The sequence below is a fragment of the Psychrobacter sp. TAE2020 genome (assembly GCF_018919485.1).
Classification (GTDB): domain Bacteria; phylum Pseudomonadota; class Gammaproteobacteria; order Pseudomonadales; family Moraxellaceae; genus Psychrobacter.
The window spans coordinates 1,234,462-1,292,132 of record NZ_JAHLMU010000001.1 but is presented as its reverse complement, the minus strand read 5'-3'; the positions used below and the strand labels follow the sequence as shown (position 1 = coordinate 1,292,132).

Here is a 57,671-nt window from a genome sequence, read left to right as displayed (position 1 = left end):
ATGATTTGAGAACTCATTTGGTATTATCTCCAAAACTTGCAGGCTGATAACTCTCAGAGGGAGTTGGGTCCGGCGTATTGTCAGTTGGTGGCATTGGCGTATTGTCAGTTGGTGGCGTAGGTTGGTCATCGTCACCATCATCACCGCTATTGTCAGCGCTGCCGTTACCTTTAGGGCTACCCGCTACTTCATGGGCTTCATTGTTCATATAAGGGAACATACTACGTACCCAAATATAGAACATAGGAATAAAGAAGATACCAAGCAAGGTAGCACTAACTACTCCGCCAAGGACACTAGTACCAATAGCGTTCTGGCTACCAGAACCTGCGCCATTGGCTAGGAATAATGGCACAACACCAATACCGAAGGCAAGTGAGGTCATAATAATAGGTCGCAAACGTTGTCTTGCGGCCAGCATGACTGCATCTTTAAGGCTATAGCCTTCCTCTTGGTGATCTTTGGCAAACTCAATAATCAAGATGGCATTCTTGGCAGATAGCCCGACTACTGTCAGTAAGCCAACCTGCAAGTAAACATCATTATCAAAGTCTCGTAGCCAAGTAAATAATGCCGCTCCTAATACGCCAAGTGGGATGACTAGTAGTACTGAGAATGGAATAGACCAGCTCTCATACAAGGCCGCCAAACATAGGAATACCACTAAAATAGAGATAGCGTAGAGCATCGGTGCTTGAGCCCCTGACTTTTGCTCCTCAAGTGATAAACCAGTCCACTCAAAGCTGATACCTTCGGGCAGTTTGTCCACCATAGCTTCCATAGCATTCATAGCATCGCCCGTACTTAGACCTTCACCAGCGTTACCTTGAATATTCATTGAAGGTAAGCTGTTATAACGGGTTAAGTTCGGGGAACCATTCTCCCAGCGACTACTAGAGAAAGCGTCAAATGAAATCATCTCATTACTGTCATTGCGCACATACCACTTACCTATATCAGTAGGATTAGTACGGCTTTCAGGCTGGCCCTGAATAAAGACTCGTTTGATACGACCACGATCGACGAAGTCATTAATATAGCTTGAGCCCCAAGCTGTGGAGATCACACTATTGATACTGCCAAGCGATAAACCATAAGCAGCAGCTTGTTCTTGGTTAATATCGACCTTGAGCTGCGGTGCATCTTCTTGTCCATTTGGGCGTACACCGGCTACTTGATCATTCTGAGCAGCCATTCCTAGCAACATGTTACGGGCTGCAAGTAATTCTTCATGCCCTAAGTTACCGGAATCTTGTAGCATTAAATCAAAGCCACTAGCATTACCAAGGCCACTAATTGCTGGCGGTATAATGGTAAAGACAGTCGCTTCATTGATTTGGCTAAAGAAGTAACCGTTGGCACGATCAGAAATTGCTTTTACCGCATTGTCATCGCCTTCACGATCCGCCCAATCATTAAGCTTAACAAATGCTAGACCAACGTTCTGGCCTTGTCCAACGAAACTAAAGCCGGCGATAGTAAAGGCTGAAGCGACGTTATCGGGTTCTTGATTAGTATAATAATCACTAACCTTATCGAGGACACCTTGGGTCTGATCGAGCGTAGACCCTGCTGGTAGCTGGACTAAAGTAAACATAATCCCTTGGTCTTCTTCAGGTAAGAAGGAGCCGGGAATACGTAAGAACACTACCGCCATAATACCAATGATGACTGCATAAGCGATTAGATATAACCATTTAAAACGGAAGCTATTACCAACGAGCTTCTCATAACGAAGACTTACTTTAGAGAAGCTGCGGTTAAACCAACCAAAGAAACCTTTCTGATTTTCACTATTGCCTTTTTCATGACTTTTACTACGTTTGAGTAAAGTCACACAAAGCGCTGGGGTAAAGATAAGCGCTACTAATGCTGACAACACCATACTAGTGATTAGAGTGATCGCAAACTGGCGATAAATAACCCCTGTTGAGCCACCAAAGAAGGCCATCGGCACGAATACTGCTGATAAGATTAACGCAATACCGATAACGATTTTACTGATTTCGCCCATCGATTGAATAGTAGCGTTTTTGATGGAGATCTCAGAGTCTTCCTCCAAGATTCGCTCAACGTTCTCTACTACCACAATAGCATCATCGACCAGTAGACCAATGGATAGCACCATCGCAAACATGGTTAGTACGTTAATACTAAAGCCGGCGACATAAAGCACCGCAAAGGTACCTAATAATACAATAGGTACAGCAAGAGTAGGGATGATTGTAGCGCGCCAGTTCTGTAAGAAGATGAACATGACGATAAATACTAAGACAATTGCCTCAATCAAAGTCATAACTACTTGTTCAATAGATAAACGTACGAACGGCGTAGTATCATAAGGCACAACAGACTTTAGTCCTGCTGGGAAATTTGCTTCTAATTCGGCTATACGCGCACTAACTAAGTCACGGGTTTGTAGAGCGTTAGCGCCACTGGCTAGAGACACGGCAAGGGCTGCAGCATCTTGGCCGTTATAAAGTGAAATAACACCGTAGTCTTCACTACCAATCTCAACTTTAGCAACATCACCTAAGCGTACTTGCGCGCCAGAGCTATCGGTCTTGAGTAAGATGTCTTCGAATTCATCAGGAGTTTGTAGATAGCTTTGCACGGTAACCGTGGCATTGATAACTTGCTCGTCCAGATTTGCTGGTGCTTGTCCAAGCTGGCCTGCTGATACTTGAGCGTTCTGTGCTCGTACGGCATTAACGACGTCAGATGGTACCATATTGAAGCTACGCAAGCGCGCAGGATCAAGCCAGATACGCATCGCATAAGAGGAACCGAATGCTTGTACCTCACCAACTCCTTCAATACGGCTAAGCTGATCGACCACATTAGAGTTGATATAATCGCCGATATCGGCGCGATCCATACTGCCATCTTCAGAGACAAAGCCTTGTACTACCAAAAAGCCACTAGAGGACTTGTTGACGTTGACCCCTTGACGCTGCACGGATTCAGGTAGCGAGCTCATTGCTGCTTGAAGTTTATTCTGTACTTGTACTTGCGCAGTATCGGCGTCAGTACCGTTCTCAAAGAACAAAGTCACTGAAGCGCCGCCATTTGAGGAGCTTGATGACTTCATATACATTAAACTATCAAGGCCCTTCATACGCTGCTCAATAACCTGTACTACTGAGTCTTCAACGGTTTTGGCATTAGCACCAGGGTAGCTAGCGCTGACCGAAATAGTCGGTGGCGCAATAGCTGGGTACTGCTCAATCGGTAGACTAATGACCGATATAATCCCGACAAGCATGACTAAAATAGCCAATACCCATGCAAAGATAGGTCGGTTAATAAAAAAAAGTGACATAGTATATCCCTAGGTCTTCCTAGCTTTGAATGGAATTAATTAGCGGTTGCTGGTTGTTTGGCATCAGCTTTGGCTGTGTCACTAGCTGGCTTATTCATGGTTTTTGCTGCTTGTTGTGGTGTTTTGGCAGGAGGCTGATTTGCCGCCTGACCTTTAGCTGCTGGCGCACCTGGTTTGGTAGGGGCCGCATTAGGATCTTCTAAAGGCTTAGCCACCACTTCTTGTTCAGGCTTGACTTTTGCACCGCCAATAACTACAACTTGGTCGCCACTCTGTAGACCGTCAGTAATTACCCACTGACCTTTATAAGTGCCATTAACAGTCACTGGACGTACTTGAATTTTATTATTAGCATCAACGATATAGACTTGCGTCTCACTTTTGGTCGAGCGCATAACTGCACTTTGAGGTACTAAAGCGGCGTTAGTAATAACGCTTTGAATCAAGCGTGCTGAAACATACATACCAGGCAATAACACGCTATTAGTATTAGGGAATATTGCACGTAGAGTAACTGCGCCAGTTGATTCATCAACCTTAGCTTCTGACAACGCCAATTTACCCGTTACTGGATATACGCTACCATCTTCTAGCACTAACTCAACAGTATTCATCCCTGCTTGCGCTTTACCTTCAGATATCTGTTGACGTAGTTTTAACAATTCAGATGAAGATTGGCTGATATCAACATAGATAGGATCTAAGCGCGAAATCGTTACTAAGGGAGTGGCTTGGCTAGCATTTACTAATGAGCCTGCGGTAGCCGTTGAGCGATCACTACGACCGGAAATGGGTGAGCGTACGATAGTACGGTTGAGATCTAAAGTACTAGCATCCAAACCTGATCTGGCACTTTGAATACCAGCTTTTGAGCTTTCTATGCCAGCTTGAGACTGACCTACTGCTGCATTGGCACTAGCAACTGCTGCTTGTGCGGTACGAACTTGGGTTTGCGCTTGATCATACTGCTGTTTAGAGATAGCGTCGATCTCGACTAGGCCTTTTAGGCGTTGAAAATCGTTTATTGCTTGTGCCAGTGAAGCTTGGCGACTGGCCAATTCAGCTTTAGCATTGGCATTATTTGCCAAGGCAGTCTGATAGTTGGCTTGTGCTTGCTGAACGGCAGCTTCACCGCTAGCGATAGAAGTGGCATAGTTATCAGTATTGATACGATATAAAGGCTGGCCTTTTTTGACGTTACTGCCTTCGCGAAATAGTATCTCGTCAATAATGCCGTCTACTTGTGGACGCACATCTGCGGTTTCAAATGCAGTAGTGCGTCCAGAAAAGGTTTGTACTTGAGGTATAGTGCCAAAAGTAACCGTTTGGACGTTGACGACGGCAGGCGGCATCTGTTGCTGAGCGGCTTCGGCAGCAGCGTCCTCTTTTTTGTCACAGCCAATCAGTACCGCTGTCGATAGTACAGATGCTATTACAATCGCAAGATAAGAGTGCTTCATCAATGTCCTCTGGAGTATTCAGTTTTAATAAAAGGGTGTAGTAAAATAATTTCTAATACACTAAGTTATAAAAGGCCTAAAAAAATATCTTTTATAAGCATGATCTCTATAACCATAGTGTTAATAAAAAATAGCCACTTCTTACGATTACGGTTAGCGTCAGGGAGTTATCCCATTGACTAAGGCAAGATAATAAGGTGAGAACTAATAGAGATTAGTAATAAACTTAGTCAGCTATTATAAACTATCGGGTTTACCCTACAGTCAAGCAACTAAATAGTAGGTTTATAGCATTAGATAACTATAGGGTACTTTTTGGTTACAGCAAACGTTGATAGTATAAGCGTTACACAAGTAACTCGAAATAAAACTTTAAAATAACGCTATAGTTAAAACATTGTTAATTTTTGTTATAAAATTTTATTTACAGCGCATTAAATGACAAACAGCCATAAAAATATGGCTTGTAAGCAAAATGTACAATTTAGCAATAAGTTAATGTGCATATGAGAAAATACTACAGGCAAGCAATGATATTTGATTTATTGACTAACAACCTATAGCTTTGCTACTAGGGCAGGATCTATGACTATTAATCATTAATAACTAATCAATAGTAATTAGTTGCTAGTTACAGGCTATTCGTAGTTTTAAAATTGTTGCCTTAAGATCGTGGATTTAAGAAATAGTAACAGTCGAGCTAATATTTGCCCAGCAACTAATTTAACAGGGGTTACGATAGCAACTGATAGTTTAATCCCTAAGCCTTCAAACAGGGACTTTAACAGTCACTACCTTTATCACTAATAGCAGCCAGTAAAATTAGTTTTTAATTCTAGGTTATATTAAGCGTGAGCTGGCAAGTTCAGTCAACTGATATAGCCCTTGGCGATAGCGATTATCTGGAAGAATGCTTAGCGCTTGCTGCGCTAATCGAGTCTCTTCAAGTGCACGCTGGGTACAGTAAGCCAATGAGCCTGAATTTCTTACCAAGGCAATCAGTTGTTCGGCATTAGGCGTTTTGCCAGTCTGCACGGCTATACGTAGCTGGTCATAGCCTGAGTTGTCACTACTCTTTAATAGCTCAAGGGCTTTAATAGTAGGTAGGGTAGGCTTGCCTTCCGCCAAATCATCACCGAGGTTTTTGCCCATCATCTCACTGTCACCGCTATAGTCCAGCACATCATCTATAATTTGAAAGGCATTACCAAAATGCTGACCAAAATCTGCCAATGCAGGCAAATATTGAGTTTGGTCTTGTAAAATAGCCGCGCCTTGAGTAGCCATCATAAATAGTCGTGAGGTTTTGCCGTCGATGATGCGTAAGTAATCGTCTTCAGTAGCCTGAGGATTATGCTGATGTTGCAGTTGCAGCACCTCACCTTCAGCGATGTCGCAAGTACCATCAGAGAACAGTTGCAGTAGGGGCAAACTCTGAAAGCCAACTAATAAGTTAAAGGCGCGAGCAATAAGATAATCACCTACTAGCACGGCAGTAGCGTTGTCCCAAGTAGCATTAGCAGTAGGTTTACCACGGCGCTGGCCTGACTTATCAATCACATCGTCATGAACTAAAGTTGCCGTATGCAGCATTTCAGTAATAGCGGCTAAGTGCATTGCTTGCTCTGAAGGTCTGTCATGGAGCATACGTGCGCACAATAGCGTGATTAACGGACGCATACGTTTACCACCAGCATTAATGACATGCTGGGAGACGTTCATGACTAGCTGAACTTTTGAATTAAGACTACCAAACACTTGCTTATCCATAATCTCAAAATCATCAGCAACGATGCTTTGGATATCGGCATAGCTTGGCTTAGGCAGGGCAGGAGTAGTTGCTGAAGCAGTTATTGAGGTACTGGTCATAAGAATAGTCATATTAATTGGGTGAAAAAATCATCATGTGGTTGATGAGTAAAGTAAGTCAGTGTAACTGATAAGGTCAAAATACCATCATGATAGCATAGCTAGTAGCTTTTATTGTTGTCTAAAATGCGTTCTTCACAACAATAGCTATCCTTTAATAACCGCTAAGTTATGGGCATGGAATAGTTTTTTTTTGCGCTAATATAAACAGCTACTAGCGCTAGCAAATGCTCACTGAGTGCTATATAGATGCAGCGTTAAAACAATATTGTAAGTTATTGATTGGATAAGCTATAATGACTGCCATTAGGCGCAGTTATAGAGCTACGGCTAAGTCAGTTGCTTATGGAATTTGCGATAGAGGTATTGGCCTTAGTACTAGCTAGTAAAAGCTGTGACAAGAAACTTGCTTTTACGGTGAAAAAGCCGTAAAATCATGCCTTTAATTTTTCCCTGTCGTGTTCGTCGTCGAAGCGTTGGTATAATATCAGCCACGGCACACGGGTTAAGCGGAGTTAGACTATGTACGCAGTAATCAAAACTGGTGGTAAACAGCACCGTGTAGTCGTCGATGAGTTGCTAAAGGTTGAACTACTAAAAGCAGAAACTGGCGAAACAATCAAATTTGAAGACGTGTTGATGGTTGTTGATGGTGATACTGTCAAAATCGGTCAGCCAGTCGTTGAAGGCGCTAGCGTAGAAGTGGAAGTGATTGAACATGGTCGCGGTGAAAAAATCCGTATCATCAAACACAACCGTCGTAAGCATTATCACAAAGAGCAAGGTCACCGCCAATGGTACACCTTGTTAAAAATCAAAGCGATTAATGCTTAATTAGCTATTGTTAGTTACCTACTAATAATTAATAACGCACTAAAAGCTTAAGAGTTATCGCATAAGCGATAAGTCACATTAACAAGGAGATTTTCTCATGGCACATAAAAAAGCTGCCGGCTCGTCACGTAACGGTCGTGATTCAAACCCAAAAATGCTCGGCGTAAAAATCTTTGGTGGTCAAACCATCGTCGCTGGTAACATCATCGTTCGCCAACGTGGAACAGAATTCCACGCTGGTGAAGGCGTTGGTATGGGCCGCGATCATACTTTATTTGCACTGAATGACGGTGTAGTGAAGTTTGCAACTAAAGGTAAGTTTAACCGTCGTTATGTGATGGTTGAAAGCGCCTAGTAAGCCTTTTGCTACTGAGCTATAGGCTTGAGTTATATCAAGTCCATAAATCATCGTAGCGAATAAAAAAGTCCCTGTTACCGATTGGTGATAGGGACTTTTTGCATTTATACAGTAAGGCTAAGACTAAACTTTAAGGAAAAATTATACTTTATTAAAGTATAAAAACTTATTAATAGCAGCAACCGTTATCAGTAATTATAGCTGGTTGTGTTAGTTACAAGCGTGTATGGCAGGCGTAGTATTGATTGCAATTCTAGCCTAGGCGCGTAATAAAAAAGCTGGCACACTGTCCCTCATCGATCAGAAGCTGTTAAATATTCTACTATGATACTGCGATAACACAGTGTGATAAGCACCAATAATAAACACCCTTGATCATAGCGATCGACTGTACTATTTAATGACTGTATTAATTTATATTGAAATTCATAATGAGAGGAAAGATCATGACTATATTTACTAACAATAATACTAGCACTACTAACAGAACTACGGTAAAACAAAAACTGATGAGCGGTGCTTTAGCTGGGGTGCTTTTAACTAGCCTTGGGGTTGCAGCGCCTATGGTAGCTTTGACCCAATCTGCTAATGCAGCCCCTGCTGATAACTTGACTGCAGCCAAGCGTTTAAACACCTTATTGACTAATACTAAGAGTATGACAGCTAACTTCAGTCAGACTACTAAAGGCGCAAGTAGCGGATCTTTTCAAGGTAGTATGAGCGTCCAGCGTCCAAACAATTTTCGCTGGGAGACTAAATCACCTTCTCAGCAATTGATCATCGCTAATGGTAGTTCGATGTGGATTTATGACAAAGACTTAGAGCAAGCGACTAAGCAAGCGGTCGATAGTCAAGTGGGCAATACTCCAGCATTGCTACTATCTGGAGATCCAAGCAAGATTGACAAAAGCTTCAAAGTCACTCAACCTTATAGTAATAAGAACTACTACGTGCTCTATCCTAAGTCTAGCGATGCCAGCTTCAAGAATCTATCGATAAGCTTTAGTGGTGGTAAGCCTGTAATGATGGTACTGAATGATACTTTAGGTCAGACAACCTCGATCAAATTCAGTAATATTAAGCTGAATCCAAGCATTAATAGTAGTCAGTTTAAATTTACTCCACCAAAAGGCGTTGATGTTATTAATCAATAACTAGCAATAAGTCAAGAAGCAGCAGCAGTCAATTATCAGTAACCAACAGCGGATGGCTGATCTATTAATAATATAAAAAGACAGGTCGATTATTCGGCCTGTTTTTTTGTCTGTTCGGTGCAAGTATAAGTAGGTGTAAATTAAGATTTATTGCAGATAAATGTCGATCACAAGCACTTATAAATATTTTCTTGGTTCATCATCTATCTGCAACAGCACTGATTGGGCGACGTTGCGCACTTAATGGTGTTGTTACCAATCGAGTGTAATCGCCTGTTTTTATTTGGATTAATCTTTTAGTTTTTACGGTCATCGCCATGCTGATCGCTGTGGGTTTTGCAAGGGGGTTTGCAGTTGAGTTTATAGTAAAATTAAGGCCTTGCAAAAATCTAAATAGGGCGTAACCTATAGCATAATTTATCGCTATAGATACATATTTTGTAGCATATAAAGTGACCACCTGATACAGTGAAAAACTGGCTTTTGAGCACCAATATGCGTATAGTAGGTAAACCGTTTATGCCAGTTGTCACGCCATTATTGGCCCTTTGTAATGAGTTATTAAATCAATTAAATAAGTTGTTGTTTAATCAGCAATCGAGATATTGATTTAATAAGTTTATTCAAGGCGTTTAGTAGATGTTTTTGATGACCAGCCTTTATCCGTGACTATGTCGGATATTTTTACAGTTGGTCGTATCTGATGCTAACGTCGATAACCTTGATAATTGGCCGTTACCAGCAAAGTGCTTTATAGCTTATTTTGACATTACAAATAAGTTATTAACGGTACTTTGTATATTCGTTTGCGTTATGGATATCGTACAACTATGCTTTTATTGAGTACTAGTTTGCGCTATACCTAACACTCGCTTGGGTGAGGAGCACGTATTATCATGTCTGCCTTTAATTGGTCAGCCGTTGCTTTTATTCTAGCCGCTATCGGTCTGGTTATATTCATGCTAGTCGTCCCGCGTTTGCTAGGTGGGCGGTCTCATGGCCTACAAAAAGAACACGTATTTGAAGCAGGTGTTGTCGGATCTGGCAATGCCCGTATCCGTTTGTCTGCTAAATTTTATTTAGTGGCTATCTTTTTCGTTATCTTTGACTTAGAAGCCTTATATTTATACGCTTACGCTGTCTCAATTCGAGAAACAGGGTGGGCCGGTTTTATTGCGGCTGCGACTTTTATTATTGATCTGTTGATTGGTTTAATATATGCCCTAAGTTTGGGCGCACTAAACTGGTCACCTGCTGATAAACTGCGCAAAAAAGCTCGTCTTTATGCCGCACCTGCCGGTTTTAATCTAGCGAGCATTACCAAGTTTGATGGGGTTGAAGAATTGATGGTCGACCCTACTGGTAAAATCCCGGCACAGTCTTCAGGACAGATCAATGTATCAAATAACATTGAAGCTAATCGTCGCCATCTAGAAAGCATCGATCACATTAATATCACAGGAAATATTACTTCTGTGGATTTTGCAGCATCTGCTCAGCGTGAGAATACTTAGTATCAGTCCTTAGCATACTACTTATTATTATAAGTAGTTAGTCTCAGTTTTTAGAAGAACTATATTTGCGATTTGATTGCCTATTAAAGGAAGGGTTTAGATGATAAATTCTTCAGTATCCAAACAGTAGGTGATTCAGTCGATAGTTGGTTACGAAGGTCATGCTTGCAACAATAATATGATTAGCTTGCTGGCAACCTCAACGCTATGTTGCACCCAATATAAAGGTTGAATGTTATGAAATATACCTTAACCAGAGCCAATCCTGATGCAGAGGTTTATCCTGCAGAGACTAGAGAAACGGTCAGTGATCCTCTCGAAGATGAAGTGAATAAAAACGTCTTCATGGGTCGTCTAGAAGATTTAGTGCATTCGACGGCTAACTGGGGGCGTAAGAACTCGTTGTGGCCATTCAACTTCGGTACTTCATGCTGTTATGTCGAATATGCCACTACTTTGACCGCTGTTCACGATTTATCGCGCTTTGGTGCAGAAGTTATTCGTGCCTCACCAAGACAAGCCGATGTCATGATCGTAGCGGGCACTTGTTTTATCAAAATGGCACCAGTTATTCAACGTCTTTATGAGCAGATGCTAGAGCCTAAATGGGTGATTTCTATGGGCGCTTGTGCTAACTCTGGCGGCATGTATGATATCTACTCAGTAGTACAAGGCGTCGATAAGATCATTCCGGTCGATGTCTATATACCTGGTTGTCCACCGCGTCCAGAAGCCTTGATTCAAGGCTTGATGCTATTACAAGAATCGATCACTAAAGAGCGTCGCCCTTTAGGTATTCATATGAAAGACCAAGGCATTTATCAGCCGCAAATGACGGCTGAGCGTGACCGCAAACAAGCGGATCGTATTGCAGTAAAAAATCTACGTAGTCCAGACAGTATTTAACTTAATAGCTTGGCTTGTTGGGCCGTTAACGATAAACAGGCGCAGGCGCTTATCATCATTTAGTGATAATAACTCAGTTATGATTAATGAAGGAAAACATCATTCATGGTCACGGTAGTCGAAAATATAGATCCTAAGATCAAGCCTGTACCTGCAGTAATTCAAGAGCTAGGGCACAAGTATGCTGGTAAGTTTGTGGTGCAGCAGACTATTGATGAGATCCCAACAGTCTGGGTTGCACGTGCTGATTTACTAGATATTTTGTTATTCTTACGTAAGCTGCCAAAACCTTATGTCATGTTGTTCGACTTATCCGCGATGGATGAGCGCTTGCGCCAACATCGTGAAGGTTTGCCAGCTAGCGACTTTACGGTTTTTTATCACCTGATGTCGCTGGAGCGTAATAGCGATGTACGGATCAAAGTTGCGCTTAGTGAAGATGACTTAAATGTGCCTAGCGCTACTAACATTTGGCCAAATGCCAATTGGTATGAGCGTGAAGTGTGGGACATGTTCGGCATTGTCTTTACTGGCCATCCGCATTTAACCCGTATCTTACTGCCTAAGTATTGGGAAGGTCATCCATTGCGTAAAGAATATCATGCGCGCGCCACTGAATTTACTCCTTACTTCCTAAATACGGCCAAGCAAGAGTATGAGCAAGAGAACTTGCGTTTCGTTCCTGAAGAGTGGGGCATGAAACGTTCGGGACGTGATGAAGACTTTATGTTCTTGAACATCGGTCCTAACCACCCTTCAGCGCATGGTGCCTTTAGACTAGTACTTCAGCTCGATGGTGAAGAAGTTATTGACTGTATTCCAGATATTGGCTATCACCATCGCGGCGCAGAAAAGATGGCTGAGCGGCAGACTTGGCATTCTTATATTCCTTACACCGACCGTATTGATTACTTAGGCGGGGTGATGAATGAGCTGCCGTATATCATGTCAGTGGAAAAGTTAGCCGGTATTACCATCCCAGCACGCGCTGAAACCATTCGAGTGATGATGAGTGAGTTTTTCCGTATCACTAACAACCTGCTATTTGTTGGTACTTTTATTCAAGATGCTGGTGGTATGACCCCAGTATTCTATATGTTTACCGATCGCCAAAAAGCTTACGACGTAATCGAAGCGGTAACAGGCTATCGTATGCATCCGGCGTGGTTCCGTATTGGCGGTACTGCTGCAGATTTACCGCGTGGCTGGCAGCGTCTAGTCCGTGAGTTCTTGGACTGGATGCCAAAACGTTTAGATGAGTATGTAAAAGCAGCACTGAAGAATAGTGTGCTTAAAGGTCGTACGCAAGGTGTGGCTCAATATGATGCCAAACAAGCCTTGGCTTGGGGGGTGACTGGCGCAGGTCTTCGTGCTACTGGTGTCGATTTTGATTTGCGTAAAGCACGTCCCTATATGGGCTATGAAAATTACGATTTTGAAGTACCAGTAGGCTATAACGGTGATGCTTATGATCGCTGTATGATTAAAGTTGAAGAGATGCGTCAATCATTGCGTATTATTCGTCAATGTATGGATAATATGCCGCAAGGTCCTTATAAAGCCGATCATCCATTAGCAGTACCCCCACCGAAAGATCGTACTCTAAATGATATTGAGACTTTGATTAATCACTTTATTTCAGTATCCTGGGGTCCAGTGATGCCCGCTGGTGAATGTGCCACTATCGTTGAGGCCACTAAGGGTTTAAACAGCTATTATATTACTTCAGATCGCGCCACTATGAGCTATCGTACTCGTATTCGTACCCCGACATTTGCGCATATTCAGCAGATGCCTTCAGTGATCAATGGTTCATTAGTATCCGATGCTATTATGTATTTGGCTTCTATTGATATCGTAATGGCTGATTGTGATCGTTAGAAAATCTATAGAAATAAAGCTTAATAAAGTAAGCTAATCAACAAGTTATCACCTAATGGTGCACCAAAACGCTATACTTGTAAGACGCCATAGCTATCATGACATTTTATAGAAAATAGCGCGATGAGTGAGGATAAAACAAAAGATATGAGAATTGTTACTGATAAAGCACCAAAGGTAGATGTAGAGAACATCCTAACTGCCGAAGAAATCACTGGTATTCGTGATTTTATCCATCATTACCCGCATGCTCGTGCTGCTTCTCTAGATTCATTGAAGATAGTGCAAAAGCGTAATGGCTGGGTCGATGATGCACAAGTGAATGCGATTGCTAACTTGCTAGATATTCCAGTAACTGATCTTGATGGGGTAGCTACTTTTTTCAATCGTATTTATCGTCAGCCTGTCGGTCGTCATGTGATATTGATTTGTGATTCTGTTTCTTGTTATTTAACAGGTTATGAAGCGCTATCTGCTGAGCTTAGATCGCAGTTGGGTATTGACTACGGTCAAACCACTGCTGATGGACGCTTTACTATACTACCGATCTGCTGTTTAGGTAACTGTGACAAAGGCCCGGCAGTATTGATCGATGAAGATACTTACGGCCCTGTTCAGCCTACTGAGGTCGCTCAACTATTGGAGCTATACGCATGAGATTAACGGTTGCAGAACAAGTTGCCCTTCGTAGCCAAGGTAAAGCACCCAGCCAGCTTAATGAGCAGCGTATCCCAATATATGGTGACAAATCCACGGCTACTAGTGAGACTAAGCCTCTAACTTGGCGTTTAGCCCATCATGATGCGGTATTAGATCTGGCGACTTACGAATCACTACGTGGTTTTGAAGCGCTTAAAATGACTCTAAATCAAACTGCAGAAGCTACGCTGAAGACTATCAAAGAAGCGGTAGTCAAAGGTCGTGGTGGTGCAGGGTTTCCAGCAGGTATCAAATGGTCGTTGATGGCACCCCCTGATGGCGGGCCACGCTATTTAGTTTGTAATGCTGATGAGATGGAACCGGGTACTTTTAAAGATCGACTGTTGATGGAGCGCCTACCACTACAGCTTATCGAAGGAATGATCATTTCTGCTTATGCCATCGGAGCTACTGCGGGCTACATCTTTATCCGCGGTGAATATATCTTAGCGGCTGAGCGTCTTAATGCTGCTGTCGAAGAGCTTAAAGCCAATAACTTACTTGGCGACGATATTTTAGGCTCAGGCTATAGTTTTGATCTGCATGTGCATACTGGTGCTGGACGCTATATTTGTGGTGAAGAGACTGCTTTGCTCAACTCTTTAGAAGGGCGTCGTGCTAATCCACGTACTAAACCACCATTTCCGCAAGTAGCTGGGGCATGGGGTCGTCCAACCGTAGTCAACAATGTCGAAACCTTGCATAACGTCTCCGCCATTATTTTACATGGTAGCGAGTGGTATCAGGATTTACCTAAGTCTAAAGGGGTAGTCGAAACTCCGGGCACTAAGCTGTTTGGTTGCTCAGGGTTAGTCAATGATCCCGGTCTATGGGAGTTGCCCTTTGGCTATACTGCTCGCGAAATTATCGATGACTTCGCTGGTGGTATGCAAGAAGGCCGCACTCTTAAGGCTTGGTTGCCGGGCGGCGCCTCTACTGACTTTTTGACCGCTGATCATTTAGATACTGTAGTCGATTTTGATACTATTCAGGCTGCCGGTAGTCGGATGGGAACCGGACTAATTATGGTAGTCGATGAAGAGCAAGATATGGTGCCCTTGCTACGCAACCTTGAGATTTTCTTCCAACGTGAGTCGTGCGGTTTTTGTACGCCTTGCCGCGATGGATTACCTTGGGGCGTCAAGCTGCTAACTGCTATCAATGATGGTGAAGGTCAGCTGGGCGATGTTGAAAAACTAGAAGAGCTAACTCGTGATTTATGGCTTGGCAAGACTTTTTGTGCTCATGCCCCGGGTGCTATGGAGCCACTTATGAGTGCGCTCAAATATTTCCGTCCTGAGTTTGATCGAAAGATTGCGCAAGCGGTCGGTGAAGAAGTCATTGAGGCTGTAGATAGTCAACAGCTAGTAGCGAAATAAGGAGAGCGGCATGGCAGTCATACATATTGATGGAACCACTGTCGAAGTAGATAGCGCGGACAACTTGCTACAAGCGTGCTTATCGCTAGGTATAGATGTGCCCTATTTTTGTTATCATCCGGCTCTAGGCTCAGTAGGCTCTTGCCGTCAGTGTGCGGTCAAGCAATTTCAAAGCAAAGAAGATTTAGAAGCAGGTCGCGGTAGATTAGTAATGTCTTGTATGGTCGCCCCAAGCGATGATATGTATATCTCAGTCACCGATGATGAAGCGAAAGCATTTCGTAAGTCAATGATTGAGCTACTGATGACTAACCATCCGCATGATTGCCCTACTTGTGAAGAGGGCGGTCATTGTCATCTGCAAGATATGACTTATATGTCCGGTCATAACCATCGTCGTTATCGTTTTACCAAGCGTACCCATCATAACCAAGAGCTTGGGCCTTTTATTGCCCATGAGATGAACCGTTGTATCGCTTGCTATCGTTGCGTACGTTTTTATAAAGACTATGCTGGTGGCGAAGATTTAGGCGTTTATGGCTCCAATAATCGGGTTTATTTCGGTCGTGATCAAGACGGTCAATTTGAAAGTGAGTTCTCGGGTAACTTAACAGAGGTTTGCCCAACAGGGGTGTTCACTGATAAGACTCACTCAGAACGCTACAATCGTAAATGGGATATGCAGTATGCCCCAAGTATCTGTCATGGTTGCTCAGCAGGCTGTAATATTTCACCGGGTGAGCGCTATGGCGAGTTACGCCGGATTGAAAACCGCTATAACGGCGAAGTAAACCGTTATTTCTTATGTGACCGAGGCCGTTTTGGCTATGGTTATGTCAATCGAGAAGATCGTCCAACGCAAGCGCTTGAGCGCATCAATGGCAAGCACGTCAAAATAAATATTGACTATGCTCTCGATGAAACTATCAAGCGTCTAAAAAATAAAAAAGTCATAGGTATTGGTTCGCCACGTGCTAGCCTTGAGACTAACTTTGCTCTGAAGAATCTAGTTGGTTTTGATAACTTCTCCACGGGCCTTAACCATCAACAGCAAGCATTAGTTAATAAATGTATCGAAGTACTCAGTACTGAAGGGGTCTATAATCCTGGAATGACTGACATCGAAAGCCATGATGCAGTACTTATTTTAGGCGAAGATATTACTCAGACTTCTGCACGAGTTGCTTTATCTATCCGTCAATCTGCTAAGAATGAAGCGATAAAAATGGCCGCTGCTGCCAAAACGCAAGCTTGGCTAGCAGAACCTGTACAACGTATTGGTCAAGGGGCGCTAAGTCCCATTTATATTTTGGATGTCTGTGAAACTAAACTCGACGATATCAGTAAGGTCAGTGTAGTAGCGACGCCAGAAGACATTACGGCGCTTGGTTTTAAAGTAGCCGATGAGATCAACAAATTAGCCAATGATTTAGCAGACATCATCGATCCGCAAACTCCGAATGCCGCTTCAGAACAGGCAGCGGATCAGCAAGTGAACCCGATGCAAGCCTTAGCGCAGCAAATTGCTTATGATTTAATCCAAGCTGATAAGCCCCTGATTGTATCGGGTACTAGCTTATCATCTATAGCTATGATTGAAGCTGCTGCTCAAATCACTCAAGCTCTGAGTCAAAAACGCGCGGCGATTAAAGCTACTGAGCAAAGTCAAGTTGACGCTCATAATGCCAAAGTACAAGCAGCTAATGTAGCTGTCGCTGAACAACAAGCACAAACCACGCAGCCTACTGATGATCAAGAGCTAGCGGCTAAACCGGCGAAGTCAGCAGTCGGTACTGATAAAGAGACAGAAGATAATCTCGAGCGCCAACCTGCTAAAAAGCTTGAGCTAAGAGAGCACAACACTCGCTATAGTGCCCAAGCGGGCATCTACCTAACGGTACCTGATGCCAATAGTATTGGGGTCTGCATGCTAGGGGGTCAGTCTGTAGAAGAGTTGCTAGCCTCTGATTTTGAGGTAGTAGTAGTTGCTGAAAATCAGCTGACTGATGCTATTGATGCGCAAAAACTTAGCCAATTGTTAAGCAATAAGACAGTCATTGCCCTCGACCATCAGTTATTGGACTGGCATGAGCATGTCGATATCGTTTTACCAGCGGCTAGTTTTGCAGAAGCAGATGGCACCTTGGTTTCAGCTGAAGGTCGCGCGCAGCGCTTCTTCCAAGTTTATGATAACAACTATTATCATCCGCTCAGCAGCATTAAAGAAGGCTGGCGTTGGTTGCATGCAGTACATAGCAGCTTACAAGGTAAGTCAGTCGATTGGACTCAGCTCGATGACGTCATCAATGCTTTGATAGCCACTCATCCTAAGCTTGCTGGTATTAAAGGCGCGGCGCCCGATGCAGATTATCGTATAACTGGTCTGAAGATAGCTCGTGAGCCACGTCGCTATTCAGGTCGTACTGCTATGCGTGCACCGTTATCAGTACATGAGCCCATGCAACCAAAAGATTTGGATACTAGCTTAACCTTTTCAATGGAAGGCTATAGTGGTACTGAAACGCCAAGTTCGATGATTCCGTTTGCTAACACTCCTGGTTGGAACTCACCACAAGCTTGGAATAAATACCAAGATAAAGTAGGGGGTAGCCTTAAAAATGGTGATCCCGGTGTCCGCTTATTTGATCAAAACGAGCGTTTGGCACTACGCCAGTATATAGCTCCAGAAGCTAGCGCTTTACCTAGTACTAATATTCAACAAGGGCACGCCAAACTAGTGCCTATTTATAATATTTATGCCAGCTCTATGATGGCTTCACGCAGTCCAGTGGTAGCGGAACAATTACCTATCGCTACTTGGCGTATCGGTATTGAGGATGCTCAGGACTGGCAAATTACCGCTGGTGATTATTTAGCTATTGAAGTTGATAACCAACAGATTACTTTACCTGTGCAGCTAGTGCCTTATTTAGCAGAAGGCTGTATCGGCTATCCAGTTGGGCAAGTGAGTATTATCCATCCTTCGCTACCAGCATCGGTAAGTAGAGTTGCAGCACCAGCAGAAGTGATGACTATCATAGGTGACATGGCAAATGTCATAGATTTAGCAGCGCCAACTAGCATACAGGAAGTGTAAGATGTCGTTTACTCGTATTATCCCTGATGTGCCAAGCTTTTTGGCTGGTATAATGACTTTTGACAGCTGGTCCATTCTATTTTTGGTCATACAGTCATTAGTTATCTTCTTAGTGGTGGTTATTGTCGCCGCTCTGATGATCGTTTATGAGCGCCGGATGCTAGCGCTTTGGCAGGATCGTTATGGTCCGAACCGTGTAGGGCCTTTTGGTTCCTTACAGTTAGTTGCCGATATGCTCAAGATCTTCTTTAAAGAAGACTGGACGCCGAATTTTACTGATAAGTTTATGTTTACTTTGGCACCAGCGGTAGCGATGTTTACCGCACTGGCGTCATTTGCCATTATTCCTATATCGCCAACCTTTGGGGTTGCTGATTGGGATATCGGAATTTTATTCTTCTTTGCTATGGCGGGTCTTGCCGTTTATGCGGTAATGTTCGGCGGTTGGGCATCAGCGAATAAGTTCTCATTATTAGGGGGCTTACGTTCAGCAGCACAAACCATCAGCTATGAAGTATTCTTAGGCTTATCATTGATGGGCGTAGTGGCTTTAACAGGCTCCTTTAACTTGCGAATGATCGTTGAAGCGCAGAGTGATGGCTGGTACATCTTCCCACAATTCTTTGGCTTCTTAACTTTTGTTATAGCGGGCGTGGCAGTTACCCATAGACATCCTTTCGATCAGCCAGAAGCTGAGCAAGAGCTTGCCGAAGGCTATCATGTTGAATACTCAGGTATGAAGTTTGGTATGTTCTTTATTGGTGAGTATGTCAACGTGGTACTCATTTCAGCCTTGATGACTTGTTTATTTTTCGGTGGTTGGTTAGCCCCTTTTAATTTAGATATTCCATTTATTCCACCAGCTTTTTGGTTCATGATTAAAACGCTATTCTTTATGACCATGTTTATTCTGGCACGGGGCTCACTCATGCGTCCACGCTATGATCAGGTAATGAATTTTGGCTGGAAGGTCTGTTTGCCGATAACCTTAATTAATTTATTAGTTACTGCGGCAGTAATTTTGATCTTTTTTCCAACGCCGATAGTGTATTAATTAGCGGCTAGGGCAGAGCTGATAAGGATAATAACCCCATGTTTACTAGCATAAGAAAGATCATCGTTGGCTTTTATACTATCATCCGTAGTATGTGGATGGTGAATAGTCATGCCATTAGGCCACGCGATACCATCTTATATCCAGAAGTACCCGTACCTGTACCACCACGTTTTCGCGGACGTATTATTTTGTCTCGTGATCCTGATGGTGATGAGCGCTGTGTCGCCTGTAACCTTTGTGCGGTTGCTTGTCCAGTGGGCTGTATCTCGCTACAAAAAGCTGAGCGTGAAGATGGTCGCTGGTACCCAGAATTTTTCCGCATTAACTTTTCACGGTGTATCTTTTGTGGACTCTGTGAAGAAGCTTGTCCAACTACAGCTATTCAGATGACCCCTGATTTTGAAATGGCTGAGTATGTTCGTCAAGATTTAGTTTATGAAAAAGAGCATTTGCTGATATCCGGGCCAGGTAAGTATCCTGATTATAACTATTATCGGGTATCCGGTATGGCGGTAGCAGATAAACCAAAAGGCGCTGCACAAAACGAAGCGGCACCTATTGATCTAAGGAGCTTGCTGCCATGATGAATTTTTTAAATAATCCTGAGTTGGTCGGGTTTTACGCATTAGCAGCGGTGGCTATATTTGCCAGTCTACGTGTAGTAATACTTGCCAATCCAGTACACGCTATTTTATCGATGATCGTTACCCTAATGGCTATTGCTGGGATATTTTTTATCATCGGTGCATCCTTTGCTGGGGCGCTTGAAATTGTGGTCTATGCGGGTGCTATCTTAATCTTATTCGTGTTTGTGATTATGATGCTCAATTTAGGGATGGCTAATGATGCTCGTGAAGAGCGCTGGTTAGATGCCAAAACTTGGGCAGTGCCGACAGGGCTGACGTTTATTATTGCTGTGGTTCTTTATGCGATGATAGGTAGTAACTCTGATCCAGCAGCAATGATTGGCGGTGTTAGTATTCCTGCCAAAGCAGTAGGCACCGCATTATTTAGCAAATATATCCTATTGGTTGAGATTGCCGCCTTATTACTGTTAGCAGCTTTGGTTGCTGCTTATCATTTGGGTAAAGAGTCTATTGATGATGAGATCATCAGTAATGAAAGCTTAGACTCTCAGCCGAGTGTAGGTAGTGTTAAAGAATACGATGGTCATACTTCGGCTGATGTTACTGACGCTGTGACAACAGTTGAGCCTTATGAATATAAAGATGTTGATCCGCATGACTATGTTGGTAAGTCAGTGAGTATGCAGCGAGCCAAGCCTGCCTTGCATAAGGAGTTAGACTGATGGTACAAGCAGTAAGCGTGGCAACGGAAGTAGCGGCTGTGCCATTTGCCCATGAAGTAGTAGGCTTAGTACAGCCTACTGTCGAGGTGCAAAACGTCTTGGGTATGATCCCCATGAGCCATGGACTTATATTAGCTGGAGTTTTATTCTCTATTGGTCTTTGCGGGGTAATGGTCAGGCGTAACTTCTTATTTATGCTGATGAGTCTTGAGATCATGATGAATGCGGCCGCACTGGCATTTGTAGTAGCAGGCAGCCGTTGGGTTGATCCAGATGGACAAATAATGTTTATTTTTATATTAACCCTCGCAGCAGCTGAAGTCTCTATTGGGCTAGCAATCTTATTACAGTTTTATCATAAGCGTGGACATCTCGATGTCGATAGCGCCAATGAGATGAAAGGATGATGTCATGAGTCTATTACCATTAACCTTTATATTCCCGCTCGTTGGCTTTTTGATATTAGCCTTTATGCGTGACAGGTTGACTGAACAAGCAGCAGCGCTCGTTGGGGTGGGTAGCATGGCGCTATCAGCTCTTTGTACGTTGTTGGTTAGCTTTACCTTTTTGACTACTTATCCTGCAGGCACAGTAATCACTGTACCGATGTGGACTTGGATGCAAGTTGGCGATTTTGCGCCTACTTTTGGTCTGAGCTTTGATGGCTTAGCGCTGACTATGCTTGGGGTCATTACTGGCATTGGCTTTTTGATTCATCTGTTTGCCGCTTGGTATATGAAAGGCGATACAGGTTTCGCGCGCTTTTTTAGTTATATGAATTTATTCGTTGCCAGTATGTTATTGCTAGTACTAGCTGACGACTTATTATTGTTATATCTCGGTTGGGAAGGCGTTGGTATCTGCTCTTACCTATTGATTGGCTTTTATTTCGATGATCGGGCCAATGGTCGGGCAGCGATGAAAGCTTTTACTGTCACCCGAGTTGGCGATGTATTTTTGGCCTTTGGCTTATTTTTGCTGTACCGCGAATTTGGTACACTCAATATTCAAGAGATCATTACTCGCGCCCCAGATATGTTCGATATTAATAATCCTATTATGGTTTTGACTACCATGATGTTAGTGGGTGGGGCAATGGGTAAATCAGCCCAGCTACCGCTACATACTTGGTTGGCTGATGCGATGGCAGGCCCTACTCCAGTATCGGCATTGATTCACGCAGCAACGATGGTAACAGCAGGGGTTTATTTAATAGCCCGTATGCATCCGTTATTTATACTGACCCCAGAGGTTTTATTATATTGGGTAGGTGGTGTTGGAGCGTTAACCTTAGTAGTCGCTGGTTTCTGTGCGTTGGCACAAACCGATATAAAACGCATTTTAGCTTATTCGACTATGAGTCAGATTGGTTATATGTTCCTAGCGCTTGGCGTTGGTGCTTGGCAAGGGGCTATCTTTCATCTGATGGCTCATGCATTCTTTAAAGCGTTGCTGTTTTTATCATCAGGTGCAGTCATCCTATCGGTACATCATGAGCAAAACATCTTTAAAATGGGTGGCTTACGTAAGAAGATCCCATTAGTATTTTGGTGTTATGTCATTGGTGGTGGTGCCTTAGCAGCGATTCCTTGGGTAACGGTTGGCTTTTATTCAAAAGAAGCTATCCTATGGGAAACTTATGCTACTGGTCATCAAGTATTATTCTATATGGGCGTGTTCGGTGCTTTCTTAACTGCTATTTATACTTTCCGTATGATTTGGATAGTATTCTTTGGAGAAGAGAAGACCCATGCGCACAAATTGACAGGAATGTCATATTGGTTACCGCTTAGCGTATTGTTGGTACTATCGACTGCTGTAGGTGCGCTAATTGTGCCACCACTACAAGGCGTATTGCCAGAGAGCGTTGGCCACTTACTAGAAGTTGCCGGTCAAGCACATGGCAAGCACACCGCTGAATTTATAGCGATGGGGGCGATGGTAGCAGGTTTACTAGTGGCAGCACTATTATATGTAGTCAATAAAGGTCGTCTGCTCACTAGCTTTAAACGTTCAAGTATCGGTGGTGCTTTATTTTACTGGTGCTATCACGGTATGGGTTTTGACGCACTATACGATATAGTTTTTGTAAAACCCTTTTTACTCATCGGTCGTTTATTCAAATCCGATCCTGTCGATAAAGCTTGGTCAATATTACCTATGCTGGCGTCAGCGGGTAATAAAGTGTTGTCCGCGACGCAGACAGGGTCACTTCGAGGTTATGCTGCAAGCTTCGGCTTGGGAATGGCTGTATTGCTAGTGCTGGTAATGATGACGGTGGTATAAGATGATAGAGTTACAACAAACATGGATGCTACCAGCATTAATTGCAATTCCATTTATTGCCGGTTTATTATGCTGGTTGGTAGAGCGTTACAATAAGCGTTTGCCACGCTGGATTGCCTTGATCGGCATGCTGCTGACTTTTGGCTTATCTATAGTGCTATGGCAGTATGGCAACTTTAGTGGTATGAGCAAGCAAGTGCTCGCACCGCAAGCTGCTATACCTTGGTTCGCTGAATTTAGTGTGCCTTGGATACCTAGATTGGGTATCAGCTTTCATTTGGCAATGGATGGTATGTCCTTGCTAATGGTAGGTTTGACTGGACTATTGGGGGTCGCAGCCGTTGCTTGTTCTTGGAACGAGATTCAACGTCGGGTTGGCTTCTTCCACTTAAACCTATTGTGGAGCTTAGGCGGCGTCATTGGCGTATTTATGGCCATTGATATGTTCTTATTCTTCTTCTTTTGGGAGATGATGCTGGTTCCTATCTACTTCTTGATTGCCATTTGGGGTCATGATGTAGTAGGCGGTAAGACCAAAGAGCAGGCAGCCACTAAGTTCTTTATCTATACTCAGCTCTCTGGGCTGATCATGCTGATTGGTATCTTATTATTAGTGCTATTTAGTCAGGCACATACTGGTAGATTTAGCTTTAACTATAATGATTTACTCGGCACTCCTATGGGAGGCTGGGAATATCCCATTATGTTGTGCTTCTTTATTGGTTTTGCCGTCAAGCTACCGATTATACCTTTTCATGGTTGGTTACCTGATGCGCATGCACAGGCACCTACTGCGGGTTCGGTTGATTTGGCAGGGGTACTAATTAAGACCGCCGCTTACGGGTTGATTCGTTTTGTGCTACCTCTATTTCCGGTAGCCTCCCAAGAGTTTGCACCTATAGCGATGACTCTAGGAACAATCGGTATCTTCTATGGGGCGTGGTTGGCCTTTATGCAGACCGATATGAAGCGCTTATTGGCTTACACTAGTATCTCGCATATGGGCTTCATCGTTCTAGCTATCTATGCGGGTAGTTTGCTCAGCCTGCAAGGGTTGATGATACAGATGTTAGCGCATGGTCTAAGTTCAGCGGCGCTATTTATTATGGCAGGACAGTTATACGAGCGTTTGCATACTCGCGACATCACTGTAATGGGCGGTATGTGGGGTCAGTTTCGTTACTACGCTCCGTTACTGATGTTCTTCTGTGCCGCCTTGCTAGGTATTCCTGGCACTGGTAACTTCGTCGGCGAATTCATGATTTTATTCGGCTCATTTGCTGACTATCCGGTATTCGTAGTCTTTGCCACCTTTAGCTTAGTATTGGCAGGTTTATACTCATTATTACTAGTGTATCGCACGCTATTTGGTGTTAATAATATTAAAGAAGTCGCTAGTCACGAAACTAAGTCACATGGCCTACCTGAGCGCCGACTAAGAGACTTAGGTCGACGTGAGGTGTCATTATTGTTAATACTGGCTTTTGGGCTAGTTTGGCTCGGGCTATATCCGCAGCCAATATTGGATACTTCGAGCCACGCTATGCAGTGGATTAATAATGCTTATATCTATAGTGAAGTAACTCAAGTAGATGCATCGCAATTACTTGATGCAACGGAGGCACGTTAAGTCATGACTGAATTTACGATGAATGATTTGATGGGGCTGATGCCTTATGCGCCCATTGTTGCGGTGATAATTACAGTATTGCTAGTGATGATCGCTATCACTATTAAACGCTCACATGTTATCGCTGGTACTATTACAGTAATAGGACTTAACGTTGGTCTATTTACTTTAATAGGTCAGATGACTGGGATGATTGAGAGCGGTCCGGCACTTTTTGAGGCGAGTCAATTATTTGCTATTGATGGTTTTGCCCAGTTCAACATGCTAGTTATCTTTATCTGTGCGCTGGCCTGCTGTACTTTGTCATATGCTTATTTTGATAATTATCATGACAATAAAGATGAGCTGTATTTGTTGATGTTGTTATCGACTTCTGGCGCATTATTGATGGTATGTGCTCAGCATATGGCCTCCTTCTTTGTAAGCCTAGAGCTATTGTCAGTACCGTTATATGGCATGTTGGCTTATACCTTTTTGCGTAGTCGCTCGCTTGAATCAGGGCTTAAGTATCTGGTGTTGTCAGCGACGGCATCAGCGACATTGTTGATGGGCATGGCCTTTATTTATGCGCAAGTTGGCTCATTAGGCTTTAAGCCTATTAGCTTACAGTTAGCCACTATGTATCAGTCGCCACTATTGATACTAGGTGCAGCGCTGATGATGTTCGGCATTGCCTTTAAGCTGTCTGCGGCACCTTTTCATATCTGGACACCAGATGTTTATGAAGGGGCCCCTGCGCCTGTCGCCACTTATTTGGCTTCAGTGACCAAAGTGGCAATGATGGCGTTGGCTATCCGCTTCTTATTAGATACCAAGCTATTGGTATTACCTTCAGTACAAATGCTGCTTATGGTCATGGCCACCCTATCTATTCTAATCGGTAACTTATTAGCAGTTCGTCAGACTAATCTCAAGCGTCTATTGGGTTATTCTTCGATTGCTCATATGGGTTACGTATTGATTGTGATTGTTAGTATAGGTCCTGGGGCTGATTCGGTCGTTACAATGTATATGGCGATTTATGCCTTTACTTCTATCGGTGCTTTTGGGGCCGTGACCCTAATGTCAAGTCCGTTTAGAATGACTGGTGAAGCAGACGAATTAAGCCATTATCAAGGTCTATTTTGGCGTCGACCGGTATTGACGGCAGTGATAACTATTATGATGTTATCCTTGGCAGGTATACCGCTGACCGCTGGCTTTATCACTAAGTTTTTTGCTATCTTTGCTGCCGTGCAAGGCGCACAATGGTTCTTAGCAGCGATGATTATTATCGGTAGCTCTATAGGTCTGTTCTATTACTTGCGCGTGATGTTAACCCTATTCAAACGTCCGAAGCAGTTTATTGAGTTTGATGTAGTAGGGCATTGGGGCGTACGTACAGGGGGTATCATGGTGATCGCAGTGACAGTAGTTATTGTATTCTTTGGTATCTTACCAAGTACTTTGATTGAATGGTCAACGCTTGCTCGTATTTGGTAAGCACAGCTCAGCTAGGTTTTAATAATTAATAAAGGTTGGCGCAGGCTGGCCTTTTTTATTTTTTGGTTATCCATTATCTAAATAAGTTATTATTTTTTTAAAGATACTATATTTTTAAAGGTACTGTATTTTTAAAGGTACTATAAAGGCTGTTTCGATGTGTACTTGAATGACGAGCAGCCAACCACTAATTTATCAATAAATGAATGATAAAATAAATAACTAAGGGCGACTACTACTTATGAGTGATAATATTCAAACCGTAACAGTGCTTAGTAAAACCACTTGGACACCTAACTTATTTAGCTTTACCGTCACCAGACCGGATAGCTTTAAATTTGCTGCTGGACAGTTTGTACGCTTAGGGGTTAATCCCAGTCAGTTGCAATATTATCAACAGCAACGAGCAGCAGCTGATCAAGTTGTCGAGCAAGCGGTTGATGAAGAGGTATTTCGAGCTTATTCTATCGCCTCTTCACCTTTTGATGAAGTGTTGGAGTTTTTCTCAATCGTCATTCCTGATGGGGCTTTTACCTCGCAGTTGCAGCACCTACAAGTCGGTGATGAGCTATTGCTAAACACTATGCCCTTTGGATTCTTGACCCTAGCTCGCTACCAAAAACCGCATCCTAAAGACTTGTGGCTATTAGCAACTGGTACTGGCCTGGCGCCGTTCTTATCTATGCTGCAAGACCTACAAACTTGGCAAGACTATGAGCATATTGTACTAGCCTATAGTGCGCGTACTATAGAAGAGCTAGCCTACGTGGATAAGATCCAGCAACTGCAACAGGACTTTGGCTCATTAGTAGATAATCCCGCTAAGCTAATTTTTATTCCTATTGTTACTCGTGAGCCAATGACAGATGCTTTAAATGAGCGTCTGCCTAAGTTATTGCTGGATCAAAGCTTGCAACAGCGAGCTGGTATAGCCTTAGATATTGACAGCGCTCATGTTATGGTATGTGGCAACCCTGAAATGGTGGAAGATACCAAAGAGACGCTAAAAAGCTTAGGCATGGTGATGAATAGACGTGGTGAGGGTAATATAGCGGTAGAGAATTACTGGTAAGAGTGCGGCAATATTTTTTTAATAATTAGCCATTATTATGTTGATAGCTATGATTATACTGTTAGCCATTGTTATGCTTGTCGCCTTTACTGTAAAGAAAGACAGTTAATAAAAAGCCGCAATAGTCTTGCTGATAAAGACAGTTGCGGCTTTTTGGTTTTTTGAATACTAATGCTTAGGGGCGTTGAGTATTACTCTTTTTCTAGACTATAAATGACAACTTTGCTAAGCATTGTCTAGGCGTCTTTTTTAGCCTTCTGGTTTAAGCCTCTTGACTGGGCTCAGTAGCATCGGCTATAGGATTGATCGGGCCTTTCATTAATTCCGGCTCATCTTCATCTCTAATAATATGTTCGCCATTACTACCACCCAATAAATCGCGATAGTTGATTTGTGCTTTTAGAACCATCTGCTCTTCTTCAGATTCCCCGTAATTCACTTGAACTTTATGCAGAGTGCTCATAATCTTGTCATTATTTTTCATCCAGCGATGGATATCTAAATAAATAATGTCATCTTTAGCACGAGCAATATTGATATAAGTTAAGATAACGCCTAACGGGTCTTTTTTTAGCACTTTGTGATAAAACCAAACGGCCAGCTTGATACCTTGACGCTTGATGAAAGACTCACAGCGTAGATTCAGCACATCAGTAAAGGTCAGTTGACCAAAGACAAAGCGCTGCACATTACGATCTAGTTGCACGTGAACCAACTTAAAGTTACTGGCCACTTCGACATAGATACCAGCGACACTGATAGTACAGAATAGTCGAAACCATTTATCATGCAGCTCAACGCGCAGCTCTAAAATGGCGTTGACATTATCAGTGACGAATTTCTGTAGCGCATCGTTGACATATTTTTCTGGAACGGGCAGGGCGATTTCGTCTTCTATCTTATCGGTAGTTTTGTTATATAAGTTTTTGATAACTTGAGTGAGGCTATCCCAACCATTACCAAAAGACTCACTAAAACGATAGCCAAGATTTTCTACAAAATCATCGAAGTCAGTGATGCTATCAGTACTGCGTCGATTGTTGTTTTTGTCACTATTAGATCGGTTGCTATATCTAGGGTCAATGTTTTCAGAGTCGCTCAAGCTCTTTATCCTTGTATTCGATTATCCGTAAATTATGTGACAGCTATAAAGCTGTGATAGAGAATGAAATTAGTATATAGCAAAACAGCTAAAGGCAAAACTGATGCCGCCATATTGTAGCAAATCAGCTAAATAACCTACTAATAAACATCACATTATTCACTATTAAAGCATTGAGCGGTTAAAATTAGAAGCCTGCGACTGTGTTGTGCCGTGTCATTATTAACCATAGCCGTCTAATTGGCGCTCATGTTATGATAACCTTTAACATTAGTTAGTAAGCGCTGTTATTAGCCATTGCTGCATAAGTAGGTGGGGGTAGTGTTGATAAGCAGAGGCGTAAAGACAGCGCACAGAATAGCGCAGCCAAAACCTTGCCTAGTCAAAAGTGCAAATAACTCTCATAAAGTTGAAATAAAGAATTGATATGGAATTTTTAGGATTTACCTTAGATGTAGCCACTTTGACAGATAGTGTGTTGAGCTTATTGTTTAAAGTTTTATTGGCCTTATTGATATTTACTGTAGGACGCTGGCTAACTCAGAAAGCTACCAGAATTTTGCATGGTATTATGATTCGTAGCCGAGTAGATGTGACTGCTGCTAACTTCCTGAGTCGTATGCTCTATGGGGTGCTGATAGTCATCGTTGCTTTGGCGGCGCTAAATCAAGTCGGTGTCCATACTACTTCAGTAGTGGCTATTTTGGGTGGTGCAGCGGTCGCTATAGGACTGGCACTCAAAGATCAGCTGTCAAATTTTGCCGCTGGTATTATGATTGTGACTTTTCGCCCCTTCGTTAAAGGCGATTATGTGCAAATTAGTAACTTCACTGGCACAGTAGGCGAGATTACTTTAGTTAATACTCATCTTACTACTATCAATAATCACGATATTATTATCCCAAATAGCAGTATCACCACTTCGGCAGTGACCAATTATACTTCGCTGCCCAACCGCCGTGTCGATATTACTATCCGTATTGGCTACGATGCTAATATCAAAGTCGTCAAAGACTTGATATTAAAGCTAGCCCATGATAATCCGGTAGCTTTCAATGAACCTGAACCTATCGTTCGCGTGACCAACTTAGGGGATAACTCTGTCGACTTGACTTTGAATGTTTGGACTACCAATGCCGACTGGTGGTCGATGCAATGCGACTTGCTTGAGCAATTTAAAAACGTATTCGACGATGAAAAAATAAACATTCCCTTTCCGCAGCGTAGCGTACATATCAAGGGATTAGATCAAATGATCAACAATATGGATCAGTCACAAAAGCTACCTATGACTAAAGACTAATGATGTTTAAAACCCTGTTAAAATGAATGATAGTTACCGATATCTATAGCCAACCTCATTCTATAAACTGTATTGCAGGGCCTGTTTTTTAACAAAGGTTATAAGTAATGCTATAAGCAATGTAATAAAGCTATAAATAAGGATTAGCTAAGCCTAGTCCTTGTAAAATATCTATCTCAAAGCTCTCCATCTCGTCCTGCTCAGCTTGACCTAGCTCATGATCGAAGCCTAGCAAATGTAGGATGCCATGTATTAATAAATGGCTAATATGCTGGGCCACGCTTTTATTCTGCTCTTGCGCCTCGCGTACCATCACTTCATGACAGATAATCAACTCCCCTAATGGTAAAGTCGGCATCAGCTCAATAATGCTGGCAGGCATCTCGCTGGGATAAGATAAAATATTAGTCGGCTTATCTTTACCACGAGCCTCCATGTTAAGCTCACGTCCTTCGCTAGCATCAGTTATATAGACCTCTAAAGCTTTAGGTTTTTGTTGCCATGCGGCGTTATCGATATCTGCGAAGTACGGTAGCTGTAGACCGTCCTGCATACGTTTATCAATATAAGCTAAGGTTGCGCTCAGTGCAGTTTGTAGGATATCTTCAGTATAAAAACTATTAATGAGTTGCTCGCCAATAGTGTCGATAGCACTAATAGTTATCTCAGCTGCTTGAAGACTAGTAGCTACAATAGGGTCGTTATTAGCATTGTCAGTATTGGCATTAGTAGTGCCATCATCATTAGCTTGTGTCATATCTGGCTCTTTTTATTAATTAATACAGCTTATATGGTAGTATCTGGGCTATGCTTAAGCATATCAGCTGTCGATGTCAGGTTAATCATAATAACACGCCCTAATCTAAAGCATAAAAAACCAGACTATTATTAGTCTGGTTTTTCGTTTTCTAACAGTAGTGGTGCAAAAAGCTAAGTGTTTAACTATTTGCTTATTCAAAAGTTTAAAAGTTAAAGTTGCTAATTATAGCTTAGCAGCAGCGTTAGCAATGGCTGCTCTACGATCTTGCTCAGCTAAACGCTCTTGCTTGCGCTTTTCTTCAAGTATCAGTTGCTCATCATCGAACACATCATAAGCTTCAACGATTTTTTGTACCAACTGATGGCGTACCACGTCTTTTGAGTCAAACTTAGTAATATGAATCTCTTCAATACCACTTAAGATTTCCAAAGCTTGGGTAAGGCCTGATTTGCTACCTCGTGGTAAGTCGACTTGAGTAATATCACCCGTAATCACTGCTCGTGAGCCGAAGCCTAAGCGAGTCAAAAACATCTTCATCTGCTCAGGAGTGGTGTTTTGTGCCTCATCTAAAATGACAAAAGAGTTATTCAAAGTACGACCACGCATGTAAGCCAAAGGTGCTACTTCAATCTCTTGACGCTCCAGCATTTTACCTACTTTTTCAAAACCTAACATCTCATACAGAGCGTCATATAAGGGGCGTAAATAAGGGTCGATTTTTTGTGATAAGTCGCCTGGTAAGAATCCTAGCTTTTCACCCGCTTCTACCGCTGGACGCACTAATAAAATACGTTCAATCTCGTTACGCTCAATCATATCTACCGCACAAGCGACGGCCAAATAAGTTTTACCAGTACCAGCAGGGCCAATACCAAAGGAGACATCAGAGGTTAAGACGTTTTTAACATAGCTTTGTTGGTTACCGCCGCGTGGAATGATTCTACCTTTACGAGTCCGTAAACTAATAGGAGTGAATTCGCTGGCAGCATCGGGATGCTCATCATCATTGCTAGCTGTTTGTTTTTCGTCGTCTTCTATATCTTGATCGCGCGAAATGCTAGATTGGATAATAAGATGTAACTCTTCTGGAGTAATGTCTTTAGAGTTTTGCGCTTCGTCGGCTAATTTATACAAGATACGTTCACCACGCTCAATACCCGTTAGATCCCCAGTTAGGCAAAAGTCACCTTGGCGTTGGCTTATTTTAATATCGAGACGAGTTTGGATATATTTTAGGTGATGATTGTATTCGCCGAGCATGGTTTTTAGGTGGGCTTGGGTCAAATGTTCAAATATTACATGGCGGTTCATGGAGTCAGTCAAGCGAATATCCTTATGATGTTTGCCCATTATTGGCTAAGGGCTAAATAGATAAAGTAGTGAGTGAATCTGGCTTATGGTTAACGGCTTTGCTATTGGTTTATTATGCTAAAAATGACGGTCGGATTTAATGGTTGTTAGTAACAATAAAATTAGGGTTAGTAAATAAATAGTCTACATTCATTATGGTTGATAATATTTAAATTTCAAGGCATTAGCGGTTTACAGTTGGGCTGTTTTGTATATAGAGTGCAACGACTTAAGCTATTATTTACCGCTTACTAAGCTAGCCTGCACTCTAGTCATCAACAGGGCTTAGCAGTAGCGTTAAGTTCACAGAAACTAAGATAATTTGTGGTAACCTAGCAGGTAGTTTATAGCTGATTAACTGCTATTGTATAGCCAATCGATGGACGCATTCAAAATCGTAATATAACGATGGATGCATCAAACTGTGCGACAACTAGCAAGCCGGTGATTACATTTTGACAAACTTTTAATCGGCCATTCACTGACTGTGAAATGCTTTCAAATACCTCTTAAATAAAAGCGATTAGGAATAATAATGCAAAATTCTAATGTTAATAATGATCCTACCTATTCAGCCGCCCAAGCTGCTCACCATAATAAAACTAAGCAAGTTGACCAGCAGACTCCTAAAGCAAAGCTTACTGAGCAGCAAGTACTGATCGTTGGCGGCGGTCACGTTGGCTTATCTTTTGCTTTGCTATTAGCGCATCATGGTATCGCTAGTACTTTATTAGAAAAAAACCGCTATCCAGAGATTGGTCCTGAGAACGACCGCACGCGCAGCCATTATTTAGACAGTCGTAATACGGCATTATCACGGCGTACGGTACAGATTTATCAAGAGATAGGTCTTTGGCCTGAGCTGCAAAGCCATGCTTGTCGTATCGATGCGGTGCAAATTAGTGAGCAAGGCAGCTTTGGCAAGGCACAACTAAACAAGGCTGAAGAGCAAGTCGAATCTTTTGGACAAGTAATGGAGAACGCTTGGCTAGGGCGTAAGCTATTATTAGCAGTACAAAACCAGCCGTTGATTACTATCATAGACAATGCTGAGGTGATTACTATCAATCAGCAAACTGATGGGGTGACGGTTACTTTTAATTATTATGATGGCGAAGAGGGTGAGCAGCAGTTACAAGGCAGTGTACTAGTCGCTTGTGATGGTCGTGATTCCAACGTACGTCAGCTATTAAATATCGGCATTAGTACTTATGACTATCAGCAAACCGCTATCGTTGGGGTAGTAGAAACTGATCAGCCGCATAACCATGTCGCTATTGAGCGCTTTAGTCCTGCTGGGCCACTAGCGGTATTACCATTGACTGATCCTGAGGGTGATGGCAATGATGATTATCAGACGGGCTTTAGACGGTCAGTGGTTTGGGTCTGTCCGAATGGTGAAGAGCAGCAGTACTTAGAAGACGATGCGCACTTTTTAGCGACCCTGCAACAAGCCTTCGGTACTCGTGCTGGTACTTTTACCGCCGCAGGTCGCCGTGGTGCTTATCCCTTAACTAGAGTGCTTGCTCAATCACAAGTTGACGGTCGTTGTGTGATTATGGGCAATGCTGCGCATACTTTGCATCCAGTCGCCGGTCAAGGCTTTAATCTCTGTATGCGTGACGCTCATGTGTTGGCGCAGATGATGAGTGCGCAAGTGCTAAAGGGCGCTGATCTTGGTGATAGTCAACTATTGAAACGTTATGAAAAAGCACGACAAACTGATCAAAAACGGGTGATTCGCTTCTGTGATGCGGTAGTCCATGGCTTTACTCATCCAAATCCAGTGATTAAGCTGGCCCGTAATGTGGCGCTAGTGGCTTTTGATAAGCTGCCTAATATCAAACCCTTGATTGCCAATTATGCGATGGGTCTAAAGTCGTAACTTATGTCGTAACTTATATAATAATCATTTTTAAATTGTACGTTGCTAATTCTAAATAAAGAGATAATTTATGAAAAATAACCACACGGTGATTATTGGTGGCGGTATCGTTGGGGCAACATTGGCATTAAAATTAGCACAGGCTAAGCGTCCGGTGACTTTAGTAGATGCAATACCTGAACGCAGTGCAGAGTTTTGGTCGGATAAATTAGCTCAGCGTGATGCTAGAGTTTATGCCTTAAGTTTAGCCAGTATTAACTTGCTTAAAGAGATTGGTGTGTGGCAAAAAATAGCACAGTCACAACGCAAAGCGGATTACTCACAAATGCAGGTTTGGCAACTTAATGGTATCGGCGAGTTACTGTTTGGTGAGAGCAGTGATGCTGATACTCCTCCTTCGACAATACTAGGCAGTATGGTTGAGCCAGCAGTGATTGAGCATGCGTTATGGCAAGGTCTCCAGCAACACGACGTCAGTAACTATCTGACTGTGATCTCAGGACATAAAGTAGTAGCGATGGATTGGTTAGGGGCGCAGCAAGGCTATAACGTGACTTTAGATGATGGCCGTGCCATTAAGGCAATGCTAGTAGTAGGCGCTGACGGTCGTGGCTCGTTCGTCCGTAAGCAGGCAGCAATCGAGCTTGATACTTTGGACTATAAGCAAACCGCTATTTGCTGTGCTATTCAGACCGATAAACCACATCAAGCTACTGCTCGTCAAGCGATGCTGCCTACAGGGACTTTGGCGCTATTACCTTTGGCTGATATTACGGAAGAGGATAAAGCCAATCCACAGCATTGGCAGTCAGTGGTTTGGACGTTGCCGCGCAATAAGGCTTTGGCGCTTGTTGAGGAATCGCCACGCTTTATCGCTGATCAATTGGCTGCTGCTAGTACTTACGAGCTGGGTGCAATTAACAAAATTGAGTCTATCGCTAGCTTCCCGTTGGCGGCGCAACAAGCGCAGTCTTATGTCGCTGATAATTTAGTGCTAATAGGGGATGCCGCTCATGGCGTGCACCCACTAGCTGGGCAAGGATTGAATCTAGGGATGCTCGATGTAAGAGCGTTATGTGAGCAGCTGGAGCATGATTATGTACGCAGTGGAAGTCGGCTATGGGGTAGCAATCAAACCTTGCGCACTTATGAGCGCTTGCGTCGTCCGCATAATAGTCTAATGATGCATAGCTTCTCGGCACTGAACTGGCTATTCGCTGGCGAGTTGGCGCAAACTCGTCCTATACAACAAATCCGTAATGAAGGCATGTCAGCGGTTAGCAAGATAAAACCATTAATGCGGCTGTTCGCCAGGCAGGCTAGTGGGGTTTAAGGGTTTGCTTATAAGGAGAATAAGCTATGAAAAATAGGCTATGGACAATGATGTTGGTTTTTTCTAGCTTTTTGATGTTAACAGCTTGCCAAAATTCAATGCAAAACCCTACATCAACCAATCAAACAGGGCAGCTTGTCGATATACCTGTAGCTACAGTCAGTGTTGATAGCGATGGTGATGGCGTTATCGATGAGATAGACCAGTGTGCAAATACTACCGAGAACGTGATAGTGGACAAAAGAGGATGTGCTGAAATTGTCAGTCTTGCTGGCATGCCACCAATGATGGAGTATCGTGCTTTTTTCATTAAAGGCAGCAGTGAACTATTGCCACAATATCATGATGAGCTTGATAAAGTAGCAGACCAAATGAATAAATATGATAAGGCTACTATAAAAATTGAAGCTCATGTCTCGGAGGATGAGGTCAGTGAAGCTTCTACCTCAAATTTGCAATCGAACTCGCTGGCTAAGAGTAGAGCAGTTATTATCAAAAATTACTTAATTTTAAATCACAAAATTGAGCCTAGTCGTATGACTACTCTCGATTGCGGTGTTAGAGGGTCTATTGCGCCCTCTGATACTGAAGAGGGTAGAGCTATGAATCGTCGAGTTTATGGCTTAGTTACTCAGTCTGATAAAAAGATTTATAAGAGCTATAAAGTATTTTCGAATTCAGATCAATGCGTCGAATTTTAAGGGCAAGATACTATGAAAATTAAATCAAGAAATACACTTCTAACTTTAGTAAGCGCCTTAATATTAACCGCGTGTCAAACGCCTATTTCACATAACCAAACCACTCAAACTATTGATATACCCGTTGTTGAAGCTACTTTAGATAGCGATGGCGATGACTATTCTGATCATATAGACATGTGCCCAGGCACGCCAATAAACGTAGTAACGGATGAAAGAGGTTGTCCTTTTACAGGTATGGGGATAGGTCTTAAAATGGAGTATCGTGGTTTTTTTGCTAAGGGCAGTAGTGAGCTATCAAAAGAGTATCAGCTTGAGCTTGATAAAGTAGCCCAAAAGCTGCAAGAGTACTATACCGCTACTATGCGTATTGAGGGGCATGCTTCAACCGATGAAGTATCAGCTACTGATGCAGTCTTGCAAACAAATGCTCTAGCAAGCAATAGAGCACTTATCGTCAAAAACTATCTTGTACTAAAGCATCAAATTAGTCCTGAGCGTTTAAGTACTACCAGTTATGGCGCCAAGCAGCCTATTGCCTCTTCTGACACTGAGGAAGGTAAGTCTATGAACCGCCGAGTTTACGGGATAGCTACTGCAGATTTTGATACTGAAGAGGAGATGTCCATGAACCGTCGTGTTTACGAGGTAGCTACGGAGCCTAAAGATTAATTATTTAATATTCAATCAGCAGATTTCGATGTAAAACAACCATCCAAAGGCAAACCCCATGCTCATTCCAAAATACTGGGCGCACTATAAGCAGCGCTTTGACGCAAAAACTGAGTTTGATAATACCAAAAAGCAAGCCACTATCAAGCGTTATGGTTGGTCAGAGGTTAGCCAAGTGGATGCAGTGAATCATGCCAAAGTGCGAGTCGCTAATGCGCATAAGCAATGGCTGGCAGGTGAGGACATCCTCCGTCGTGAGCGTGCGGAGCAATATAACCAAGGCAATGGCATTCCTATTCGTGAGCAAATTATCTCTGAGCAGTCTTTATCATCGTCCGTACGATCAAAAGCCACTACTCATCTGATAGTTACGCGCAACAGCTATGGCGCACAAGTAGCGAACGTCGATAACATTGCCATTGTCGATGTTGACAATGATGACTTACTACAGCAAATATATCCCAATGATTACCATAAACAAGGTCTTATAGGCACATTAATAACCGATAAAAACAAACCGTCATCGATGAAACTTCAAGTTTGGGGCTTTGTTATTCTATTTGTTATTATGGCTAGTATCATTGCATGGCAGTCGTTATCTTGGCTTTGGCTCATTGGCGTGATGCTGTTAGGTACGGCTTTTTTATGGTGGCAAGCGGACAAAAACGAGCACTCTCAAGTGCAAATAAATAAGCAGAAGTATGAGGCGCACTTGGCCGAGTTAAAGCCATTTATGACTGAGCTGGTTCAAAAACGTGTTGCTAGTCACCCCAATGAGCAGTTTCGACTGTATGAAACGCCCGCAGGATTTCGATTGATTGCGGTTCATGATTTATTTGTGCCAAGCGATGACGTCGTTGCAGAATGGTTTACCTACTTCCATGCCGATGATAATTATGCACGCTTATGCCAAATGCAGCAGTGCTTTCGCGCTCGTCTAACCGCGAAACCGTGGCGAATGAATGAGGTCACTGAAAATCAATTAAATAAGAAAATTCCTGCTAATAATTTTTGGTTTACAGATATTAGTATCGATGATGCCAGCTTGGACGAGATGGATGAAGAGCAATATGATAGTTTTGAACAGCAGCTCAGTGAGATAAAAATGCGTCAGCAGTGGATTGAGAGTTATGATAAATTTGCTAAAAATTATAAGTCTTGTCGTTACGTTAAAAGTTTTGGCAATCAACAAATGAGTAACAGCTCATCTCCAAAAGCTATTAGTGAGTTTATAGACTGGCATGATAAGGCTTGTCAGATGGATAAAGAGTTACCTTTAGCTTGATATTAGTTTAGAATCTTGTTTGTATTTTAAAACTATTAACATCTAAACTATATGAAGAATTTAATATGGAAGCACATGCTCGCAATCTAGAACGAATTTTTGATAGTACAGTCTCTTATCAAATTCCCCTTTTTCAGCGACCTTATGTTTGGACGGAAGAAAAAAACTGGTATCATTTATGGGACGACATTACTGATGTAGCCAATCGCTATCTAGCGAATGAAAATTGTCGTAGCCATTTCTTAGGTGCAGTCGTTTTAGAACGTGACAATAATGCCACAGGTTCTATTGAGACTAGACAAGTCATAGATGGTCAGCAGCGATTTACTACTTTACAGATAATGATGATTGCTATTAGAGATATTTGTAAAAAATATGATAATGGTAAATTGTATGATCGATTTAACGACTTAGTATGCAATAAACGTAGTAAAGTTGATCTAGATCAAGAAGCTTATAAAATTTGGCCAACTAATAGTGACCGACTAGCCTTTAAAACAGTTCATCAGTTTAGTAGCTATAGTAAAGATGAGATCATAAATCTTGATAGTAAGGTAGAAAATAGCCAAATATTCAAAGCATATCAGTACTTTATAAAAGTGTTGAAAGAGTGGTTTGTAGAACATGAAAACGATGTTGAAAACTGTTTAGATGCTCTATGGCAAGTTATGCGTGAGCATTTACAGATTGTGGTTATTGACTTACATACACAAGATGAAGCGCAAGTAATTTTTGAGACACTTAATGCGCGTGGCACTCAGTTATTACCAGCAGATTTAATTAAGAACTTTTTATTTAGAAAACTTGAAGGCTCAGATAAAGAGATTGAGCAACTGTACAATGAGTATTGGTTAGCTTTTGATAGTAACTTTTGGCGTGAAGAGGTCAGCCAAGGACGCACTAAACGCCCAAGAATAGATTGGTTTTTGCAGAATTATCTAAGCTTGATGCTACAAGATGATATAAAAGTGTCACATTTATTTGATTCTTTTAAAGCTTATGTTCGTGATACCGAAGATAATTATAGTAAGTTTGATAATAGTTTTTTTCAACACCCAAAAAATACTACTGAACATTTAATTGCCTTGAAGCAGTTTTCTAGATTATATCAAAGTATTACTCAACCCCAAGATAAGAGAATGAAACTTTTTCTGTATAGGCTAGAAGCTATTGATACAGCAACAGTATATCCGTTATTACTCTTAGCAATGAGAATATGGGAAGATCAGCAGAATGAACTCAATCAGTTTTTAATTGTATTAGAATCATACTTAGTTAGGAGAATGGTTTGTGGAATGACTACCAAGAATTATAATCGTCATTTCACAGATGTTATAAAAGAGATATATCGTACCAAAAAGCAAACAAGTTCGATAATTAAAGTAGATGATATTCATACTATTTTGTCTAAGAGTGATAGCGATAGTTCAAGAATGCCTGATAATATTGAATTAAAAGAGAGCTTATTGAAACGTCCATTGTATGGTCGCATTGCTCAGTATAAAATCAGAATGATATTAGAGGCTATTGATGATGCTAATCAACATTCTAAGGCTGAAACAATGCCAATCCAGAAAGATTTGACTATTGAGCATATATTACCTGACAAATGGGAAAAGCATTGGTCATTATCAAATGAAGGTAAGTCGGCGGATGAAATTCTTGAACAAGAAGCTTTCAGGAATACATTGAAAAATACTATCGGTAATTTAACACTCATTACAGGTAGTTTGAATCCATCTATTTCAAATAGTGCGTGGCAAATTAAACGAACAGAAATATTGAAGTATAGCAAATCTAACTTAAATCGTTACTTTCAGCCAGAGACTAGGGATGAGCTGAGCGAATGGAATGAAGATACAATTATCGAACGTAGTAATTTTCTAGCAGATTTATTTATTAAGGTATGGCAGGCTCCATTAGAAAAACTAAAAGATTTAGATAATGAAAAAGAAGATAATGCTCATTTATCTATAGATGCCTAGCAGTTAGCAAATTAGAACACAAGAGGTGATAATTAAAACTATCACCTCTTTTTGTTAGTCTTTAATGTTAGGCCTATAATCTTCAAGTCATCTTTACCCCAACGCTGAAAATACTACCATCAATACAGGCGAGACAATATTAATAATAAAGCCAAAGCTTATTGCTAGTGGGATAACTTTGAGACCGCCAGATTGTTGGATAACAGGAAGGGTAAAGTCCAAGCTAGTCGCACCGCCAAGGCCAACTGCTGCTGACGGATATTTGCGCATAAATACCGGAATAAATATTAGCGCAAAAAACTCACGTATCAAATCATTAAATAGCGCCACACTACCCCAAATTGCTCCATAAGCATCCGTCATTACGATAGCTGATAGGGAGTACCAACCAAATCCTGATGCCAAGGCTAAGCCTTTAGTCCATGAGACATCAGTGAATATCAGCGCAAATAGCAGCCCACCACCTAATACCGCAAGCGTAAAGATAACACTCATCTGAACGCCACGCTTATTGAGTAGTACTTCTCTTAAAGTAATGCCAGAGCCTTTTAAGCCTATGCCGACCAGCAAAATCAATATCATGAGCAGCACCGTCATAGTGTTTTCAGGTGGCATATAACCTGCTGGTAGCAAATAACCAATGACCATGCCGACTACTACGCAAATGACTTGCACTAGACTGCCGCGAATACTGACTCGATGCTGTTTCGACTTGGCAGTAGACTGTTTGGTATCCCAAGGGTTCAAACGATCAAATAACATCAGTCCGAACAACCCAGCACCGATAGTCAATATCGATAATACCGTCACATACAGTGCAATCTCGCCCAACTGATTGCCCAGCCCTTCAACTTGTGAGAGCTCGATACCGATCAGAGTCAAGATGATAAACACTAGATAAGTTAGACCTTTATCAGCAAAGGCAGTCAACTTGGGAATAGAAGGAATAGCAAAACCAATAAACAGCGGCATCAAAACGAGAAATAGGGTAATTAGGCTTTGCATAGTGCAGGCTCGAGAGACTTTTATTAAGCTGCAGATTGTAACATATCGGCCTATCAATACCGATATCAGCGAGTCAAATTAGCTTAGAGAAAAGTCAGTTTTAGCGCTGTAAAGTTATCGTTAAGACAGTATTGCTGCTTACTAGTTCAGTAGCTATGGCTATGGCTATGGGTAGGGGTTAGCACCGTTGTTAATACTGTATCTAGAAGAGGGGTGGCAAGAGTATTCATAGTAAAGGTGAAAATGACCTTTCAAATACAGTTCTTTACGATTTAACAAAAGCTTTTATAAGTTTACCTTATAGTTTTTTGTTGCTACATTAAGGGATTAAAGCCTATAGGCACTGGGGCAATTCTATGTCTCTATATCAGCTCAAAAGTCAATTTCAAGATCAACTGCGACCGCTAAGTAATACGCTGGTCGAGCATGAAGTTACTGCCAACCAAGTGACAGTGACCGCAGTACTATTGAGCGTGGGCACCGCTTATGTGATAGCTAAGCCTGCGCAACAGAAGCCGATACTAAGGCTATTATTGCCGACCTCATTATTCATCCGCATGGCGCTCAATGCCATTGACGGTATGATGGCACGTGAGCATGGACAAGCTTCCAAGCTCGGTGCATGGCTTAACGAAGCGGGTGATATTATTGCTGATAGCGCCTTAATCGCCAGTTTGTCACCCCATATCAGCCCTATTGCTAATAGCAAAAGTGAATTTCAAGTTTATTCGCAGCCTATTAGCCGTTTTATCACTTTGAGTGTCAGTACCGAATTACTGGCGATAATCAGTAGTCAGTATTTTAAGGTACGAGCCAACCAAGGACCGCTGGGCAAAAGTGATCGCGCCTTGTTACTAGGTGTCATTGGTATAGTAATGGGCACAAAACCTTCGTTATTGACTGCTAATATAGCGCTCAAATCTTTGGGCTTATTAATACAAGCCTTATTGATCAAGACTTGCCTAAATCGTTTACGTTTTATGGCGGAGCTTTATTTATTGCGTAATCCACCAGTTGCTAGGCTCAAGTCTGCTACTGCATCCGTTATTAAGCCCAGTACTGTTGAAGCTAATAGCTTTAAAGCTAATATTGCGGTTAATATTCAGCCTAATATCACCTTTACGCCTAGTTTAACGGGCTCGCTGTTACTCGCTAATCCTCTCGCTAAATTTGCTTCTACATCTACTTTAAGTTCGTGCGCAGCTCGGGTGCTCTCGCCTAAGCTGGTCTCTATTGATACTGCTAGCTACCCTTCGGAGTATGACCTTATGCCAACCTCACTTTTAGCGGCTGAGCAAAAATCTGCCAGTGCTTTCGATATTGACATTGATACTGATACTAATGCTATCGATGCTAAAGCGCTCGGCAACGGCCAAATAGTTAATGACCCAAGCACTGATAAGCCGACTGCTAGCCGCCAAACTGCTGTGCCCGATCTTATCGCTGGCGAGAGCTGCTATAACGCTTATGATGGCACCGCTATTTATTATCGATATTGGCTGACTATGCCTTTAGACACCCTAAAAAACGCCACCTCAGCATTGCGACAAGTGATCTTATTGCATCGCGGCCATGAGCATTCAGGACGATTAGCAGAGCTTGGCGAGCAGTTCGCTAATGCTGGTTATCAAGTATTTGCTTGGGATGCGCGTGGTAATGGACGCTCAGGGGGTATCAAGGATCATGCCAAAAGTGTCACTGAGCTTGAGCGTGATTTGGATGATTTTGTGCAGTTGGTTATCGGCCAAACAACTATAGCTATCGAAGATACCTTAATAGTCGCTAGCAGTATTGGCGCAGTGCTAGCCGCGGCTTGGGTACATGACTATGCGCCTAATATCCGCGCTATGATCTTAGGCACGCCGGCGCTAAGTATTCGTTTGTATATGCCGTTTGCTATTCCAACCCTAAAAGTCGCGCGTACCCTTGGGCTTATGGCTCGGGTCAGCAGCTACGTCAAAGCACAAGTTTTAACTCATGATAAACAAGCGCAGCAAGCCTATAATGCTGATCCCTTGATATCGAGTAGTATCTCAACCGATCTGTTAATCGACACTCATGCAACTGGGCAGCGTTTGCTAGATGACGCCGCAGCGATTACCGTGCCAACGTTTATTCTGTGTGCGGGCAAAGATTATGTCGTCGATAAACAAGCCGAACGTAGCTTTTATGACGCTATTAATACTGCCACTAAGCGTTGGCAGTTATATCCGGACAGCTATCATGCTATCTTTCATGAGACTAATAAAGCTGAAGTATTTGCCGATTGTATTGAGTTCGCTGCGCAAGTCTTTAGTACTACTACTGCCACTACTGATCTACGTAGCGCCCATTTGAGTAGCGCTAGTAAAGATAAAGTTGATCGCCTAGCTATTAAGCCATTCAATGCCAACTTTGCCATCACGCGTTTTGCTATGCAAAAATTCGGTAAAGTCAGCTCCGCTATCGCCACTGGTCTAGAGCATGGTTTTGACTCAGGCAACTCACTGGATCATGTCTACTATAATCAGCCTAGTGGCAAAGGCGGCTTAGGTAAAGCCGTTGATAAGTTCTATCTTAATAATATTGGCTGGCAAGGTATTCGTATCCGCCGCGAGCATATATTAGAGCTAGGCGCGCACGCACTAGCAGAGATTGAATTAAAAAATAACTATAAAAATAAGTATGACGACACTCAGGGTAAGGTCGATTTACATCAGCGCTATCAATCAAAGCCGTATCAACCAAAGCTGTTAGACATTGCTTGTGGTCACGGCTTTTATGCCTTTGATCTATTGACTAGCTTTGCTGAGCTACAAGCTGAACTACGTGATTATGATACTCATAATATTCAGGCGCTACAGGCCAAAGCACAGCGTCTAAATCTTGGCGATCGAGTGCTGGCTTGTCAAAGAGATGCCTTTGATCCGGCCAGTTATCAGCAAGATAACAATAGTGAAAAATTCGATATGGCTATCGCTTCTGGGGTATTTGAGCTGTTTTCGGACAATACGCTGCCAGCTACTGCCTTAACAGGGATATATGCTAGCTTAAAAGAGCAGGGTTATTTACTTTATACCAATCAGCCTTGGCACCCTGAGCAAGAGTTTATTAGTAAAACTTTGAATAACCATCGAGGCAGCAGTTGGGTAATGCGTTGCCGCTCGCAAGCTGAAATGGATCAGCTAGTTGATGACGCTGGTTTTGATAAAATTGCTATGCGTATTGATAAGTTTGGTATCTTTACGGTATCGTTAGCGATAAAGCGGTCAGTAATCAAGGATCAGTCTCTCACAGTAGGCAAGCAACAGCAGGCTGCTAGCTAATGATGGCCCAGAGCAATAAACTTTATGAGCGCTTACAGCTATTCTCAGGTGGCGGCTCACGCTTTGGCTACTATTTGGGTAGCTATGCGGCACTAGTTGATAATGATTTGACCCCAGATATTATTATCGGTACTTGTGGCGGTAGCTTGTCGGCGTTGCTGGTTCACCTTGCACCTGATCCTAAACAGCTGCAGCAATTGGCCTATAGCGCTGAGTTATACCGAGTAATCAAAGCTATCAGACACGTGTCAGCGCATGAAGCTAATATTAGTCTAAAGCTGCGTTATAGCACGCAGGCTATTAAGCGTTGGCATTTGTCCCGTAATACCGTCCAGCGCCACCTTCGACTGGCTGAGACTCATAAACAGTTGCTGGATGAACTACAGCAGTTAGCAATGTTTCGGGTTGATAATGAGGAACAATGGCTCGATGAGCTATTGCAGTTTTTACCTAAAGACGTTTTATCTGATACTAGGCAAGAGGGCAGTTTTAAGCATAGTGCACCAGACATAGCTATTATCGCCAGTCGTTTACAGCCAACGGTTAATTCAGCTCAGCATCATGATAGTAATGTTGCTGCATTGCAGCCTGAGACAGCTAAAGATAGCGCTCAATTACAAGAGCTATTATTTGCGCCAAAGCGTTTGTCACTAAACGCTAATGACAACGCAGAGCTAGCACTAAGTAACACCTTAGTAGCGCCTGCGCACTTTTTAGCCAATGGACGCATTCAACCAGCAGTTAAGACTGTGACTGAGTGGGATTTCGCTACCGCTGTGCGGGCTTCTATGGCTGATATGTATTATCTACCGCCAATAGAGGATCAGGATTTGGGCTGGTGCTTAGGCGGAGTGATTAACCTGACTCCTGTAGAGCTGGCTTGTCAGTTGGCAACTACAGTATTTGCTGAAAGCAAAGCTGGCTACGATCTTTGGCTTGCCGCACCAGCGATTCAGCGGGTATTTGGTTTTGATCCCAATCAGCGTTTGGCACAAGTGCATAGTTTTTCACCAAGCTTTTCACCCAGTATTCACCCTCACTTCTCTGCTAATTATTACCCTGACGCTTCAGGGCAAGACAACAGTCAATTGCATTGGTTACCGTTTGCGGATAATGGTCAGCAGCTAAGCGGACAAGTACAAAAACGCTTTAGTCTCCAGCAGCTTACGGTTGAGCTTATACATAGTGACTACGATGGTTTTGTAGAGCAGATGCAGGCGCAATGGCAATATGGCTATCAGCGCACCGCAGATTATATCCAGCAGCAGGGGCTATAAATGCCTAATCTAGCAGTTGTTAACCTAGCAGGTACTGATCAGGCAGGTACTAATCAGGCAGGTACTAATCAGGCAGCGGCGCATATCATTATCATAGGAGGCACTAGCGGTCTCGGGTTGGCGCTAGCAGTAAAGCATCAACAGCTGGGCTGGCAAGTAACTGTGGTTGGTCATAGCGCTACTAAGATTGCCAAGATTAACGCTGACTACCCGAATATCAGCACTTATCGCTGTGATTTAACGGACTGCACTCAGCGCCAAGACTTACTGGCTAAGTTAGCTAAGGTGAGGTTTGAGCGGCTTATTTATAGCGCTGGTAGCTATACTAACGAGCGTATTCATAATTTAAACCAAGCCGATAGTGAGCAGATGCTAGCGATTAATTTGCAAGCCTTTGAGGCGATCTTTAGCTGGGCTAGTCAGCAGTTAAAAGCACAAAAGGAGGAGGGACGTGACTCGTCAGTTGCTTCAGTTAAATGCAGCCTAATTAGTATCGCTTCTATTGCTGGTACGGTGGATTATCCTTATGCCAGTCTCTATGCCAAAAGTAAGCGGGCCATGATCGCTACTACTAGTGCTTATCGCTGCGCCCTTGCGCCTTTTGCTATTCAAGTTAATTGCATAGCGCCCGGTTATATTAATACCCAAGCCTTACGAGATTTGAATAACGGCGATGCTAGTCATAAGCCGTTTATCATCAGTATTGACACTGCGGTAACTCATATTATGCAAGCTATCGATAATAATGTAGAGCTGGCAATGTTTCCGTCCTCTATGCGTCATATAGTCCAGCTATTAAATCGGCTGCCTAAACCGCTATTAAATCGGCTATTACGTAGTAAGTTAGATAAAAAACCTTAACCAGCTAACTTATCAACAAATACAACAGTGTGAATAAAGGCACACCTAATAGCAAGCTATCTATCCTATCCAGCACTCCACCATGACCAGCAAGTATAGTGCCAGTATCTTTGACCCCATGTTGACGTTTAAAGGCTGATTCTAATAAGTCGCCGGCGATACCTAATACTGCTAACATATAAGCCATTATTAAGCATAACCACCAACTAAACGGCGTTAGCCAAACACCTAACAGTGCTGCGAGTAGGGCGGTAAATAAACTACCAAAAATAGCCCCTTCAATACTTTTATTGGGGCTAATCCTAGGAGCAAGACCACGTTTGAACCATCGGCCTTTAAACAGCTTACCGCATAGATACTGAGCAATATCGTTAAACTGGCTGGCGAACAATACAAACAGCAGCACTCCGTATTCATGGCGCTGCCAAGTCAATATCTGCAAAAAAATAAGACTGATGATTAAGGTGATAAAAGCTAAGCTAAAGATGATATCTAAAGCATTTAGATAAGCATAAGCTTGGGCGTTATTGGGCGGCTGCTTTTGAGGGCTGTGCTGATAGTTGTGCTGATAGTTATGCTGAGAGCTGTTTTTGTCATGATTTTGCAGACTGTTTGGGTGGTCAATAGCAAATTTTTTAGGATAAGGGATGGCGACCGCGTTTGCTTGTAGGCCACGTGCTTGTAGTTTACGAATTAGCCTAGCTTTACTTTCTAAGCGCCACAAACGACTGATTTCATAGCTACCACGCAGACCAATTAGCAAAAAAAGCCCAACGAGCAGCCATTGATAAGGGTAATGACTATTGATTTTTATTTTAGCAATTAAGTAGCAGACGCTAAGCACGGCTAGCATCCACCACCAAGAACGGGCAATTAGATAAATAGAGGGCAAACGCTGACGACAACGAGGCAAGGCGAGAATACCCCAAACCAAAGTGACGACAGTCATTAGTCCAATAATAAACACCCTATCAGTCATCATTATCGCAACCCTCTACTTAAAGGTATTGGCTTGACCCGCTTACCCAATGGGTTAAATTTGCTTCCATGCACATTTGGCTGACTACTATTTGGCTACCCACTCTCTGCCATTGCATACGCTTGATAGCGCTGAGCATAATTTACCTCAGCGGCCTCTGGCTCAATGACACTGACCGTGGCTTGGTTAGCTAAAGTAGGATAATCCAGTCGATAATGTCCACCACGACTTTCACAACGTTGATAAGCTGATTGTATGATCAAAGAAGCCAGTTGTAACTGACGTGCCAGCTGAAATTGGGTTAATTCATTGAGTGTAACAGAACTATTGCTAACCGTTAAGCACTCTATATCTAGCAGCAGTGATTTTATACGTTTCATAGCAGCAAGCTGTTGCTGCCAGTGGCTTATTTGTATTAGCGCTTGCTGTAATGATTGAGCGTTACGAGTAATACCTAAGTGACTACTCATCAGCGCTTTTAGCTCTATGCTGATCGTGGCTAACTCAATTGACTGAGTACTATAGTTTTCAGTGCTTATTTTTTTAATAATTTGTTGTTCAGAGCTTTGTTGTTTAGAGCTTTGCTGGTTAGTTGCTTGCTGCTGGAGTTTGCCGTTTTTAGCGCTAAGGCTCTTGTTTTTACTTAATGACTGTTTATCTGAGAGCTGTTTGTTTGATTCCTGCTTATCTAATACTAGGCAGCCAGATAGGCTTATAAGTTTATCATTGTCTATTAGGGGCGCAGTCCATTGAGGCGCGCTTAGATAGGTTGGTAAATGCGCAGCAATATTACGGCCAACGACCACACATTCTAATAAGGAATTACTGGCTAAGCGATTGGCGCCATGTAGGCCAGTGTAAGCCACTTCGCCGGCAGCATATAACCCCATAACGTCAGTTAAACCGTCACTACAAGTCACTATACCCCCACAGCTATAATGAGCAGTCGGCGCAACCGGAATAGGGTCAGTAGTGAGGTCTATACCAAGCGCTAATAAGGTCTGATAGATCTGCGGAAAATGCTGAGTCAAAAACAACGCTGGCAAGTGACTGACATCCAGATGCACAAAGCCAAGGCCGTTAGTAGCAATTTGCGCTGCAATAGCACGAGCGACGATATCGCGTGGGGCTAGCTCAGCGCGTGGGTCAATAGCCACCATAAAGCGCTCAGCAGTCAATGGACAATATAGATGTCCGCCTTCACCCCGCAAGGCTTCTGAGACCAAAAAGCTACTGTCTGCTAAAGCCAAACCTGTCGGATGAAACTGGATAAACTCCAAGTTGGCTAAGCGGCAGCCAGCCTGCCAGGCCATCATTACTCCGTCGCCAACACAGACATTAGGCGCGCTGGCACGAGCAAATAGCTGACCTAAGCCACCACTAGCTATAACGACAGCGCGACTGGTAATAGTTAATTGCTGTTGCTTAGTATGATCGAATACTAACGCCCCTTGGCACTGGCGTAGCAGCTGTCTTTGCGGTTGGATCTGTATGGCGGTAATAGCATTGGGTGATTTGACTGCTGTTGATGGCGCTACAGGCGTGGACGCTGAGCTAGTCAGTAACTGTAAAGCTTCGTGATAGGGCAGGATAGTAATATTAGTCGCCAGCTGAGCCTTTGCCAGTAAGGCCTGCATAGTATGAAGGCCAGTAGCATCGTCAGCATGAGCCACCCGTCGACAGCCATGTCCGCCTTCTTTGGTTAAATGCAGATCAGCGGTGGTTAACTGAGTAGTGCCGTTTGACTGGTTAGAGCCATCATTAAGACTATCAGTAGCGCTATCGGCAGGGCTGTCAGTAGGACTATCAGTAAGACTATCAGTAGAACTATAGTTTTGCTTCTGCGCTGCCAGTGCAGTTTGGGTAAAAGGTACGCCTTGAGAGCATAGCCATTGTACCGCTTGCTGGCCTTTGGTTAGAATACGGCTAGTATTATCAGGCGCGCACAAGCCAGCACCAGCAATAAGCGTATCCGCAATATGATCATTAACGCTGTCGTCTTTATCTAAGCTGGCAGCGATACCACCTTGTGCATAATGACTGGAACATTCTTCTAGTCCGGCTTTACTCAAGACGGTTATCTTAAGTGTCTTAGGCAAGGCCAGTGCGGTAGTTATCCCTGCTAACCCTGCACCAATAATGAGTACATCAGTAACGATATCAGTAGCAGTAGCACTATTAACAGTACCCTCAGTAGCGTTAACCGCATTATTTGACTCATAGTCCGGCATTAGTAAACCCTCATCTATTGTCAGTATGGTTGCGGCTACTAAGCTCATATTAAGCTGCTCCAACATTAGCGAATAACGCGCGGTCTTTGACGATATCACCGCTTGCCGCCACTCGTTGCTGTTGTGACTGAGCGAAATCAAGCATCCGTTGTAAAGGCTTTTTGGCAGCAACGGCCATCTCTGCGCTTAAAGTTACTTCATATTTTTTGCTATTTGCCTCAGTTAAACACCGCTCAACTCCTTGTAGACCGTTCATAGCCATCCAAGGACAGAAGGCACAGCTCTTACAGCTAGCACTCTCACCAGCAGTGGGCGCTGCCAAAAAGCGCTTGTTTGGCGAGCGTTTTTGCATCTCGTGCAAGATACCTAAGTCAGTAGCTACAATAAAAGTATCCTCGTTCAGCTCATAAGTAGACTGTAATAGCTTGCTGGTCGATCCGACCACATCAGCGAGTGCCACTACACTATCAGGTGACTCAGGATGCACTAGAACTTTTGCTTGTGGATATTCAGCTTTGAGCTGTGCAAGCTCAGTGGCTTTGAATTCGTTATGCACTAGACAGGAGCCTTGCCATAACAGCATATCTGCTCCTGTCTGTTGAGCAATATAATTCCCCAAGTGTCGGTCAGGCCCCCAGATAATAGTTTCTCCTTGCTGATGCAAGTGGCGGATGATATCGATACCTACTGATGAGGTCACTACCCAGTCTGCCCGCGCTTTTACAGCGGCACTAGTATTAGCATAGACGACTACTGTACGCTCAGGGTGCGCATCGCAAAACGCTGAAAACTCATCAGCTGGGCAGCCTAAATCCAGCGAGCACTCCGCCGCTAAATCTGGCATAAGAATAGTTTTCTCCATGCTCAATATCTTGGCAGACTCACCCATAAACCGCACCCCAGCTACTACTAAATTTTGGGCGCTATGTGCTTGTCCGAAACGGGCCATCTCTAATGAATCACCGACACAGCCGCCAGTCGCTAATGCTAAGTCTTGAATAAAGGGATCGACATAGTAATGGGCGACTAATACCGCATTGTGTTCGATCAATAGCTGTTTAATATTTTCTTCAACTTGCAAACGTTCGGAGCGTGGTAAGTCTACTGGTATTTTGGCTTTGGCATATTCGATATTGAGCTTGATGGCATTGCGCTTGTCAGCGCTTAATGTTGGCGCATCATAAGGATAACTAGTCATGCGTAGGCCTCATAGTGAGTTAAAGAGTAATAGATTTATTGAATAATGCTTTAATTATGCTCATTTTGAGCATTAATACAAGATATTTTTAAATTATTTCTCTATAAAACTTAGCTTAAGCTACAATTTATTAGCTAGTGTAAGCTAGGTTTTTATCATCTACATAAGGCTCTACAAGGATAAAACAGTATTAAAAATACCATTCAGGCTATACTGGATGGTAATAATCAGTCTTTAAACGTATTTGATCGTTTTTAAGTGTTTTTAAGCGTTTTTAATCGTTTTTAATCGTTTTTAAGTGTTTTTAAGCGTTATCAAGTGTTTTTAAGAATTATCAAGCGTTATCAAGCGTTTTAAGCATAGTTAAGCAATGTTTTTAGAATTTTAACTCTCAAGGATAATAATAGACTCTATGAGCTTGTCTTATTCACACGCGCATCAGCAGGGCAGTGGTACTACCGAAGTAGTGGCCGTGCTCGTAGCTATCACTAACCATACCGCAAGAGTATTAACTGTTGATCAAGGTAAGTTATTGCCTAATGGTCCTCTTATGCCTCTACACCGCTCGTTACAAGCAGGAGTACGTCAATGGGTAGAGGAGCAAACTCAACAACCGATGGGCTATCTTGAGCAGCTATACACTTTTGTAGATACCAACCGCCGTAACCGTGAGGGTCATGCTTTGGTCTATGTCAGCTATCTAGGCTTAGTACAAGAGACGCAGACCCAACAGCTGCAGACGCAAGCCGTTTGGTGCGATTGGTATGATTACTTCCCTTGGGAAAATCATTTGCAGGGTATGCCAGAGATTATTACTAGCTTAATTGTACCTGCCCTTTTTGCCTGGGCAGATAGTGCCGAGGACGCTACCGTTAAGCACAGACGCTATCAACGTATACGCTTGTGCTGGGGCATAACTATAGATAGTGATAGTGATAGTGATGGTAATGGTAGTAGTGATTGGGTCGCAGAGCATGTGTTATTACGTTATGAGATGCTCTACGAAGCAGGATTGATTGCCGAAGCGCCAAACTATCAGCCTATCTACAAATCTCGCCATCAATCCAGCTCTCATCTTAATTCTGAACACCAGTATGAGTCTAATGAGCAAGCGGTTACTAGCGCACAGATGCTGGGCATACCGATGTATTACGATCATAGGCGAGTCATCGCTACTGCCATCTCTCGGTTGCGGGCCAAGATAGAATACCGACCGTTAATCTTTGGCTTGATGAGCGAAGTGTTTACGTTATCGCAACTGCAACAAAGCGTTGAGGCCTTATCAGGCATCCCTTTGCATAAGCAAAACTTTCGCCGATTGCTCGATTCTCAAAACTTAGTGTTGCCTACTGGCGAGAGTAGTAGCGCTCAACGAGGCCGCCCAGCCAAACTCTATCGTTTTGCTCACGATATAGAATTACAAAGCTTACTTATGGATAGTAGGCTGCCTAAACGCAAATAGTGAGCATCGATTAATTGCTAACTTATTTATGATAGTTAAGCCTCTAGCAAAGATTAGATTTAAAAATAAAGTGCTACTGGGATATGTTTTGTGCAGTCTGCGCCAACGTAGCCAGCAAGAAAAACTTATACTAGTAACATCCCGTGACGTCTGTACTGATTTTATTTAGCATTACTATAGAAACCTCATTGGCCACTTCAGTCTCGATCTAAATAAATACCTCAGGATAAAACTCAGCTATTGGCTGTAGAAAACCAACTTGGCTTGCGAGTAAGCTCACTTTACGTTATATTTATGCTCAAATTGAGTTTAATGATATTTTAGTATAATTCACTTATACATCACTTATAACAGTGATTTATAATTAGTGACTTATAATTAATGACGTATAAAGAGGCAACTAGATGAGTAAGCAAGTATCGCCATTACTACCAGCATTAGATACCGTATTACTTGAAAGCTTAGTAAGGTTGGCACTGACCGAGGATTTAGGCCGTCGCGGTGATGTCACTTCCCAAGCGACTATTCCAGCAGAAAAACAAGCGCAATTGCAGATTCGGGCACGGCAAGCCGGAGTGATTTGCGGGATGGACTTAGCGCGTTTAGCTTTTGCGTTAATCGATAGGCAGATTGAGTTTATAGCCGCCGTTACTGATGGCGAGCGGGTAGCTGCTGATACTGTATTAGCCACTGTACGTGGCAATGCTAGGCATCTGTTAACGGCTGAGCGTACGGCATTGAACTTTTTGACTCATCTTAGTGGTATTGCTAGTGCTACCCAGCATATTGTCGATAGCGTAGCGGATTATCCAGCGCAGATTACTTGCACACGCAAGACTATTCCAGGCTTACGTATAGTACAAAAGTATGCGGTACGCTGTGGTGGTGGTCGTAATCATCGTTTGGGCTTGGACGATGCGATCCTAATCAAAGACAATCATATTGCCATCGCTGGTGATATTACTACTGCTATTAAACAAGCAAAACAGTTCGCCGGACACTTGATACCTATTGAGGTTGAGGTTGACACTTTAGCGCAGTTAAAGCTGGCGCTAGATGCTGAGGTTAGCTTAGTGCTATTGGATAATATGCCCGCTGATGTGTTGCAGCAAGCTGTCGCTCTGTGTAAAGGACGTGCCAAAACCGAGGCATCGGGTGGCATTACCCCTGAAACGGTGCAAATAGTAGCAAAAACAGGAGTGGATTTTATCGCTATGGGTTATTTAACTCATAGTACTACCGCTTTAGATATTGGCCTTGATTTCAGTGCTTAATTTTAGGGCTTAATTTCAGTGCTTGAATAGCTAGTAAAATTGATCTTACTCGATATATTGGAGGGGTGTGACGGTGATGACTTTCGATTTAAAGCCAGTGAGCAAAGGGTTTTATTGAGCGCACCTATTATCAACAATTAACCAAAGTTAATGATTTAATTAACTTATACTCCTATGATACAATATTGATAATAGCACGGCGATAGCGTAGCGTTGCTTACTAAACACAGGGTCATCGTTGCAATTGCACGATGGCCTTATCTTTTTGCTGGTTTTATATAAATAGACGAGTGAGCGTTCAGTGAATACTGAAATTATCAAAATTATCTTAGCTTTTATGGTATTGATCAACCCATTTAGCGCGTTGACCTTGTTTTTAGACTTGACTCGTGGCTATTCGATGACGGATCGACGTAAAGTCGCCCGGGTGGCTAGCCTAACTATTTTTATTACTATTAGCTTTTTTACCGTAGCGGGCGAGACTTTACTTAAGGCGCTAGGCATCTCTATCGGTTCGTTCCAATTAGCAGGGGGGATCTTGGTATTTTTGATCGCTCTTAATATGATGAATGGCGATGGTAACCCAGTCAAACCGGATCAAGAAAACTTCGATGTTGATCATGTGCAAAGCTCGCCACCGACTACTGCTGCGGCGGTAGTACCTTTAGCTATTCCTATGATGATTGGTCCGGGTGGTATTTCAACCGTAATTATTTACTCTTCACAAATATCTGGGGCACTAAGAGTGTCTGCGGTGATTATTGCTGGACTATTAATTAGTATGTTTTGCTATTTAGCCTTGATGGCAGCAGGACGTATTAGCCGTCTATTAGGAGATACTGGTCTCAATATTATGAGTCGAATTATGGGTATGTTACTCGCTGCGGTGTCTATTGAGATCATCGTTAACGGCTTACGTACTTTGTTCCCAGATTTGGTATAACTTATTGAGATTTATGGTTCTGTATTCACTGGTACGTTGATAGCTGAATAGCCACAATGCGGATCGAATGCTTTAAGAAACCAAACGCCCTATATAGAGTGTTTGGTTTTTTAATGGCTGATACTAACTACTAACTACTAACTATGGTAAAGGTGCCAAGCCAGATATAGCATTAGGATACCTACTAGGCCATCTAATATATTCCATGCTTTTGGCTTAGCAAATAGGGGTCTTAATAGACGAGTACCATAGCCTAGAGCAAAAAAGAAAAACAGTGAAGCACTCACCGCACCTAACGCGAACAATAATTTACTATCCGCACCAGTTGAAACCATGCCTACTAGCACCAAAGTATCTAGGTAGACGTGCGGATTGAGCCAAGTAAAACCTATGCATAATAGGAGCGCTTTTTTTAGACTAGTCGCTACTTGACCCTCAGTATCTAGGGAGTGCGATAAGCGGACACTGGCATATAAACTTTGTAAGCCATAAACCAATAAGAAAATTACCCCCGAAACTTTGGCTATAGTGACAACTTGTGGATAGCGGGCGGTCACTGCGCCAAATCCTGCTACCCCAGCGGAGATTAGTAGGGCATCACTCACCGCACAGAAGAGACAAACCATAAAGATATGCTCACGTCTTAACCCTTGTTTGAGAACAAAAGCGTTCTGTGAGCCAATAGCGATAATGAGCGATAGTCCCAGTAGGAATCCAGAAATATAGTCCGAAGCAGGCATAATAGTTACTTATTATAAGAAGTAGCCGCGCAATAATATCAATACTTAGTTTGACGTTTGCTTACTGGCAGACTGCAAAAAAACTGTTAAGATACTCTATTGGCTTAGGGCGGGCAATAGTTGCTTTAACTATAAATAATAAAATAGCCCATGCTCGCCGCTATTTTGCAGCCCAAATATTTTAGCTCTAATAGCCTTAGTTTTAATAACATTGGTCTCAATACCCTTAGTCTCAGTACCGTTAGGAGCGCAGCAGGTCATGGTGGTAAGTTTGGCGAGAATGCTACAGTCATTTACACAAGCACAGGATGACCTGCCCACGCAAGCTGCTCGGTCTGTCAAAAATGCTCAGCGTGCAGCTGTGCAACAACAGACCTCAGCTTTAACTGACAGTAATAGTAAAAATAGCACTAGTGCCGCTAGTAACAATGAAGCTATCCATAGCAGTCAAAGCCCCATTACTGCATTGACTGAGCCTAAGCGCGTCAAACGTATCTGTGATGCTTTAGCACAAGTTAATGATATTCGCTCGCCTACGCCTTTGACCGATCGCTACTTAGCCAACCGAGCGCAAATGCGCCCAACCAATCGCCCGCCTTTTGATCCTGATACTTTGTGGTATCTTAAACATGGACGCTGCCCGATTATGACCGAACTTATCGATGTGGTTGACGAAGCCACTCTCAATGCTATGCCTATCGAGGCAGTAGCAATATTAGACCGGATTAATGATAAGCTCAAACGATATCGGGACTGGAGCGAAGAGCTCAATGAGCAACCTCAGCAGCAACATAATGAGCGCCAGTTCGTGATAGATAAGCTAGTAAAGGAGAGTATTCCTGAAGCGCTTCATCACTATGAGCAGCTTTTACGCTTTAGTCCGCACCGTACTAAGAACAGCACTGTACAAGGTAAGATGAGCGCAGGTGATATGCTGACGGATTTGTTTTTAGAGATAGATTATGAGTTAGATGAACTATTAGATGAGCTGCATCAGACGGTACTTAATCGTCTCGCCTCAACTCACCGTTATGTCAAAAGCCGAACTCAAAACTAATATCAGTATCAATAGCAGTATCAATTTTAATAGCAGTTTTAAAGTCAGTAGCTTGTACACGTTGATGTTAAGACTACTACTGTTAACCTGGCTATCGTTAAACCGCTATCAATTAATTACAAGGAAACCTTAATGACTCAAGTAACGGCTATGTTAGTGATGTTGGTCTTATATGGGATACTTCCAGCAGCAGGATTATACTTGGGCTATCGTGGTATTAAAAAAGTCACTGCGCCGAAGATGCTGGCCTACAAAGCTATGCCGCAGTTGGGTTATATTCCAGAAAAAAGCTTACCGGATGACGTCAAAGCTGCTTTAGACTTGATCAATCAAAAAGGCGAAAAGCTTAGTCTTATCTATGGTGATACCAATAATGACGGTCAAATAGATGACAAAGATACGGTCAATGAAACTTATATAATGCTTCAGAACTTAATGGATCGCCATGTTCCGCAAGCGGTGGCGGACTATCGTCGTTTACACGATTTGGATGGTGCACGTGCTGATACTACTAAGATTAAGCACTCTAATGTCACTGGCAAAGAGGCTCTATTAGAGGTTTTAGGGACTATTAATGTGCAATTCGATGATCTGCTCGATGCCTCTTATCACCAAGATGGGCAGAAGCTGCTAGTCACTAACCGTTATCTACAACAGCGCTTTGATACTCCAGTCTCTAAGGATCAGGCTCGACATGCTATTGAAGGCCTCGGTGAAGATAGTAATAGCAGGATAACTAATACTATAAATAGCAACACTAATACTAACAATCCTAATCGTACTACTATCATTGAGAGTCCTGTAACGGTTGAAAGTAATGTAAACACTGAAAGTGATGAGCTTAGAGCCAGTACCACTATTAGTAACAGTGACAGTAATAGCGTTAAGCGTGATCCTTTAATAATTGAAGAGCCGAGTCTCGATAAGCCTGAAGGGTAACAGCAAAAGCTGCTAGTCAATAGCAAGGGAAGAGGAACTGATAAGATGTTAATGTTGCTAAGTATGAGTGTACTCGGCACGGTTACTGTCTACTACTTAGGGAGGAAGGGCTGGCTGATGCTACATCAGGCAGTCGGTATTACTCTAGGCGCACTGAACTATCAAAACCCGAACACACTGCTATCAACCAATGCTTTATTGTGGAAAAATTTAACCGTAAATAAGCAACATCTGCTTCACTTATCAGATAGACAGCTGCGCCAGCTACAAGCTATTGATAGTAAAGTCGCTACTTATCGACACTGTCAGCAGTCTTTAGCGCAGCAGAATATCACCGCTATGATGACTGAGCAGCAGTTTGTACTGCATAAGTTATTACAGACACGCTTGCCAGAAATGCTGGCTAGCCATTATCATCTAGTGAGCGTCAGTACTAGCAATAATAAGCGAACTGAAGCTAGACAGCTATTACAAACTCTATTGGACAATGTTGAGCAGCGTTTGGAGTCTTTAGTAGCACAAATGGAAAATACGCACTTGCAGGACTTGCGAGTTATGAAGCAGTATTTAGATAGTCATGACAAGTAGGCAATAGCTTTATAGTCCGTATAGAGGATTTGGAGGGTGCAGGGGATACCCCATGCCCCATGCTTGTGATCGATAAAATCACTAACTTTAGAGTAACCCATAAAAAAGCGGCCGATGATAAATAATC

At 42.7% G+C, this 57,671-nt stretch carries 45 protein-coding genes (1 of these 45 running past the window's edge); 33 read left to right on the top strand and 12 right to left on the bottom strand.

The features are described 5' to 3' along the window. The 4 genes from KPY62_RS05125 to KPY62_RS05110 all read right to left on the bottom strand — a co-directional run. Positions 1-17 carry the 5' portion of an efflux transporter outer membrane subunit gene (locus KPY62_RS05125; protein WP_216581101.1) on the bottom strand. Its footprint begins 1,813 nt before the window's first position, so 17 of the gene's 1,830 nt are visible here — the first part of the coding sequence; its start codon is at positions 15-17; its stop codon lies beyond the left edge, outside the window. Further along, complete coding sequence (locus KPY62_RS05120) at positions 14-3,322, bottom strand: efflux RND transporter permease subunit (protein WP_216581100.1); 3,309 nt, start codon at positions 3,320-3,322, stop codon at positions 14-16. The genes KPY62_RS05125 and KPY62_RS05120 overlap by 4 nt, the downstream gene beginning before the upstream one ends. A gap of 35 nt (positions 3,323-3,357) precedes the next feature. Next, positions 3,358-4,782, bottom strand: coding sequence for an efflux RND transporter periplasmic adaptor subunit (locus KPY62_RS05115; RefSeq protein ID WP_216581099.1), 1,425 nt, complete (start codon positions 4,780-4,782; stop codon positions 3,358-3,360). A gap of 840 nt (positions 4,783-5,622) precedes the next feature. Then, on the bottom strand, positions 5,623-6,651 hold the full coding sequence (locus tag KPY62_RS05110) for a polyprenyl synthetase family protein (RefSeq protein WP_216581098.1): 1,029 nt from the start codon (positions 6,649-6,651) through the stop codon (positions 5,623-5,625). A 522-nt stretch (positions 6,652-7,173) separates the two neighbouring features. Here KPY62_RS05110 and rplU point away from each other — a divergent pair. From rplU to KPY62_RS05025, 17 genes are all read left to right on the top strand, one after another. After that, positions 7,174-7,485 carry a 50S ribosomal protein L21 gene (gene rplU / locus KPY62_RS05105; RefSeq protein ID WP_201623194.1) on the top strand — a complete coding sequence of 104 codons (312 nt, stop codon included), beginning with the start codon at positions 7,174-7,176 and terminating at the stop codon, positions 7,483-7,485. Positions 7,486-7,582: 97 nt separating this feature from the next. Then, positions 7,583-7,840 (top strand): 50S ribosomal protein L27, encoded by a 258-nt coding sequence (rpmA, locus tag KPY62_RS05100; protein WP_193011160.1) that lies wholly within the window; start codon positions 7,583-7,585, stop codon positions 7,838-7,840. 449 nt (positions 7,841-8,289) lie between these two features. Further along, a complete protein-coding gene (lolA, locus tag KPY62_RS05095; RefSeq protein WP_216581097.1) occupies positions 8,290-8,997 on the top strand; it encodes an outer membrane lipoprotein chaperone LolA in 708 nt (235 codons plus the stop codon). A gap of 896 nt (positions 8,998-9,893) precedes the next feature. Then, a complete protein-coding gene (ndhC, locus tag KPY62_RS05090; protein WP_216581096.1) occupies positions 9,894-10,511 on the top strand; it encodes an NADH-quinone oxidoreductase subunit A in 618 nt (205 codons plus the stop codon). A gap of 237 nt (positions 10,512-10,748) precedes the next feature. Then, complete coding sequence (locus KPY62_RS05085; protein WP_216581095.1) at positions 10,749-11,417, top strand: NuoB/complex I 20 kDa subunit family protein; 669 nt, start codon at positions 10,749-10,751, stop codon at positions 11,415-11,417. 105 nt (positions 11,418-11,522) lie between these two features. Continuing rightward, positions 11,523-13,298 (top strand): NADH-quinone oxidoreductase subunit C/D, encoded by a 1,776-nt coding sequence (gene nuoC, locus KPY62_RS05080; protein WP_216581094.1) that lies wholly within the window; start codon positions 11,523-11,525, stop codon positions 13,296-13,298. A 147-nt stretch (positions 13,299-13,445) separates the two neighbouring features. Beyond that, positions 13,446-13,955 carry an NADH-quinone oxidoreductase subunit NuoE gene (gene nuoE, locus KPY62_RS05075; RefSeq protein WP_216581093.1) on the top strand — a complete coding sequence of 170 codons (510 nt, stop codon included), beginning with the start codon at positions 13,446-13,448 and terminating at the stop codon, positions 13,953-13,955. Next, complete coding sequence (nuoF, locus tag KPY62_RS05070) at positions 13,952-15,376, top strand: NADH-quinone oxidoreductase subunit NuoF (protein ID WP_216581092.1); 1,425 nt, start codon at positions 13,952-13,954, stop codon at positions 15,374-15,376. Before nuoE ends, nuoF begins: the two co-directional genes overlap by 4 nt. Positions 15,377-15,386: 10 nt before the next feature. After that, positions 15,387-18,473, top strand: coding sequence for an NADH-quinone oxidoreductase subunit NuoG (nuoG, locus tag KPY62_RS05065; protein ID WP_216581091.1), 3,087 nt, complete (start codon positions 15,387-15,389; stop codon positions 18,471-18,473). Positions 18,474-18,525: 52 nt separating this feature from the next. Further along, complete coding sequence (nuoH, locus tag KPY62_RS05060) at positions 18,526-19,527, top strand: NADH-quinone oxidoreductase subunit NuoH (RefSeq protein WP_373416589.1); 1,002 nt, start codon at positions 18,526-18,528, stop codon at positions 19,525-19,527. Between the two features lie 38 nt (positions 19,528-19,565). After that, the gene (gene nuoI / locus KPY62_RS05055; protein ID WP_228730580.1) at positions 19,566-20,114 is read left to right on the top strand and encodes an NADH-quinone oxidoreductase subunit NuoI; all 549 of its coding nucleotides are present in this window, start codon (positions 19,566-19,568) and stop codon (positions 20,112-20,114) included. Continuing rightward, positions 20,111-20,839: an NADH-quinone oxidoreductase subunit J gene (gene nuoJ / locus KPY62_RS05050; protein ID WP_201623203.1), complete on the top strand. Its 729-nt coding sequence runs from the start codon at positions 20,111-20,113 to the stop codon at positions 20,837-20,839. The genes nuoI and nuoJ overlap by 4 nt, the downstream gene beginning before the upstream one ends. A 98-nt stretch (positions 20,840-20,937) precedes the next feature. Beyond that, complete coding sequence (nuoK, locus tag KPY62_RS05045) at positions 20,938-21,246, top strand: NADH-quinone oxidoreductase subunit NuoK (protein WP_216583146.1); 309 nt, start codon at positions 20,938-20,940, stop codon at positions 21,244-21,246. A gap of 4 nt (positions 21,247-21,250) precedes the next feature. Next, positions 21,251-23,125: an NADH-quinone oxidoreductase subunit L gene (gene nuoL / locus KPY62_RS05040; protein WP_216581090.1), complete on the top strand. Its 1,875-nt coding sequence runs from the start codon at positions 21,251-21,253 to the stop codon at positions 23,123-23,125. Between the two features lies 1 nt (position 23,126). Next, on the top strand, positions 23,127-24,755 hold the full coding sequence (gene nuoM / locus KPY62_RS05035; protein ID WP_216581089.1) for an NADH-quinone oxidoreductase subunit M: 1,629 nt from the start codon (positions 23,127-23,129) through the stop codon (positions 24,753-24,755). A 3-nt stretch (positions 24,756-24,758) separates the two neighbouring features. Further along, on the top strand, positions 24,759-26,237 hold the full coding sequence (locus tag KPY62_RS05030) for an NADH-quinone oxidoreductase subunit N (RefSeq protein ID WP_216581088.1): 1,479 nt from the start codon (positions 24,759-24,761) through the stop codon (positions 26,235-26,237). 241 nt (positions 26,238-26,478) lie between these two features. After that, positions 26,479-27,309, top strand: a complete 831-nt coding sequence (locus KPY62_RS05025) for a ferredoxin--NADP reductase (RefSeq protein ID WP_216581087.1) — start codon at positions 26,479-26,481, stop codon at positions 27,307-27,309. A 262-nt stretch (positions 27,310-27,571) separates the two neighbouring features. On the opposite strand, the gene KPY62_RS05020 is transcribed toward KPY62_RS05025, so the two are convergent. Further along, positions 27,572-28,411, bottom strand: a complete 840-nt coding sequence (locus tag KPY62_RS05020; RefSeq protein WP_228730579.1) for a hypothetical protein — start codon at positions 28,409-28,411, stop codon at positions 27,572-27,574. A gap of 427 nt (positions 28,412-28,838) precedes the next feature. Here KPY62_RS05020 and KPY62_RS05015 point away from each other — a divergent pair, with 427 nt between their 5' ends. Next, on the top strand, positions 28,839-29,714 hold the full coding sequence (locus KPY62_RS05015) for a mechanosensitive ion channel family protein (protein WP_216581086.1): 876 nt from the start codon (positions 28,839-28,841) through the stop codon (positions 29,712-29,714). 130 nt (positions 29,715-29,844) lie between these two features. On the opposite strand, the gene ybeY is transcribed toward KPY62_RS05015, so the two are convergent. Next, complete coding sequence (ybeY, locus tag KPY62_RS05010; protein ID WP_216581085.1) at positions 29,845-30,471, bottom strand: rRNA maturation RNase YbeY; 627 nt, start codon at positions 30,469-30,471, stop codon at positions 29,845-29,847. A 225-nt stretch (positions 30,472-30,696) separates the two neighbouring features. After that, positions 30,697-31,785, bottom strand: a complete 1,089-nt coding sequence (locus KPY62_RS05005; RefSeq protein WP_216583143.1) for a PhoH family protein — start codon at positions 31,783-31,785, stop codon at positions 30,697-30,699. Positions 31,786-32,359: 574 nt separating this feature from the next. On the opposite strand from KPY62_RS05005, the gene KPY62_RS05000 reads away from it, so the two are divergent. The 6 genes from KPY62_RS05000 to KPY62_RS04975 all read left to right on the top strand — a co-directional run bounded on the left by KPY62_RS05000 (position 32,360) and on the right by KPY62_RS04975 (position 39,685). Next, complete coding sequence (locus KPY62_RS05000) at positions 32,360-33,709, top strand: UbiH/UbiF/VisC/COQ6 family ubiquinone biosynthesis hydroxylase (RefSeq protein ID WP_216581084.1); 1,350 nt, start codon at positions 32,360-32,362, stop codon at positions 33,707-33,709. A gap of 70 nt (positions 33,710-33,779) precedes the next feature. Further along, complete coding sequence (locus KPY62_RS04995; protein WP_216581083.1) at positions 33,780-35,042, top strand: FAD-dependent monooxygenase; 1,263 nt, start codon at positions 33,780-33,782, stop codon at positions 35,040-35,042. 26 nt (positions 35,043-35,068) lie between these two features. Further along, positions 35,069-35,743, top strand: a complete 675-nt coding sequence (locus KPY62_RS04990) for an OmpA family protein (protein ID WP_201623212.1) — start codon at positions 35,069-35,071, stop codon at positions 35,741-35,743. Positions 35,744-35,755: 12 nt separating this feature from the next. Beyond that, positions 35,756-36,415, top strand: a complete 660-nt coding sequence (locus KPY62_RS04985) for an OmpA family protein (RefSeq protein ID WP_216581082.1) — start codon at positions 35,756-35,758, stop codon at positions 36,413-36,415. A 58-nt stretch (positions 36,416-36,473) separates the two neighbouring features. Further along, positions 36,474-37,700, top strand: coding sequence for a hypothetical protein (locus tag KPY62_RS04980; RefSeq protein WP_216581081.1), 1,227 nt, complete (start codon positions 36,474-36,476; stop codon positions 37,698-37,700). Positions 37,701-37,765: 65 nt separating this feature from the next. Then, positions 37,766-39,685, top strand: coding sequence for a DUF262 domain-containing protein (locus KPY62_RS04975; protein ID WP_216581080.1), 1,920 nt, complete (start codon positions 37,766-37,768; stop codon positions 39,683-39,685). A 93-nt stretch (positions 39,686-39,778) separates the two neighbouring features. On the opposite strand, the gene KPY62_RS04970 is transcribed toward KPY62_RS04975, so the two are convergent. Beyond that, complete coding sequence (locus KPY62_RS04970) at positions 39,779-40,690, bottom strand: lysine exporter LysO family protein (protein ID WP_216581079.1); 912 nt, start codon at positions 40,688-40,690, stop codon at positions 39,779-39,781. 356 nt (positions 40,691-41,046) lie between these two features. Between KPY62_RS04970 and KPY62_RS04965 the strand changes: the two genes are divergently transcribed. From KPY62_RS04965 to KPY62_RS04955, 3 genes are read left to right on the top strand one after another with little or no spacing between them, the layout of a single operon-like run. After that, entirely contained in the window at positions 41,047-43,995 is a 2,949-nt protein-coding gene (locus KPY62_RS04965; RefSeq protein ID WP_216581078.1) for an alpha/beta fold hydrolase, read from the top strand. Then, positions 43,995-45,272, top strand: coding sequence for a patatin-like phospholipase family protein (locus KPY62_RS04960; RefSeq protein ID WP_216581077.1), 1,278 nt, complete (start codon positions 43,995-43,997; stop codon positions 45,270-45,272). The genes KPY62_RS04965 and KPY62_RS04960 overlap by 1 nt, the downstream gene beginning before the upstream one ends. Then, complete coding sequence (locus KPY62_RS04955) at positions 45,273-46,133, top strand: SDR family NAD(P)-dependent oxidoreductase (RefSeq protein ID WP_216581076.1); 861 nt, start codon at positions 45,273-45,275, stop codon at positions 46,131-46,133. Between the two features lie 4 nt (positions 46,134-46,137). Here KPY62_RS04955 and KPY62_RS04950 read toward each other — a convergent pair whose 3' ends face one another. The 3 genes from KPY62_RS04950 to nadA all read right to left on the bottom strand — a co-directional run bounded on the left by KPY62_RS04950 (position 46,138) and on the right by nadA (position 50,541). Continuing rightward, positions 46,138-47,115: a phosphatidate cytidylyltransferase gene (locus tag KPY62_RS04950; protein WP_216581075.1), complete on the bottom strand. Its 978-nt coding sequence runs from the start codon at positions 47,113-47,115 to the stop codon at positions 46,138-46,140. Between the two features lie 92 nt (positions 47,116-47,207). Continuing rightward, positions 47,208-49,391: an L-aspartate oxidase gene (locus KPY62_RS04945; RefSeq protein ID WP_228730578.1), complete on the bottom strand. Its 2,184-nt coding sequence runs from the start codon at positions 49,389-49,391 to the stop codon at positions 47,208-47,210. Position 49,392: 1 nt separating this feature from the next. Continuing rightward, positions 49,393-50,541, bottom strand: coding sequence for a quinolinate synthase NadA (gene nadA, locus KPY62_RS04940; RefSeq protein ID WP_216581074.1), 1,149 nt, complete (start codon positions 50,539-50,541; stop codon positions 49,393-49,395). A 412-nt stretch (positions 50,542-50,953) separates the two neighbouring features. Here nadA and KPY62_RS04935 point away from each other — a divergent pair, with 412 nt between their 5' ends. From KPY62_RS04935 to KPY62_RS04925, 3 genes are all read left to right on the top strand, one after another. Then, on the top strand, positions 50,954-52,003 hold the full coding sequence (locus KPY62_RS04935) for an NUDIX hydrolase (protein WP_216581073.1): 1,050 nt from the start codon (positions 50,954-50,956) through the stop codon (positions 52,001-52,003). 404 nt (positions 52,004-52,407) lie between these two features. Continuing rightward, on the top strand, positions 52,408-53,277 hold the full coding sequence (gene nadC, locus KPY62_RS04930) for a carboxylating nicotinate-nucleotide diphosphorylase (RefSeq protein ID WP_216581072.1): 870 nt from the start codon (positions 52,408-52,410) through the stop codon (positions 53,275-53,277). 301 nt (positions 53,278-53,578) lie between these two features. Beyond that, positions 53,579-54,220: a MarC family protein gene (locus KPY62_RS04925; protein ID WP_216581071.1), complete on the top strand. Its 642-nt coding sequence runs from the start codon at positions 53,579-53,581 to the stop codon at positions 54,218-54,220. A gap of 137 nt (positions 54,221-54,357) precedes the next feature. Here the strand turns inward: KPY62_RS04925 and KPY62_RS04920 are convergent, their stop codons facing one another. Beyond that, on the bottom strand, positions 54,358-54,960 hold the full coding sequence (locus KPY62_RS04920; protein ID WP_216581070.1) for a LysE/ArgO family amino acid transporter: 603 nt from the start codon (positions 54,958-54,960) through the stop codon (positions 54,358-54,360). A gap of 280 nt (positions 54,961-55,240) precedes the next feature. Here KPY62_RS04920 and KPY62_RS04915 point away from each other — a divergent pair, with 280 nt between their 5' ends. The 3 genes from KPY62_RS04915 to KPY62_RS04905 all read left to right on the top strand — a co-directional run bounded on the left by KPY62_RS04915 (position 55,241) and on the right by KPY62_RS04905 (position 57,544). Beyond that, positions 55,241-56,017, top strand: a complete 777-nt coding sequence (locus KPY62_RS04915; RefSeq protein WP_216581069.1) for a hypothetical protein — start codon at positions 55,241-55,243, stop codon at positions 56,015-56,017. Between the two features lie 132 nt (positions 56,018-56,149). Further along, entirely contained in the window at positions 56,150-56,956 is an 807-nt protein-coding gene (locus KPY62_RS04910) for a hypothetical protein (RefSeq protein ID WP_228730577.1), read from the top strand. Positions 56,957-57,001: 45 nt separating this feature from the next. Beyond that, positions 57,002-57,544: a hypothetical protein gene (locus KPY62_RS04905; protein ID WP_216581068.1), complete on the top strand. Its 543-nt coding sequence runs from the start codon at positions 57,002-57,004 to the stop codon at positions 57,542-57,544. Positions 57,545-57,671 lie beyond the last annotated feature (127 nt).

Excerpts from the sequence above, each read along its gene's own strand:
- KPY62_RS05120 (WP_216581100.1), bottom strand. The coding sequence starts at position 3,322 with ATGTCACTTTTTTTTATTAACCGACCTATCTTTGCATGGGTATTGGCT.
- KPY62_RS05115 (WP_216581099.1), bottom strand. The coding sequence starts at position 4,782 with ATGAAGCACTCTTATCTTGCGATTGTAATAGCATCTGTACTATCGACA.
- KPY62_RS05110 (WP_216581098.1), bottom strand. The coding sequence starts at position 6,651 with ATGACCAGTACCTCAATAACTGCTTCAGCAACTACTCCTGCCCTGCCT.
- rplU (WP_201623194.1), top strand. The coding sequence starts at position 7,174 with ATGTACGCAGTAATCAAAACTGGTGGTAAACAGCACCGTGTAGTCGTC.
- rpmA (WP_193011160.1), top strand. The coding sequence starts at position 7,583 with ATGGCACATAAAAAAGCTGCCGGCTCGTCACGTAACGGTCGTGATTCA.
- lolA (WP_216581097.1), top strand. The coding sequence starts at position 8,290 with ATGACTATATTTACTAACAATAATACTAGCACTACTAACAGAACTACG.
- ndhC (WP_216581096.1), top strand. The coding sequence starts at position 9,894 with ATGTCTGCCTTTAATTGGTCAGCCGTTGCTTTTATTCTAGCCGCTATC.
- KPY62_RS05085 (WP_216581095.1), top strand. The coding sequence starts at position 10,749 with ATGAAATATACCTTAACCAGAGCCAATCCTGATGCAGAGGTTTATCCT.
- nuoC (WP_216581094.1), top strand. The coding sequence starts at position 11,523 with ATGGTCACGGTAGTCGAAAATATAGATCCTAAGATCAAGCCTGTACCT.
- nuoE (WP_216581093.1), top strand. The coding sequence starts at position 13,446 with ATGAGAATTGTTACTGATAAAGCACCAAAGGTAGATGTAGAGAACATC.
- nuoF (WP_216581092.1), top strand. The coding sequence starts at position 13,952 with ATGAGATTAACGGTTGCAGAACAAGTTGCCCTTCGTAGCCAAGGTAAA.
- nuoG (WP_216581091.1), top strand. The coding sequence starts at position 15,387 with ATGGCAGTCATACATATTGATGGAACCACTGTCGAAGTAGATAGCGCG.
- nuoH (WP_373416589.1), top strand. The coding sequence starts at position 18,526 with ATGACTTTTGACAGCTGGTCCATTCTATTTTTGGTCATACAGTCATTA.
- nuoI (WP_228730580.1), top strand. The coding sequence starts at position 19,566 with ATGTTTACTAGCATAAGAAAGATCATCGTTGGCTTTTATACTATCATC.
- nuoJ (WP_201623203.1), top strand. The coding sequence starts at position 20,111 with ATGATGAATTTTTTAAATAATCCTGAGTTGGTCGGGTTTTACGCATTA.
- nuoL (WP_216581090.1), top strand. The coding sequence starts at position 21,251 with ATGAGTCTATTACCATTAACCTTTATATTCCCGCTCGTTGGCTTTTTG.
- nuoM (WP_216581089.1), top strand. The coding sequence starts at position 23,127 with ATGATAGAGTTACAACAAACATGGATGCTACCAGCATTAATTGCAATT.
- KPY62_RS05030 (WP_216581088.1), top strand. The coding sequence starts at position 24,759 with ATGACTGAATTTACGATGAATGATTTGATGGGGCTGATGCCTTATGCG.
- KPY62_RS05025 (WP_216581087.1), top strand. The coding sequence starts at position 26,479 with ATGAGTGATAATATTCAAACCGTAACAGTGCTTAGTAAAACCACTTGG.
- KPY62_RS05015 (WP_216581086.1), top strand. The coding sequence starts at position 28,839 with ATGGAATTTTTAGGATTTACCTTAGATGTAGCCACTTTGACAGATAGT.
- ybeY (WP_216581085.1), bottom strand. The coding sequence starts at position 30,471 with ATGACACAAGCTAATGATGATGGCACTACTAATGCCAATACTGACAAT.
- KPY62_RS05005 (WP_216583143.1), bottom strand. The coding sequence starts at position 31,785 with ATGAACCGCCATGTAATATTTGAACATTTGACCCAAGCCCACCTAAAA.
- KPY62_RS05000 (WP_216581084.1), top strand. The coding sequence starts at position 32,360 with ATGCAAAATTCTAATGTTAATAATGATCCTACCTATTCAGCCGCCCAA.
- KPY62_RS04995 (WP_216581083.1), top strand. The coding sequence starts at position 33,780 with ATGAAAAATAACCACACGGTGATTATTGGTGGCGGTATCGTTGGGGCA.
- KPY62_RS04990 (WP_201623212.1), top strand. The coding sequence starts at position 35,069 with ATGAAAAATAGGCTATGGACAATGATGTTGGTTTTTTCTAGCTTTTTG.
- KPY62_RS04985 (WP_216581082.1), top strand. The coding sequence starts at position 35,756 with ATGAAAATTAAATCAAGAAATACACTTCTAACTTTAGTAAGCGCCTTA.
- KPY62_RS04980 (WP_216581081.1), top strand. The coding sequence starts at position 36,474 with ATGCTCATTCCAAAATACTGGGCGCACTATAAGCAGCGCTTTGACGCA.
- KPY62_RS04975 (WP_216581080.1), top strand. The coding sequence starts at position 37,766 with ATGGAAGCACATGCTCGCAATCTAGAACGAATTTTTGATAGTACAGTC.
- KPY62_RS04970 (WP_216581079.1), bottom strand. The coding sequence starts at position 40,690 with ATGCAAAGCCTAATTACCCTATTTCTCGTTTTGATGCCGCTGTTTATT.
- KPY62_RS04965 (WP_216581078.1), top strand. The coding sequence starts at position 41,047 with ATGTCTCTATATCAGCTCAAAAGTCAATTTCAAGATCAACTGCGACCG.
- KPY62_RS04960 (WP_216581077.1), top strand. The coding sequence starts at position 43,995 with ATGATGGCCCAGAGCAATAAACTTTATGAGCGCTTACAGCTATTCTCA.
- KPY62_RS04955 (WP_216581076.1), top strand. The coding sequence starts at position 45,273 with ATGCCTAATCTAGCAGTTGTTAACCTAGCAGGTACTGATCAGGCAGGT.
- KPY62_RS04950 (WP_216581075.1), bottom strand. The coding sequence starts at position 47,115 with ATGATGACTGATAGGGTGTTTATTATTGGACTAATGACTGTCGTCACT.
- KPY62_RS04945 (WP_228730578.1), bottom strand. The coding sequence starts at position 49,391 with ATGAGCTTAGTAGCCGCAACCATACTGACAATAGATGAGGGTTTACTA.
- nadA (WP_216581074.1), bottom strand. The coding sequence starts at position 50,541 with ATGACTAGTTATCCTTATGATGCGCCAACATTAAGCGCTGACAAGCGC.
- KPY62_RS04935 (WP_216581073.1), top strand. The coding sequence starts at position 50,954 with ATGAGCTTGTCTTATTCACACGCGCATCAGCAGGGCAGTGGTACTACC.
- nadC (WP_216581072.1), top strand. The coding sequence starts at position 52,408 with ATGAGTAAGCAAGTATCGCCATTACTACCAGCATTAGATACCGTATTA.
- KPY62_RS04920 (WP_216581070.1), bottom strand. The coding sequence starts at position 54,960 with ATGCCTGCTTCGGACTATATTTCTGGATTCCTACTGGGACTATCGCTC.
- KPY62_RS04915 (WP_216581069.1), top strand. The coding sequence starts at position 55,241 with ATGCTACAGTCATTTACACAAGCACAGGATGACCTGCCCACGCAAGCT.
- KPY62_RS04910 (WP_228730577.1), top strand. The coding sequence starts at position 56,150 with ATGACTCAAGTAACGGCTATGTTAGTGATGTTGGTCTTATATGGGATA.
- KPY62_RS04905 (WP_216581068.1), top strand. The coding sequence starts at position 57,002 with ATGTTAATGTTGCTAAGTATGAGTGTACTCGGCACGGTTACTGTCTAC.